This window comes from Mycobacterium sp. 360MFTsu5.1 (genome assembly GCF_000383495.1).
In the GTDB taxonomy this organism is placed as follows: domain Bacteria; phylum Actinomycetota; class Actinomycetes; order Mycobacteriales; family Mycobacteriaceae; genus Mycobacterium; species Mycobacterium mucogenicum_B.
This window is the reverse complement of sequence record NZ_KB911463.1, coordinates 1-57,671: the sequence shown is the minus strand read 5'-3', so window position 1 is coordinate 57,671 and position 57,671 is coordinate 1. Positions and strand designations below refer to the sequence as shown.

At 64.0% G+C, this 57,671-nt stretch carries 52 protein-coding genes and 1 pseudogene; 31 read left to right on the top strand and 22 right to left on the bottom strand.

Features of this window, described 5'->3' with window-relative positions; genetic code table 11:
- Positions 1-15: 15 nt before the first annotated feature.
- Entirely contained in the window at positions 16-897 is an 882-nt protein-coding gene (gene gluQRS, locus H289_RS0103815) for a tRNA glutamyl-Q(34) synthetase GluQRS (protein WP_020099426.1), read from the bottom strand.
- A 58-nt stretch (positions 898-955) separates the two neighbouring features.
- Here gluQRS and H289_RS0103810 point away from each other — a divergent pair, with 58 nt between their 5' ends.
- The 6 genes and pseudogenes from H289_RS0103810 to H289_RS0103785 all read left to right on the top strand — a co-directional run bounded on the left by H289_RS0103810 (position 956) and on the right by H289_RS0103785 (position 9,067).
- Positions 956-2,008, top strand: a complete 1,053-nt coding sequence (locus tag H289_RS0103810; RefSeq protein WP_029104756.1) for an ATP-dependent DNA ligase — start codon at positions 956-958, stop codon at positions 2,006-2,008.
- Positions 2,008-2,973, top strand: a pseudogene (gene ligD, locus H289_RS0103805) (non-homologous end-joining DNA ligase); the annotation flags it as partial. The gene H289_RS0103810 and the pseudogene ligD, both read left to right, overlap by 1 nt.
- Before the next feature lie 61 nt (positions 2,974-3,034).
- On the top strand, positions 3,035-4,597 hold the full coding sequence (locus H289_RS0103800; RefSeq protein WP_196809977.1) for a site-specific integrase: 1,563 nt from the start codon (positions 3,035-3,037) through the stop codon (positions 4,595-4,597).
- A gap of 140 nt (positions 4,598-4,737) precedes the next feature.
- A complete protein-coding gene (locus H289_RS0103795; protein WP_155944019.1) occupies positions 4,738-6,288 on the top strand; it encodes a site-specific integrase in 1,551 nt (516 codons plus the stop codon).
- 83 nt (positions 6,289-6,371) lie between these two features.
- On the top strand, positions 6,372-8,552 hold the full coding sequence (locus H289_RS32805) for a hypothetical protein (protein ID WP_155944018.1): 2,181 nt from the start codon (positions 6,372-6,374) through the stop codon (positions 8,550-8,552).
- The gene (locus H289_RS0103785) at positions 8,549-9,067 is read left to right on the top strand and encodes a hypothetical protein (protein WP_020099420.1); all 519 of its coding nucleotides are present in this window, start codon (positions 8,549-8,551) and stop codon (positions 9,065-9,067) included. The genes H289_RS32805 and H289_RS0103785 overlap by 4 nt, the downstream gene beginning before the upstream one ends.
- A gap of 135 nt (positions 9,068-9,202) precedes the next feature.
- Here the strand turns inward: H289_RS0103785 and H289_RS32800 are convergent, their stop codons facing one another.
- From H289_RS32800 to H289_RS33305, 8 genes are all read right to left on the bottom strand, one after another.
- Positions 9,203-9,535 (bottom strand): hypothetical protein, encoded by a 333-nt coding sequence (locus tag H289_RS32800; RefSeq protein ID WP_155944017.1) that lies wholly within the window; start codon positions 9,533-9,535, stop codon positions 9,203-9,205.
- A gap of 78 nt (positions 9,536-9,613) precedes the next feature.
- The gene (locus H289_RS29655) at positions 9,614-10,180 is read right to left on the bottom strand and encodes a VUT family protein (protein WP_020099417.1); all 567 of its coding nucleotides are present in this window, start codon (positions 10,178-10,180) and stop codon (positions 9,614-9,616) included.
- A 38-nt stretch (positions 10,181-10,218) separates the two neighbouring features.
- Positions 10,219-10,821, bottom strand: coding sequence for a 7-cyano-7-deazaguanine synthase (locus H289_RS0103765; protein ID WP_020099416.1), 603 nt, complete (start codon positions 10,819-10,821; stop codon positions 10,219-10,221).
- Positions 10,818-12,005, bottom strand: a complete 1,188-nt coding sequence (locus tag H289_RS0103760) for a PfkB family carbohydrate kinase (protein ID WP_155944016.1) — start codon at positions 12,003-12,005, stop codon at positions 10,818-10,820. The genes H289_RS0103765 and H289_RS0103760 overlap by 4 nt, the downstream gene beginning before the upstream one ends.
- 429 nt (positions 12,006-12,434) lie before the next feature.
- The gene (locus tag H289_RS0103750; RefSeq protein ID WP_020099413.1) at positions 12,435-13,256 is read right to left on the bottom strand and encodes an 8-oxoguanine DNA glycosylase; all 822 of its coding nucleotides are present in this window, start codon (positions 13,254-13,256) and stop codon (positions 12,435-12,437) included.
- On the bottom strand, positions 13,253-13,513 hold the full coding sequence (locus H289_RS32215) for a helix-turn-helix domain-containing protein (protein ID WP_081633301.1): 261 nt from the start codon (positions 13,511-13,513) through the stop codon (positions 13,253-13,255). The genes H289_RS0103750 and H289_RS32215 overlap by 4 nt, the downstream gene beginning before the upstream one ends.
- Before the next feature lie 189 nt (positions 13,514-13,702).
- Positions 13,703-14,056 carry a hypothetical protein gene (locus H289_RS0103745; RefSeq protein WP_020099412.1) on the bottom strand — a complete coding sequence of 118 codons (354 nt, stop codon included), beginning with the start codon at positions 14,054-14,056 and terminating at the stop codon, positions 13,703-13,705.
- Positions 14,057-14,060: 4 nt separating this feature from the next.
- Positions 14,061-14,759: a hypothetical protein gene (locus tag H289_RS33305; RefSeq protein WP_020099411.1), complete on the bottom strand. Its 699-nt coding sequence runs from the start codon at positions 14,757-14,759 to the stop codon at positions 14,061-14,063.
- A gap of 315 nt (positions 14,760-15,074) precedes the next feature.
- On the opposite strand from H289_RS33305, the gene H289_RS29640 reads away from it, so the two are divergent.
- Positions 15,075-15,359 carry an antitoxin Xre/MbcA/ParS toxin-binding domain-containing protein gene (locus tag H289_RS29640; protein ID WP_020099410.1) on the top strand — a complete coding sequence of 95 codons (285 nt, stop codon included), beginning with the start codon at positions 15,075-15,077 and terminating at the stop codon, positions 15,357-15,359.
- 35 nt (positions 15,360-15,394) lie between these two features.
- Here the strand turns inward: H289_RS29640 and H289_RS0103725 are convergent, their stop codons facing one another.
- A complete protein-coding gene (locus H289_RS0103725; RefSeq protein ID WP_020099409.1) occupies positions 15,395-15,658 on the bottom strand; it encodes a hypothetical protein in 264 nt (87 codons plus the stop codon).
- A gap of 531 nt (positions 15,659-16,189) precedes the next feature.
- Here H289_RS0103725 and H289_RS29635 point away from each other — a divergent pair.
- Entirely contained in the window at positions 16,190-16,480 is a 291-nt protein-coding gene (locus H289_RS29635; RefSeq protein WP_051128386.1) for a helix-turn-helix domain-containing protein, read from the top strand.
- Between the two features lie 382 nt (positions 16,481-16,862).
- On the opposite strand, the gene H289_RS0103715 is transcribed toward H289_RS29635, so the two are convergent.
- The 4 genes from H289_RS0103715 to H289_RS0103700 form a co-directional block, all read right to left on the bottom strand.
- Positions 16,863-20,420 carry a PIN domain-containing protein gene (locus H289_RS0103715; RefSeq protein WP_020099407.1) on the bottom strand — a complete coding sequence of 1,186 codons (3,558 nt, stop codon included), beginning with the start codon at positions 20,418-20,420 and terminating at the stop codon, positions 16,863-16,865.
- Between the two features lie 273 nt (positions 20,421-20,693).
- On the bottom strand, positions 20,694-21,548 hold the full coding sequence (locus H289_RS0103710) for an enoyl-CoA hydratase/isomerase family protein (protein WP_020099406.1): 855 nt from the start codon (positions 21,546-21,548) through the stop codon (positions 20,694-20,696).
- Positions 21,542-22,726, bottom strand: a complete 1,185-nt coding sequence (locus H289_RS0103705) for an iron-containing alcohol dehydrogenase (RefSeq protein WP_020099405.1) — start codon at positions 22,724-22,726, stop codon at positions 21,542-21,544. The genes H289_RS0103710 and H289_RS0103705 overlap by 7 nt, the downstream gene beginning before the upstream one ends.
- Before the next feature lie 3 nt (positions 22,727-22,729).
- Positions 22,730-23,734 (bottom strand): NADPH:quinone reductase, encoded by a 1,005-nt coding sequence (locus H289_RS0103700; protein WP_020099404.1) that lies wholly within the window; start codon positions 23,732-23,734, stop codon positions 22,730-22,732.
- A 221-nt stretch (positions 23,735-23,955) separates the two neighbouring features.
- Between H289_RS0103700 and H289_RS0103695 the strand changes: the two genes are divergently transcribed.
- The 4 genes from H289_RS0103695 to H289_RS32795 all read left to right on the top strand — a co-directional run bounded on the left by H289_RS0103695 (position 23,956) and on the right by H289_RS32795 (position 28,378).
- On the top strand, positions 23,956-24,363 hold the full coding sequence (locus tag H289_RS0103695) for a nuclear transport factor 2 family protein (RefSeq protein WP_029104752.1): 408 nt from the start codon (positions 23,956-23,958) through the stop codon (positions 24,361-24,363).
- A gap of 1,669 nt (positions 24,364-26,032) precedes the next feature.
- Positions 26,033-26,275, top strand: coding sequence for a hypothetical protein (locus H289_RS0103685; RefSeq protein ID WP_155944015.1), 243 nt, complete (start codon positions 26,033-26,035; stop codon positions 26,273-26,275).
- A gap of 42 nt (positions 26,276-26,317) precedes the next feature.
- A complete protein-coding gene (locus H289_RS31695; protein ID WP_196809975.1) occupies positions 26,318-27,808 on the top strand; it encodes a deoxyguanosinetriphosphate triphosphohydrolase family protein in 1,491 nt (496 codons plus the stop codon).
- Positions 27,809-27,871: 63 nt separating this feature from the next.
- Positions 27,872-28,378 (top strand): CYTH domain-containing protein, encoded by a 507-nt coding sequence (locus H289_RS32795; protein ID WP_155944014.1) that lies wholly within the window; start codon positions 27,872-27,874, stop codon positions 28,376-28,378.
- A 507-nt stretch (positions 28,379-28,885) separates the two neighbouring features.
- Here H289_RS32795 and H289_RS0103675 read toward each other — a convergent pair.
- The 5 genes from H289_RS0103675 to H289_RS0103655 all read right to left on the bottom strand — a co-directional run bounded on the left by H289_RS0103675 (position 28,886) and on the right by H289_RS0103655 (position 33,478).
- Complete coding sequence (locus H289_RS0103675) at positions 28,886-29,437, bottom strand: TetR/AcrR family transcriptional regulator (RefSeq protein ID WP_020099398.1); 552 nt, start codon at positions 29,435-29,437, stop codon at positions 28,886-28,888.
- A gap of 80 nt (positions 29,438-29,517) precedes the next feature.
- Positions 29,518-30,672, bottom strand: coding sequence for a CaiB/BaiF CoA transferase family protein (locus H289_RS31690; protein ID WP_020099397.1), 1,155 nt, complete (start codon positions 30,670-30,672; stop codon positions 29,518-29,520).
- Positions 30,669-31,463, bottom strand: coding sequence for an SDR family NAD(P)-dependent oxidoreductase (locus H289_RS0103665; protein ID WP_020099396.1), 795 nt, complete (start codon positions 31,461-31,463; stop codon positions 30,669-30,671). The genes H289_RS31690 and H289_RS0103665 overlap by 4 nt, the downstream gene beginning before the upstream one ends.
- Before the next feature lie 18 nt (positions 31,464-31,481).
- The gene (locus H289_RS0103660; RefSeq protein WP_020099395.1) at positions 31,482-32,291 is read right to left on the bottom strand and encodes an enoyl-CoA hydratase/isomerase family protein; all 810 of its coding nucleotides are present in this window, start codon (positions 32,289-32,291) and stop codon (positions 31,482-31,484) included.
- 2 nt (positions 32,292-32,293) lie between these two features.
- Positions 32,294-33,478 carry a thiolase family protein gene (locus H289_RS0103655; protein ID WP_020099394.1) on the bottom strand — a complete coding sequence of 395 codons (1,185 nt, stop codon included), beginning with the start codon at positions 33,476-33,478 and terminating at the stop codon, positions 32,294-32,296.
- 146 nt (positions 33,479-33,624) lie between these two features.
- Between H289_RS0103655 and H289_RS0103650 the strand changes: the two genes are divergently transcribed.
- The 11 genes from H289_RS0103650 to H289_RS0103600 all read left to right on the top strand — a co-directional run bounded on the left by H289_RS0103650 (position 33,625) and on the right by H289_RS0103600 (position 45,951).
- A complete protein-coding gene (locus tag H289_RS0103650; protein WP_020099393.1) occupies positions 33,625-35,193 on the top strand; it encodes an AMP-binding protein in 1,569 nt (522 codons plus the stop codon).
- Between the two features lie 39 nt (positions 35,194-35,232).
- On the top strand, positions 35,233-36,390 hold the full coding sequence (locus tag H289_RS0103645; protein ID WP_020099392.1) for an acyl-CoA dehydrogenase family protein: 1,158 nt from the start codon (positions 35,233-35,235) through the stop codon (positions 36,388-36,390).
- An 82-nt stretch (positions 36,391-36,472) separates the two neighbouring features.
- Positions 36,473-38,587, top strand: a complete 2,115-nt coding sequence (locus H289_RS0103640) for a hydantoinase/oxoprolinase family protein (RefSeq protein ID WP_020099391.1) — start codon at positions 36,473-36,475, stop codon at positions 38,585-38,587.
- A complete protein-coding gene (locus H289_RS29620; protein WP_020099390.1) occupies positions 38,587-40,626 on the top strand; it encodes a hydantoinase B/oxoprolinase family protein in 2,040 nt (679 codons plus the stop codon). Before H289_RS0103640 ends, H289_RS29620 begins: the two co-directional genes overlap by 1 nt.
- The gene (locus tag H289_RS29615) at positions 40,626-40,919 is read left to right on the top strand and encodes a DUF1330 domain-containing protein (protein ID WP_020099389.1); all 294 of its coding nucleotides are present in this window, start codon (positions 40,626-40,628) and stop codon (positions 40,917-40,919) included. The genes H289_RS29620 and H289_RS29615 overlap by 1 nt, the downstream gene beginning before the upstream one ends.
- Positions 40,920-41,984, top strand: a complete 1,065-nt coding sequence (locus H289_RS0103625; protein WP_020099388.1) for a zinc-binding dehydrogenase — start codon at positions 40,920-40,922, stop codon at positions 41,982-41,984.
- Positions 41,981-42,733 (top strand): SDR family oxidoreductase, encoded by a 753-nt coding sequence (locus H289_RS0103620; RefSeq protein WP_020099387.1) that lies wholly within the window; start codon positions 41,981-41,983, stop codon positions 42,731-42,733. Before H289_RS0103625 ends, H289_RS0103620 begins: the two co-directional genes overlap by 4 nt.
- Positions 42,734-43,042: 309 nt before the next feature.
- Complete coding sequence (locus H289_RS0103615; RefSeq protein ID WP_020099386.1) at positions 43,043-43,456, top strand: hypothetical protein; 414 nt, start codon at positions 43,043-43,045, stop codon at positions 43,454-43,456.
- A complete protein-coding gene (locus H289_RS0103610; protein ID WP_029104751.1) occupies positions 43,449-44,609 on the top strand; it encodes an acyl-CoA dehydrogenase family protein in 1,161 nt (386 codons plus the stop codon). The genes H289_RS0103615 and H289_RS0103610 overlap by 8 nt, the downstream gene beginning before the upstream one ends.
- A 40-nt stretch (positions 44,610-44,649) precedes the next feature.
- Complete coding sequence (locus H289_RS0103605; RefSeq protein WP_020099384.1) at positions 44,650-45,474, top strand: SDR family NAD(P)-dependent oxidoreductase; 825 nt, start codon at positions 44,650-44,652, stop codon at positions 45,472-45,474.
- Positions 45,475-45,534: 60 nt separating this feature from the next.
- On the top strand, positions 45,535-45,951 hold the full coding sequence (locus tag H289_RS0103600; RefSeq protein WP_020099383.1) for a nuclear transport factor 2 family protein: 417 nt from the start codon (positions 45,535-45,537) through the stop codon (positions 45,949-45,951).
- A 354-nt stretch (positions 45,952-46,305) separates the two neighbouring features.
- Here H289_RS0103600 and H289_RS33965 read toward each other — a convergent pair whose 3' ends face one another.
- Genes H289_RS33965 through H289_RS29610 form a run of 3 tightly spaced genes read right to left on the bottom strand, consistent with a single transcriptional unit; the run spans position 46,306 to position 48,082 of the window.
- Positions 46,306-46,581, bottom strand: coding sequence for a PhzF family phenazine biosynthesis protein (locus H289_RS33965; protein WP_353583180.1), 276 nt, complete (start codon positions 46,579-46,581; stop codon positions 46,306-46,308).
- Positions 46,582-46,610: 29 nt separating this feature from the next.
- Positions 46,611-47,366 carry an SDR family oxidoreductase gene (locus H289_RS0103590; protein WP_036420102.1) on the bottom strand — a complete coding sequence of 252 codons (756 nt, stop codon included), beginning with the start codon at positions 47,364-47,366 and terminating at the stop codon, positions 46,611-46,613.
- Positions 47,363-48,082 carry a DJ-1/PfpI family protein gene (locus H289_RS29610; protein WP_155944012.1) on the bottom strand — a complete coding sequence of 240 codons (720 nt, stop codon included), beginning with the start codon at positions 48,080-48,082 and terminating at the stop codon, positions 47,363-47,365. The genes H289_RS0103590 and H289_RS29610 overlap by 4 nt, the downstream gene beginning before the upstream one ends.
- A 1,390-nt stretch (positions 48,083-49,472) precedes the next feature.
- Here H289_RS29610 and H289_RS0103575 point away from each other — a divergent pair.
- The 8 genes from H289_RS0103575 to H289_RS0103540 are packed head-to-tail and all read left to right on the top strand — an operon-like array spanning position 49,473 to position 57,644.
- Positions 49,473-50,186 carry an MlaE family ABC transporter permease gene (locus tag H289_RS0103575; protein ID WP_020099379.1) on the top strand — a complete coding sequence of 238 codons (714 nt, stop codon included), beginning with the start codon at positions 49,473-49,475 and terminating at the stop codon, positions 50,184-50,186.
- A gap of 7 nt (positions 50,187-50,193) precedes the next feature.
- The gene (locus H289_RS0103570; protein WP_020099378.1) at positions 50,194-51,048 is read left to right on the top strand and encodes an ABC transporter permease; all 855 of its coding nucleotides are present in this window, start codon (positions 50,194-50,196) and stop codon (positions 51,046-51,048) included.
- A 3-nt stretch (positions 51,049-51,051) separates the two neighbouring features.
- A complete protein-coding gene (locus tag H289_RS0103565) occupies positions 51,052-52,548 on the top strand; it encodes an MCE family protein (RefSeq protein WP_020099377.1) in 1,497 nt (498 codons plus the stop codon).
- 39 nt (positions 52,549-52,587) lie between these two features.
- On the top strand, positions 52,588-53,613 hold the full coding sequence (locus H289_RS0103560; protein ID WP_020099376.1) for an MCE family protein: 1,026 nt from the start codon (positions 52,588-52,590) through the stop codon (positions 53,611-53,613).
- On the top strand, positions 53,610-54,956 hold the full coding sequence (locus tag H289_RS0103555) for an MCE family protein (protein WP_036420163.1): 1,347 nt from the start codon (positions 53,610-53,612) through the stop codon (positions 54,954-54,956). The genes H289_RS0103560 and H289_RS0103555 overlap by 4 nt, the downstream gene beginning before the upstream one ends.
- Positions 54,953-55,144, top strand: coding sequence for a hypothetical protein (locus H289_RS32790; protein ID WP_155944011.1), 192 nt, complete (start codon positions 54,953-54,955; stop codon positions 55,142-55,144). Before H289_RS0103555 ends, H289_RS32790 begins: the two co-directional genes overlap by 4 nt.
- Positions 55,141-56,490 carry an MCE family protein gene (locus tag H289_RS0103545; protein ID WP_020099374.1) on the top strand — a complete coding sequence of 450 codons (1,350 nt, stop codon included), beginning with the start codon at positions 55,141-55,143 and terminating at the stop codon, positions 56,488-56,490. The genes H289_RS32790 and H289_RS0103545 overlap by 4 nt, the downstream gene beginning before the upstream one ends.
- Positions 56,487-57,644 carry an MCE family protein gene (locus tag H289_RS0103540; RefSeq protein WP_051128385.1) on the top strand — a complete coding sequence of 386 codons (1,158 nt, stop codon included), beginning with the start codon at positions 56,487-56,489 and terminating at the stop codon, positions 57,642-57,644. The genes H289_RS0103545 and H289_RS0103540 overlap by 4 nt, the downstream gene beginning before the upstream one ends.
- The last annotated feature ends 27 nt before the right edge of the window (positions 57,645-57,671 follow it).

Below are 57,671 nucleotides of genomic sequence, written 5' to 3'. Positions count from 1 at the left end.
TGCGTAGACGCACAGTCAACTGAGCTGGGGGAAGATCCAGGGTTCGCGGGGTAGACGTTGCGGATCGAACTGCGCCAGCATGCCGTCGATGGTCGTGGCGGCGTAGCCCAGCGACGCTGCGATCTGTGCCATTGCGGATTCCGCACCGATCTCCGAAACCGTCACCGCGCCATCGCGTTTGGCCAGCCTCTTGCCCTCGGCGTTGAGTACGAGGGGGACGTGCGCGTAGACGGGCTGCGAATAACCCAGCAGCGCAGCCAGATACGCCTGTCGCGGCGATGACGGCAGCAGATCGTCGCCACGGACCACCTGGTCGATGCCCTGGGCGGCGTCGTCTACCACGACGGCCAGGTTGTAGGCCGGAACGTTGTCGCCGCGGCGCAGCACGAAGTCGTCGACGACGCCCGTGTACGGTCCGTGCAGCAGGTCGATGACGGTGTATTCGTATGTGTCCGAACGCAATCGGATGGCCGGCGGTCGGCCTGCGGCGCGGCGCTCGGCGCGCTCGTCGTCGCTGAGGTTCCGGCAGGTGCCCGGGTATGCACCTTCGGGCGCATGCGGTGCGCGCGGTGCCTGCAGGATGTCCTTTCTGCTGCAGAAACATTCGAACGTCAGGCCGCGGGCGGTGAGTTCGTCGACGACGGCGAGATACCGGCCCTCATGTGAGGCCTGGTATTCCGGCGGCTCGTCCCACGTCAGCCCGACGGCCGCCAGGTCGTCAAGTTGCCGCTGCGCCACATCGGGGAACGTGCGGTCATCGAGATCTTCGACGCGTACCAGGAACCGCCGGCCCGTGGACCGCGCGAACAACCACGCCAGCACCGCGGTCCGCACGTTGCCGATGTGCAGATCGGCGGACGGGCTCGGCGCGAACCGGCCGGCGGGGGAATGGGACACGACCGCAATGTAACGCGCCGCGCGATGAGATTGCCCACCCGCGCCGGTCTACGTGAGTATGGAAACCGTGGACCTACCCGTGCAGCCACCGATAGACCCGATGCTGGCCAAGGCCGCCGTGAAGGTACCGGACGAGGCGGGGCTGTGGTCCTACGAGCCGAAATGGGACGGGTTCCGCGCCCTGGTGTTCAGGGACGGCGACGACGTGGTGCTGCAGTCGCGCAACGGAAAAGAGCTGGGCAGATACTTCCCCGAGTTGCTCGCGGCGCTGCGGGACGAGATCGCGCCGCGGTGTGTACTCGACGGCGAGGTCGTGGTGCCGCGGGAGATCAACGGCCGCATCCGGCTCGATTGGGAATCGCTCAGCCAGCGCATCCATCCCGCGGCCAGCCGGGTGCAGATGCTGGCCGAGCAGACGCCGGCGCACTTCATCGGATTCGACGCGCTGGCCGACGGCAACCGCAGTCTGCTGGCCGAGCCGTTCCGCGTCCGCCGCGCTGCGTTGCAGAACCTGGTGAGCGAGAAGCAGTGGTGCCACGTCACACGGACCACCGAGGACCCCGAACAGGGCGCACACTGGCTGACCACGTTCGAGGGTGCGGGGCTGGACGGCGTGATCGCCAAACGCCTCGACGGCGCCTACCTGCCGGGCAAGCGGGAGATGGTGAAGGTCAAGCACGCCCGGGACGCGGACTGCGTGGCGATCGGTTACCGCATTCACAAGAGTGGTGAGGGCATCGGCTCGATCCTCCTCGGTCTCTACACCGATGAAGGCAATCTCCACATGGTCGGTGGCGCAGCGTCTTTCACCGTCAAGGACCGCATCGCGCTGCTGGCGGAACTGGAGCCACTGCGCACCGGTGACGCGCAGGACGGTGAACCGAGCCGCTGGAATTCGGCGGCCGACAAGACGTGGATTCCGATTCGTCCTGAGCGGGTATGCGAGGTGGCATACGACCAGATGGAGGGAAACAGCGTGCAAGGCCGACGCTTCCGGCACACGGTGAAGTTCCGCCGCTGGCGCCCGGACAGGGACCCGCAGAGCTGTACCTTCGACCAACTCGACGTACCGCTGAACTACGACCTGTATGACGTCCTGGAGAATTCGTGATGGCAAGCGCCGCAGAAGAACTCGACGTCGACGGCGTCGCCGTCCGGTTCACCAACCCCGACAAGGTGTACTTCCCGCAGCTCGGGAGCAAGGGCACCAAGCGCACGATGGTCGACTACTACCTCGCCGTCGCCGAGCGGATGGTGACGCTGCTGCGGGACCGGCCCACCCACCTGCAACGGTTCCCCGACGGCATCGAGGGCGAGGAGATCTACCAAAAGCGTGTTCCCGTAAAGCATCCGGACTATCTGAAGACCTGCACCGTGACCTTCCCGTCGGGCCGCACCGCCGACGCGCTCAAGGTGACGCACCCGTCGGCCATCATCTGGGCCGCGCAGATGGGCACCATCACGCTGCACCCGTGGCAGGTGCGCTGCCCGGACGTCGAGCACCCCGACGAACTGCGCATCGACCTCGATCCACAGCCGGGCACCGGGTTCAAAGAGGCCCGGGAGATCGCGACCGGTGTGCTCAAACCGATCCTCGACGAACTCGGCCTGACCGGATACCCCAAGACGTCGGGCGGCCGGGGCGTCCATGTGTTCGTCCGGATCAAGCCGGAGTGGGACTTCATCGCCGTGCGCCGGGCTGGTATCGCCCTGGCCCGTGAGGTGGAGCGGCGCGCGCCCGATGCGGTGACGACGTCGTGGTGGAAGGAGGAGCGCGGCGAGCGGCTGTTCATCGACTACAACCAGAACGCGCGGGACCGGACCTTCGCCTCGGCGTACTCGGTGCGCAAGACGCCCATCGCGACGGTGTCGACGCCACTGTCCTGGACCGAGCTCGCCGACGCCGATCCCGATGACTACACGATGGCCACCGTGCCGAAGCTGCTCGCAGAGCGTGACGATCCGTGGGCCCGCATCGACGACGTGGCGCATTCCCTGGAGCCGTTGCTCGAGATGGTGCAGGCCGACGAGGACCGGGGGCTGGGGGATCTGCCGTATCCGAAGAACTTCTCTAGGAAATGGACATGTGCGGGCGTGTCGGAGCGGGCCGGGGCACGTTCCCGTCTACGTTCCAGGAGTGCTGAGCGCTGCCGCTCCGGCAAAGAAGTGGACTGTACTGACAACGACCGGCCGCGAGACTTGGCCGGTCGGGTACTCGGACGTTCTGGATGCGTGTAGCCACCAAGCCCGTTCCGATGCTCGGCCGCGGGTCCCGGAGGGCACGCCGATCCTGGTTTCGTGCAACGGCGAGCTGGACGAATGGTTGGTCCTGTACTTCAGCTCCTCCCCGCAGTTCACATCGTTAGATGTGTCTTCCCGCAAGACGTACGCGCGAGAGATAGCTACCTGGTGCGGCTTTCTCGGAGACCAAAACGATCCGCTGACATGGTTGGAAGCCACGGAAGATGATTTCATCGATTTCAAGGTCTTCCGCACCGATCATCATCAGTCGGCCGACATAGTGGCGTGGTCGACGTGGAATAAGGCGGTTTTCGCGCTCAGGGGTCTGTACGACTGGGCAGTGAGCCACAAGATTCCGATCACGCCGCACGGTCCGGCTATAGACGTAAGTCCGGTGCCGGGTGGGCGGGCTGCGCTGAAGGTGCCCGGTGCTAGACCCGACGAGACGTTGGTGCGTAAGGAGCGGGATCGGTGGATCGTTCCAGGGACGTACCGGCTGTGGCGCGATGTCGGCTTGCGCGGTCGCGCGATTGAACGTATCAGTCGGAGTCAATGGCGCGCGACCGGCGATGACGAGTCCTGTCGGGCTCGTAACTCGTTGCGCAATACAGCATTCACGGACTTTGTCTACTCAACTGGTCTGCGCGTGCAGGAAGCGGGAGCGCTCCTACTGGCAGAACTACCAGCCGAAGGCGTAGTTGAGGCGAAGCTGCCTGCGGCGATCGCTAAGAACAGCAAGGGGCGGGTGTGGTACGGGGCACCGACCGTAACTCGCACATTGCGCAGCTACATCTATGTCGGCCGAGCTGCTGCTGTTCGCCGCGCGATAAGTGAGGGGCGCTACGACGCGATCGACGACATCGTCTGGGTAACAGACATTCGACGCACTCGAAAGGGGATGCTCGAAGTCATTTGCGACGACAGCGTTGCTATGTCACTGAACACAATGGAGCCACCGATGCGACGGCGTCTGTTCTGGCGGCGGAACGGACGCCCCGAACCGATGGCATTGTGGCTCAACGAAAGCGGAACCCCCTTCCATCACGAGTCATGGATCGGAGTGTTCGAGGGAGCGAACGATCGACTTTGGGCAGCGATGGAACCCACCGGAGCCACAGGCAGTGACAAGCTGACGGTAACGCCCCACTCCCTTCGCTTCAGTTTCGCGCTGGCGTTGGCCGTCCGATTGCACCAGCGTCTCGATGACAGGCACGGATGGGATGAGAACGTCCCCTACGGGGACGGGTCTCGGTATGACGAGGTGTTTCGGACAGTGAAAGACGTGTTGGGGCATAAATCGGTGGAAACGACGCGGAACACATATATGCCCCGTGTTCAGCGACTGCGGTTCGATCGATTGTTTGGGACTTCGACGACAGGCGCGAGCATAAGCGATATGGTTTCGGCGTTGGCGCAAGACCTTGCGGAGGTCCGCGATCTGACTGGCACTACCGAATGAAGGCGGGTCGACGTCGCACCGCGGCAGATGGCGTTGTCACTCGGCGCGAGAATCCTGAAGTAGTCGTTGCTTCTCTTCATGGCTCGTATTCGCCTGTAGTGCTTGATCTTCGGGACTTAGCGTGTGACGCGCGGCTAAGGGTGCAGCTCGCCGACGCACTGGAACTTCTGACCGGAGCCAACGGTACTTGGAAGAGTGCGCACACCGCTCGAAACAATCTCGTCGACATCAAATGGTTCGCGCGATGGTGTAGCGAGAACGATGTGAGCACGTTAACCGAGCTGAGCCCGAATCGCTGGAACACCTACCTGCTCCATCGAGCAAAAAGCTTGCCGAATGCTAACGCTCAGCGCTCGCATTTGGCTACGGTTCGGCTGGTCCTCCGCTGTTATCCGCACCGACTCCATCCAGATCTACCGAAGAGTTTGAACCGGAGGCTTCCTGGGGAGGAAGTAGATGAATATCAGCCCCTCGAGATGGACGATTTTGACTTGATCCTCGAAGCGGCGACGGCCGCAGTCAATGCCGAGTATCGGCGCATCCACCCAAATTTGCTCCTGTTGAAAAAGGCGGACAACGAGGATCTCTCACCTCAAGAGCGGGCTCGTGCCGACGCGCTTCGCGAAGTGGCCGATACGGGCGCACCTCAAACTGACACTGCACGTGTGGCATTGGGGATTCCGTGCCTCGAAGACAGCCGGAACAACGGCGCCAGGAATGCGCGCCCAATGCTGTTCGTGAGCCGACAGGGCGCGGTGGCGATTGCGGTGCTCATCGCCTGCCTGGAGGGTGTCAACTTTACTCAAATTAACGAGCGAAGGGTGCCCTCGGCGGCTCCTGGGCTCGGTGTCTCAGAAGAAATATCGACGGTGGAAGACGAGAAACGACGCCGCCCCAACGACCCATATGACGCGCATGCGATCCCGAAAAAAGCACGCCGTGCGATGGCGAAAATCATCGAAATGACCCAGCCGGCACGTGACTATCTAGCTGCACACGATCTTCCGGGAGCCGACCGTGTAATCGTATATTGGCAGGGAATCGGAGGAAGGGCGACTCCGCAGGTGGGTATATGGCCCTCAGATGCCACTGACAAGTCGGGCCTTGCATGGTGGCCAAATGAGGACGTGCCGCTGTCTTTCCACCGCATCCGCAAGACGGTGCGCGTTCTCATCGACCGGACACCCCAGGGACACACTCGCGCGACGTGGTCCACCCTGTACGTCCGCGCATCAGAGGTCGAACGTGAACGCCTGATGATCGAGGCCGTTGAAGCTGGGCTGTGGGCGGTCATCGAGAATGCCGAGAACCACCTCAAGATGAGATTCGAAGACGCCAACACACCAACGGACACCGATACAACTATTGGTGGCTGCTTCGACTTCGAGCGCCACCCGTTGACTGGAGAGCCGTGCGGCGACGATTTTCTGTTGTGCCTGCAATGTACACATGCCTTCGCAACGCCACGTCATCTCCCCCGACTGATAGAACTCCGCCGCCAACTGGAGGCCATAGCCTCCACCGATGGACCCGACTGGACCGACTTCCGCGCCATGGCCTACGGATGCCTTCTGGCCCTTCTTGAGGACCGCACCCTGATCACCGCCAACGAATACCGAGTTGCCGAGGGCGCCATCACCGATGAGGACAGCGCTGAAATACACCTACTCCTCAATGGGAAGTACACATGAATCGTCTAGTAGCTGACACAATCGACCCTGCCGACTCAGCCGACGAGGACGCAATCGATTGGTCTACAGTGGAATCCGGGCCCGTGATCGTGCATCAGCTGCGGCTTAAACGTCCCGACCTTCCAATGAGCACATTTGACGAAAGCATTTGGTCGCTGCGCCCGATGGATCCGCCTCCCGCTAGCCTGAAGAATCTGCGATGGTTGCCCGGAACATCAGAACAGCGTTTTGCTTTTCCCTCGCATCTCGTCATGCCCTTCAAACGCATCGTCTGGCTGCTCATCAACAGGCCCGCACCGGCGGCGCAGCTCGCGGACAGTAATTCTCGGGAATGGCCGGCAGCGTCGTCGATTGGCACGCGGTTTGCGTTCTTGCGTCACTTCAGCCACTACCTCGGCGAGCAAGGTATCGCTCAACTCTGCGATGTCACGGTGGACCTGCTCGACTCCTATGCAACGGAAGCCATCGTTACGGAAAGCGGGTCCATCAGGTCATCAACGGTGCAGCTTCTGGGTTATATTGGCGCGATCGCCCACTTGGCGGCCTATCTGCCCGAAGCGGACCGCATGGTCGAGCCCTTATGGTTCGCGGCGGATGTCGGCAGACGCGCGGCTGCGCGTTCCGCCGATAACAATAAGGTCGTCATCGCTCCCGATACTTTCGCACCGCTTCTCTGGTGGTCTCGGCAGATCGTCCGATGCGTTCCAGACATTGTGGCCGGTGTCGAGTGGGTGTCTGAAGCTATAAGTCGACCTACGTTGCCTGAACGTTCTGCGGCAGCGCTCGCTGGTGTCGCTGAAATAGTGGCAGAGCGGGGCGGGGTGCTGCCGCAAGGTCGTCGCGAAGGAACAGTCGCTGCGGAATATCTGATCGCGCAGCGAGGCGGAGGAATCCATCCCAAAGACTTTGGATATTGGCGCCGTTGTCGTGGTGATTATGTGCTTGACCCTAGTCTGCCGCAACCGATTCCGGTGACCGTCACATGTACCATCGAAGGTCGTCCATGGTTGCCGTTCCTGGACTACCGGGATATACGGGACGGCAAACTGCTGAGAATCCTTCGCGCGGCCGCGGCTGTGCTCATTTGTAGCTGCACCGGAATGCGCGGGGAGGAATGTCGGAAGCTTCCGCTCGGAGCCCTGCGGTCCGTTCCGCGTCCTGACGGTGCTCATTCCTTTCGGATCGACGGCCGAATCTTTAAAGCCGTCCGTGATGATAATGACCAGCAAGATATCGACGGGAAGCCGTGGGTGTGGGCAACTATCAGGCCTGGCGCCGAAGCGATCCAGGCGCTTGAACTCCTTGCCGCAGCTGAGGGATCGGAGCGATTGATCAGTCACCCTGACACTCGAAATCCGCAGAAGCGTAAGACGGCTCTGGATCGCATCGTCGCCAGCGATTCGATGGTTCTGTGGATCAGCGAACTCACTGAATACGTGAACGAGTTGGTGATCAAACTCGACCTCCAGCCGAGCCGCCGCATCGCCGCAGACCCGAACGGTGCGGTCACTCTCGACCGATTCCGACGCAGCATCGCGTGGCATATCGTGAATCAACCGGAAGGACTTGTGGCCGCCGGTGTTCAATTCGGCCAAATGGAGGCGACGGTCACCGAACGGTACGGATCCACGATCAGCTCTGGCATCGCCGCGACCATGGATCAAGAACGTAAGAATGCCTTGTACGAGACGCTGCAAGACCACTCGAACGCAGCTAAGACCGGCATGAAGGTATCGGGTCCCGCGGCCAAGCGACTCGGAAATGCGCTAAACCGGTTCGCCGCCAACCAATTCCCCGGGACGTACGCTGAAATGACGAAGAAGGAGGAGGGCCGACTGCGCAGCGATCCGGACATGGTGGTACGGGAAAACCCTGGCCATGCGTGCCTGTGCCTCGCCGATCCGATGAAACCAGAAACAATGGCATGCTCGCGTGAAAACAACGGCGAACCCAACCGAAACGACTGCAGAACATATTGCGGTAGTAGGGCTTACACCGACAAGACGATCGCCGCAGATAAGGACGAGGCTGCTCAACTTCGGGCCCGATTGGATTGTGTGAATCCGATCCTCGCGGCGCGAATCACAAAGCGGATCAAGCATCTCGAAGAGCACATCGCAGAACACGAGACCACTGGGATGCCCCTGCTCGCGGTGATGGCTGAAGAGCAAGCTAAAGCGGACCGGGTTGCGAAGAACAATAAGATCACGAGTTCGGAATCGTCTGATGGGGCAGCTCCTTCTGGAAAGAGCGATCGGGCATGACATCTGGCGAAGCGACGCCCATTGCACAGCGGGATTGGCCCCCTACCGAAGACGAGATCAACGCCGAACGCAACCCCACCCGGAAGGCCGTCCTCATTGCGATGCAGAGTCTTCTCACCGGCGAACCGGCACCCAAAGCGATCAACCGGGGCAAGCGAAGTGTCGTAGCCCTGGCCAACGAAGCAGGCGTAGGTCGAACCCGGCTCGTGCGAGGCGCTCTCAGCGACCTCGCCGACTGGATGGACAGGGCGGTGGCGAAGCAGGACGAGGTCGTCACCCCACAAGAACACGCGTTGAACAAGAAACTCCAGGCGATGCTTGAGCGCGCGCTGAACGCGGAGCGCAAATACAAGGACGCACGAGACAAGCGGACGGAGCTGGAAGCTGTCGTGCAAGCCCTGGCCGAACAACTTCAAGTCAGCATTCGCGACAGAGCGCGGCTTCAAGCGAAGCTCGATCGACTGACCAAGAATACCGCCACCATGTTGGTACCTCGCGACTCCAGCTCAACCTAAGAGGTCGATCACCCACCGCAGACCACCGAAGGCGCCGGCGGGTGTTTACGAGAAACTGTCGCGTATCGCTGACGGGTGGATGGGCCGGGGGAGCACCGTATCGAGATCGCTCAAATCGTCGTCGAGTTCAACGATCTAGTCGCTGTCGAGTTCCTCATTGCGCGCTCGCCGCCGTTCGTCATCGGGTAGTAGGCCGCCTAGCGGTGTTACCTCTCGCATTTCGATGTCATGGCGGTCAACGCCGATCAGTGCGCGTCGCAGCCCCGCCAGATCGTTGCTTTCGACGATGTGTTGCCAGTGATCCAGGTTCTCGAGGTGCGGTCGGCCGTGGACGCTCAACCGGAGGCGCGCGATATTGTCCAGAATCGTCGTTCGCCAATCGGTGAGCGATGTCGCGGTCAGGTGTGTTGCTAGCTGACAGTGCACGATCCAGGAGCGGTGTTCGGAGCGAGTGAGCCTTCCTGTCATCGGCCCATTGTCTCGACCGCGGTGATTGATTTCTACTGGTTCCATCCTGAGCCCATCGCTATCAGACTTGCCTAGCCGTCATGCGCGAGCTTGAGCGTTGCCTACCAGGCCGAACCGTGGCACGACCAGCCGAGCGGCTGCCCCTATCACGACGAGGGTCGCGACCGACGCCTCCAACTTGCCCGCCGTCATTCCGACAGCACCGGATGCCGCCTGGGACAAGCCGAAAGCCAATGCCAGGAACAGAATTGAGTCCACTAGTGCCGACACCACATTGCTCGCAAGCACTGCTGTCGTGTAGCCGCGCCGACGGAGGCGGGCGTACACGCCCAAGTCCGCGGTCTCAGCGGCCAAGAACGTGCCTATGGATGCGAACGCCAGGGCCGGGGACGCAACCATCGCCGTCAGCGGGGCGCTGGCGGCGATGACTCCCAGCGTCTTCCACGCTCCCAGCCGTTCATGGATGACGTCTCGCACAGTCAGTTGGGCGCCGGCGAACAACACGCCAGACGGTGCGACCAAACCAAAACCGATCGGAATCGTGCGCGGTGCCCCCGGTCCGTGGTCGGCACCAACGTGCAGGATCGCCCAGTTCGCGGCGACAATGCAGCCGGCAAACGCGACGACCCAGACCCCAGTGACCATGTGGCGGTGCACGTTCAGCGGTCGATGACCAGAAATGCTCACTGCAGCCGACCAGCCTCGCGAAGTGCTTCAATGTGTTTGACGCAGCCCGGGCAGTTAGCACACGGCAGATTGGCCCGATGACATGAGTGCGTCCATCCTATGACTGCATCCGAAACCCTTGACGCGGAAAGTAATTCGGCCGCGCGTAGATGCGCGGCGGGGGCCCGCAAACGCATACCGCCTTCCTGAAGAGCTAGCAGTGCATCCATGCCTGCGACGAACTCGCTAGTGCCATCGGCATGACGTGCCCCGTCGGAAGCTACCGTCCCGACCAGCACTGCTTCGAACCCACGCTGTACGCCCCAGGCTGCGGCGAGCGTGATCAACAGCTGATTGCGGAAAGGCCACCATTCCGGGGAGACCCCGGCAGGGCTTGCTCCGCCCGCATCGGTGGCCATCAGACCGCCGCCCACCGCGGCGGCCGAAACGCTCAGCGCATCGAACGGCAATCCCAGTTCGGCGGCTATCTGGCGAGCAGCGCGGCCTTCGGCCATCGCCGGGAGTTGGCCGTAGTCGACGTAGAGACAGTGCTCAGGCAGCACCATCGCCGCCACGCCGGCGCTATCGAGTCCGCCGGACAACAGCAACAGCCGCTTCACGACCCAGGAGAGTTCTGGATAGCTGACCAGATACTGCCGTATAAGGCCGTTGAAAGGTCACTGACTACGACGGCGCCGGTCCCGCGGGCCATCGTCCAGGCGTGTTCGTCGGGATGTTCAGCGAACCCGACGACCGGTATTCCGGCGCGGGTGGCCCAACCGACTTCGAACAAAGTCCCGGCGTCGGCGCCATCGAGCACAGCGAAGACACTGCGACACCCGCGTAAGCCGTCTAGATCCTTCTCGGCCACTTCGTCACCGCCGCAACCAATTTCGTCGAGCGGGGAAAACACGTCGGCCCCGAGGTGCGTCAGAGCGCCGTTGGTGGTCCGGATGAGTTGTCTCTGAGCCAGATTAAAGAACGGACCGGCCAGATAGATTCGCGGTGTCTGCAGCGGGTATGGAAGCGGCGGACGTAGCGTGTCGAGTTGGTCGAGCCGTACTTGCGCGGTGCCGGTCAGCGAGTGCGAGGCCGCGACTCGCGACCCGGCCTGGGCCGCGGCGAGCGGATCGGCACCGGCAGCCCACGCATGCGCGTATCCGGCCGAGAACGCGTCCCCTGAGCCCAGCGGATGCACCCGGTCGGTGGGTATCGCCCCGAACGCAGCGACTACGTCGCGGTGGGCCACGATACCGCCGAGTGCACCGCGCTTGACGACCACAGCGTCCGCGCCGCGGCGCGCCAACTCAAGTGCTGCTTGCTCGACATCGTTGTGGCCGACAGCGGCCCGAGCCTCATGTTCGTTGAGGATCAAGGTGATTCGCTCGGCATCTACAGCACCGAGCAGAGCATCGACGGAGCCGTGTTGCGGATCAACGACGACAGTCTTGGCGCGGACGGTCCATCGAGTCTCCACCATTCCAAACGCCAACACACACTCAGCGTCGACCTCTATCGGTGCCGCTGAGGATGCGGTGCCGCGCAGCGTCGTGCGCGAAATAGGCGTCTCGTAGGTGAAGACGATCGGCCCTGTTCGCTCGATGGGGCCGGCGGCGATGTTCAATGCCGAGCAGACGGCGCTGAACTCAGGCGCATCGCCATCATTGATGGCGGTACGGAACTGAACGGTGTCGCCCAGACTTGCCAGTAAGCCCGCTGCACGAAGCCCCGAACCGAGCAGGCGATTGATCGGTGGCTCCACACAATATTCGCGATAGGTTCCACCGACGACCGTAATCTGCACCGTAGATCAGACTTGCGTGGCGGGCTGAACTCGGACGCGAACCGGGCTTAGCGCCACGATGACCGCTTCGTAGGCGTAGCCAGCGCCGATGCAGCTGGTCAGATCCGCCCAGTGATCGGTGATTGCTCCCAGGACCGCCCCGCTGCTACGCACATATACCGCTAGCTGCGGCGGAGTGCCCTGCAAGACGATGTCGCAGACGGTTCCCAGCTCCACCTGTGCTACGACGTCCGGATCTGGCGACATCACGCCGGCTTCGAAAATCAATGTGCTGCAGGAGGGTCCGCTTTGTCCTCGTCCGCTGATCCCCCCGAGTGTGCTGCGATAATCTGAGCCCCCGCCACCGGCCACGGCGTTCCCCTCGCCTCGACTGTTGTTCTAGCGATCAATGTAATGCCGCGGACCGCCTCCGTCTGCAAGATGGTGCGGTTAGTCCAACGACACGAGGGCGTCCACACCGAACAATGACCGAGCGCCACGGCCCAGCGTCGCGAGCGAGGACCAGATGCATGCGTCGAGGTCGGCTGTCCCCACCCCGCCCAGGTAAGCCCATGCGACGAACGCTTCCTCGAACAACAGATAATCACGAGGCAGTTTCCACGCCGGATCGAACATTCCCGCCGCCACGCCCGCACGCCTGATGTGGATGTCGATGACGGCAATGGCATCACTGCGCGTGAGATTGCGGACCACCCACGAGGCCGTCTTGAGCCCGACCCCTGGCACCCCTGTTAGCCAGTCGCGGAGCTCCCTCGGTTGATCCGCTCGTGGCGGTGTGCCGGAGTCGAGGAAGGCGATCGCCGCGGCCAGTCGCTGCGCCTTCAGTTGCGGAAACCGATACCGCACCGTACGTGGATGACCGGCCAGGCTTAGCGGTTCGGATAACGCACTGTGAATGACGCTCTCACTGAACAGCTCACCGGTCAGCAGGCCCAGTTCCTGACAGCGTGTAAACGCCGCGTACGCCATGTGTTCGGTGATTCCGTAACCGCCGAGGAGGCACAGCGCTACTTCCTCAAGCAACGTGGAGCCAATCTGATAAGTGGCGGGGCGGGACCGCTGTCGCGTTTGTTCGACCCAGAACGCCGGTGTCCCCAAATAGCTGGGGTCGTACCAGCGCACAGTCCGACGCCAGGATGATCCGGTCAACACAGCCTGCCCGCCGAGCGGTTCGGCCGCCAACGCATCGCGAACGCAGTTCAGACCGATTGCGGCCGCATCTACCTCTGTCAGCGGCGCAACCGACGTCATTTCCGTCGCCTTTCTGTTCGCATTGCTCGGTCTGCCAACTGATTTAGTGGAATGCCAAGCTCGCGCGCTAACCGTGCAATCAAGAAGAAGCCTGGTGACGGAGTGCCGCCCTGCTCCAGCTTGCGCAACGTATCGAGCGGCACTCCGGCTGCGTTAGATACCTCCGCCGCGGTTCTGCCACCGCGTAGCCGGCGCAGCTCCGCCCCGAGCTTCTCTCCCTGTAGGCGTTCGTGTTCCGTTAGCGCGGGCCGTGGCATGCATATAACTATACCAGGATAATAATTCGCCATGAGTGTACTCGCGGGGTCTATTCGACAACGGATCCGTCGTGCGCGCTTGCCAAATAAGCAGCGCTCCAAGGTGTTTCGAGCATTGCATGAGTGGCGCGGACTGTCCTCGATGGGTGACCCGAAACGCGTGACGGTGCGACCGCGTATCGCGCCCGGTTACTCACTTGGCGAGTTATCTTCTTCTGCAACGGTTTCAGTCCCGCTGGTTCCGTGCCCGAGTACCTCTCGTGGTCTAAGGCGTTGCGGTTGGTAGACCGCCCAATCCATCAACGTCTGGCTGCCGTGGTCGTCGATCCTGCCGATGCAACCTTCTTCGATGAGCTGTAGGGCTTCGGCAACGTCAATGCGGTCGTACCGCTTATCCCGGTTGATCAAGAAGTCGGCGGTCAGCGGTTTGTTGTAGACAAATTCATCAACGTCGGGGACGTAGCAGAACAACTTGCCGTCAACCTGCGCAACTAGCGCTTGGATACGGTCGTCATCCCTGACGAGATACAAAACAGCGCTCAACTGGTCAGCGTCCTAACGGCCATACCAGGCGGACTCCGCGGCAAGCCGCAGCTGCATCAATGTCTCCGCCACCGCGCAGCCACTCCAATGGTGTCTGCGCCCGATGGCGATACAGGTCGGGCTGCGTCGTGTGCAAGAAACCATCGACCGTAGCCGGATGCACGTCCACGGGCAACGCTAAAAGGACTCGCGCCAGGCCGCGCACCTGCCGGATCGGCTGAAGCGACGTCGCGTCGATCTCGAACTGGCATGCCGGGAATCGCCAGGATGAGCCGTCTGGAATCGCCCACAGTTCGCCAGCCACTCGTTGCTGCGCCAGCTGGGACTCGCTGATGCACAACCCCGCCGCGACTTCGGCCGAGACGTATCCCGTCGCCACCAGTCGCGCAACATGTTTGGCGACCTGCTCGCCCTCGATCACATCGTGCAGCACCGGCGGCTCATCGCAGAGTTCGGCTGGTCTCATGGAGACCTGATGCTGGGCATAGTCGGCCAGACGCTCGAACTCGTCGTCGGTGATATCGCCACGATAGAACGCCGCGCAGATCACGTCCCAGTCGCCGGAGACGTAGGCATCGGTCGCAACGCCATCGACGCACGCCACGCTGCCGAAGGTGTACGACCAGCTCAACAGCGTGTCCATCATCTCCTCGGTGGTGATGATGCCGGCGCCGCGCTGGGCAATGATGTCCGCAGGCGTCACGAAACTACCCGTGGGTGACTGGCTGCGTAACGGCACAAGCGATGTCCGTGCATTCCCCGGCCTCTTCCGCCAACTCGTCGCACCCAAAAACCGGGCTTCGTAAGCACTTTTCGCGATTCCGATTCGCCGTCGCGGATTGCGGGCCTGCCGCCCGCTGGCCCCAGCCGGACGCGGCTGAAACAGCACCCCAAGTACTGACTGCCGCATGCGGGTCCGACGGTAGGTGGCCTAATGGGCCGCGCTGCGGTCCGCTGATTACGTCCTGCGGCGGGAAGGTCGATAGACGGAGCGCCCATCGCGGGGGAGAATCAGTACATGACATACCGCGATCGCGGCGCCGAATACATCGCCAACAGGCTGTCCAACCCTGAATCAACAACGCGCATCGCCGAAATCCGTGAGCAGATACGCAAGGTCGACGATATTGAATACGCGTACTCGCGGGCACGTCTGTTGTGGAGCGAAGATACAGCACGCATCTGGTTCGAAAGCGCCAACGCGTTCCTCGGAGGCTCGCGACCTCTGGATGTCCTGCGCACGGACGGAGCTTCCAGTGTTCTTCTTGCGCTGGATGCTGAAATGGGCGGCGGGGCTGCATAAGTGGCTCTTCGCTCTATCCGACGACTGGCGCCTATCTAAGGCGGCGTGATGCTGCCTGGCTCGCCGCAGATCCGCGCAACGGTTTCTCGCTGGTGCGGCGTGAGCATGTCGACTGTGCACTTTTCGACCATCAATGCCCACCACGCTGTCTGGTTGACAATGCAGTGGGGACAGGTACGTGGCCCGATGATGCCGAACGTGCCCATCTTCGGCGGATAGTCCCAGCCCGCCTCGTACGCGGCTTCGGGCGCGAGGTCGCGTTCCGTCCCGCACACCTCGCAGATGTGGCGCAGGATCATGTCTTTGGCGATGTGGACAACGCCTCTGCACCCGCCCTGTGGGCGTCGTCATGCGGCCTACCGGGTCTCGCAGGTTGTGAAGGAAATCGGGCCTTTCCAACAGCTTTTGTCATCGGCATCCTTCTTGCGGGGCTAGACATGTAGTTGCTATGCGATCGTCGGCGCCACTTGCGGTGTGGTTCGCAGGAGGAAAGCGCTCCGGCGCAGCAGATTACGACGGCTGATGCGTTGACGCCGCGAAGAGAGGCTCCAACGCGGTGCGAATCAACGCTTGGCGACTGGCGTGCCCCTGTTCCTTTGCCAGCATGCTGAGAACTGCGCCTTCAGTGGGCAGCAATCGGAGGGTCACAGTATCGGTGCGTCTCCGTGTTTCAGACCCGCGGCGCCGCGTCTTTGTGCTGGCGGCCTCCGGCATGCGTTACCTCCCTTTCGTTCGTCACGTGCATGTTGCTGGGTGATGTGGCAAATACCTCTCACAATATACAACTAGTTGTACAGACTTTTGCGGGCCGTACGCCATGACTACAGTGTGTGCCAACACGCCCTAGTCAAAACGATCCTGACCGCACCGTTCAGTGGGCCGCGAGGCGTGCCGCGGTCGGCGGCCGCATTCGGCAATTGCGGATCGAACGGGCATTGACTCAGGAGGAAGTGGCGCATCGGTCGGGAGTGGCGCGACACATGCTCGTTCAGGTGGAACTCGGTCAGCGCGGGCTGCTGTACGAAAGACTCTTCGACATTGCCGACGCGCTCGATGTGCCGATCGTCGAGTTGTTTGAATCGTCCGCACCGTCGACCGGTGGTGGCGACACCGACGTCTGAACAACACACTTCGACAAAGTGGGCCCGGGTGCGGCGACTGATTGGACCGAGGTAGGTGAGGAGGACGAGCGCAACCGGCTAACCGCTCGGCGGTATCCGCGTGACCGACCAAGGCTCCTTCATCAGCGGGCCCTAGGCCTCCATGTTGCTCGCTGGCACGGGAGCCGCTCGGGTGCGGCGTGTGCTAGCCCAAACGCCGCTGCTGCACGCGCTGGACGGTGACAGCTGGCCCACCGGGACGGGCCGAAAAGTGTGGCTGGTTTTGTCTGTTCTCAAACGCGGTGCCACATTCGGTGATGACCTCAGTCGGCCTCAGTCTCGTGGTCGGGATTGTGATGGAGCCGCACCGCGAGAAACCGTGTGCTGGATCGAATCCCGCGAATCAACGGACCTGGAGAAGGACGCTGGTCGCGGTGATGCGGTCTTCCCTATTAGCCAAGGCGAATAATTCCCGGACCCACTGTGCCGCCTGCGCCCAGCTGGATTGCTGAGCCAAAAGGCGGTAATGCTTGGTTATCACGTCCTTCAATGGATCCGAGACTTCTTTGGTCCCGATGCCGTCCCGTATCCCTTGGAGGGCATAAGGCAACTTACTTGATTCCAGCCAGGGCTGCTGTAGCAATGTTGACAGCAGAATTTCCAGATTGCTCTGTGCGGCTTGGGTCGAGGGGGCCACACCAACGAGCCAATAAGCGGCCGCGGCGATCCAACCGCGCATCAAGTCCGGGTCGCCGGTGTTGCGCCTGACCGCGTCCATGACGAAGGCGATCAGTGGACCTGCGTCCGGTATCGGAGCGCTGTGAGCAATGAAGGCCGCGCATCCAAGAGGATTCCACGCATCGATAATTGCGGCGTGGGTCAGAACGTCACTTCTGAAGCTCAAACCGACAAAGTAACGCGCGACGAGCTCTGCCTGGTGCGCTACTGCCACATCGTCGGCTAGTGTGCCACCGCGCCTGAGCGCTTCGATCAGCGCCTGTGTGCCGAATGCATCTACGCCCTTCTCTGCCGCTAATCGTCTAGTCATGCGGTCGTCGCACCACAGCGGGTGACCGCCTCCGATTGCGGTGTCGAGCGCGGAGATCCACGCGACAGCGGCGCTGGCACCAGCTGAACCAATCTCGGGGAAGTTCGCGATGTCGAGCGTGTCGTTCGTCGTCAGCTTCTCGAACTGCGCTCGAATACGTTGAGCTCGTTCATGTCGCGCCTCCGCCTCCTCGGTCGAAATGGATATGGGGACCACAGAGCCATCGCCAGCCAGTCCGATTTGCAACGTCGAGAGTCCCGCCAATCGGTCGCAACCCTGAATGGCGTCGATGAGTTGCGCGCGAGCAGCCATAGGCTCGAGAAAGCGTCCTAGAAGTAGGTCCGCCAAATACTCATTCATCGCCGAGATCGCGTAGATAGCCGTCAGGTCAACGACGACCGGGGAGCCCATGGCCGCTGAAGCGGTCGCCACCTCCCTCTCAAAGGTTTCGGTGTCACCCGCGAAGAGGGGTGCTCGGGTTCTGATGGCTAAGACTTCAGTCAAACTTCTCCGGTGCAAAGTCGCCGCCATGCCGATGGGGAACTTGCCTTCTTCGAGTCTGGCATCTTGCTCGGACGTGTCGGGCTGATCGCGAAGAAACTCACGAAACGACTCCAAGGGGTTGGCTTGGTCAATCTCCTGCTGGACAAAGACATCTGGCAGCTCTTCAAGCAGAGATGCAACCAACCCACGGATACGTTCAGCCATTTCGGAGTCGTAGTCCAGCGGCAGACCGAACAGAGAGCTGACCACCGAAGCTTTGACGTCTCGGCTCTGCGGAAACTGCTCAAGGAGGGAGCTAAGCGTGTCGATGTTGGATGCGTTTCGTTCGAACCGACGCCAGAGGTCTAACCGCACCAGTGCTTCCTGCTCGTTGCGTGGCGCTGGCCGGTCGCCGACTTCGGTGTACGATCGCCAGGCTTGCTCAAAGCGTCCAAGATGGTACTGGCACAGTGTGAGCGCCCATGCGGCACTGCGGTTTTCAGGCTCTTTGGAGAGAACTTCCATTGCGACGTTGATGGCTGGCGCCCACATACTGCGCACAGTAAGTGCCTGGATTCTCACGTTGTGAGCGCGGAGCGCGCCTTCCCAGGCCTGGCTGCTGAGGCGGAGGGCTTCTTCAGCGCACGTGACCGCTGAGTCGTATTCCGCCAGTTCGACGTACTGCTCTGCCGCCATAAGTAGAAAATCAGGATCTGACCAGCGCCGGCCGGCCTGCTCGGCTTGCCCTGCCACCGCTCGAGCATCTTGGGTGTCGATCGCGAGGCTGATCAGCACGCGCGCTAGTAAGCGGTTGGATCGCGCACGCGCGCGAAGAATCGAGATGGCTTCCTCATCGCCGCTGTGGGCGTCGGTGATGAGGTTGAGCTCCTCCTGCTTCTCGGCGGGCAGTTGGTCTAGCTTCGGTGAGCGGGCGCCAAGCAGAGCAATTTGCAGGCTCAACTGTTCAACTTCGCGTGGTTCGACTGCATACTCGATCGCCGCCTGAAACTGAGCGAGCGCGGCATCGTCGTCGCGGGCGAACAGGGCAATCAGCGCCTCAACTTCATGTTCCGTCCTTGGTCCCGTCCCGGCCGCCAATTCGCGAGCCACGTCGGGCGCGTTGGTCTGCGCTGCCATCGTTGCCGCCTCCCGGCGAACTTCGATGCTTGCAGCTTCACGCGCTGTAGCCGTCCCCTCTGGCGGTGCGGACGCTAGACGCCAGGCGTGCTGCGTGCGACCGAGCAGACGAGCGGCAACGATTGCGATTTCTACGGCTTCTTCACTTGGGCCGCCCCATGCCCGAATCGCGTCGCGTGCAGTGAGTGCCGCGTCGAGGGCGCGCTCAAGATCCGCGAAATCTAGCGCGGTCCTTCTCGGTCCGCCCCGGAATACGAGGAACCTTGCAAGTAGGACGCGGCAGGCTGCGCTTCGGTATTCGGTGGCACCATGCTGACTAAGTGCAATTGCCTCTGTTAGGTCGTCGACTGAGACTAGCTGCGACAACAGCGCAATTTTTCGGGCGTTGTCGGAGGGGGAGCCAGGTTCCCAGTTTCGAAGTTCTGTTGCCGCTGCGGCGAAGTTGTCGGCGTTCGCCGTGCATATGGCGGAGGCGATCGGGTCGTCTTGTGTATATGCCGCGAGCAGTGGCGCCAATTCCGCTACGTCTTGAGTGGTTGAAAGGACCTGTTGAGTTCGCCATCGTGCCTCCGGTGTAGCGCCGGCATCGATCGCGTCGACAAACGCGACAGAGGCGATCTCGCGAAGGCCATAATCGTTCGCCAGGTTTGCAAACCATACGATCGCCCGGGAAGGGCGCGATTGAAACCACGCCGGCGGATTGTTATGCCATGAGACAAGCGCTGCAGTTCGGTCGCTCGAATGCACAAACTCGTGAACAAATTGCGAGATGGCGGGCCAAGCGCTCCTAAGCTCGCGGGCCTCCTCGGCGCGAAGGGGCGGGAGGTGGTCGAGGTTCTGCTCAAACGTCGTATCACCGGCGTATCGCGCGGACTCCCTCTCTTCGATCTTCGATCCAACGCGCTCTGCGGTGATGGCGCTGTACATTGCGGTGTTTGTGTTCGGATCTAATGACGCGGTGTACGAGTTCAACAGAAGCACCGCAAGTGGGCCCGCTTTATCAGCAGCTTCGTTCTCGGAGTCTGAGTTCTGGCAGAGCGCCGCTAATGCCTGACCAACCTCTTCGTAGCGCTCTGGATCGCCAGTCTTAAACGCTTTGAGCGGCTCACCAGTGCCGAGGTACTTGCGTAGCTTCCGGTAGGACAGCACGCCGAGGTGACTTTTCTTCGCTTGCCTCCGCATCGTGAATGCCACCACCCACGGCAGGTACAGACCCTTCAGTGGTTTTGCGACCAGCTTCCCCGCGAGCGGTCCCGCGGTCTTCGCCAACGGGATTGCCCACTCCGCGACCACAATGCCTCCATACTTGGGCGTTCTTCTGGTCGGAATATTTCTGTTCAACGCAGAGGAATGCATGCCGTCAACCGGTTTGCCATTGTACGAAGGTGGGCCGACACATTTCGGACGTCCGTTTATGCGTCGACGAGCGTTCGCGGGCCGCCGATCCGGCGCGACGTCCACGCGAGTGGTGCACCGCGTGGCCACCTGGGATACATGAGTTCGGTCGTCGGGGGTGTCCGCGCTTTCCGGGCTGACGTCCCCTGCCGATTGAAAATGCCCTGGGGATCAGCTGAAGGCGGGGCGGCGCTTCTCGAAGAATGCGCGCACGCCTTCGGCGCCGTCTGCGGACGCGCTAAGGCGCGTGATCTGGCGGGCCTCCTCGTCGAGATGGTCGGTCAGATCCACGGTGACGCTGGAGCGCAGCAGTCGCTTCGTCGTTGCCAGGGAGTCCGTTCCCATGGCCGCCAGGCGCTTGGTGAGCGCGCGCACCGTGTCGTCGAGGTCGGCGTCGGGCGCGCTTACCGGCCCGACGAGCCCGATTCGTTCGGCCTCCCCGACGCCGATCGTGCGGTCGGTGAGCGTGATCTCCAACGCCCGGCCGAGCCCCACGCGCTGGGTGAGGAACCAGGATCCGCCGCAGTCGGGGCTCAGTCCGACGCTGGTGTAGGACATTTTGAACTTTGTCGCAGGGGTGCCGATCACGATGTCGCCCGCGAGCGCCAGGCCAACTCCGCCGCCGGCTGCGACTCCGTCGATGACCGTGACGAGGGGCACGGGCGCGGCGATCAGCTCCTTGATCGCTTCGTGGATGGTTTCGGCCACGTATTGCAGCTCGGCGGGGAGATCGGCTGCGTTGCTGAAGTGGGTGAGGTCACCGCCGACGCAGAAACCGAATCCCTCGTTGCGCAGTACGGCGACCCGCACGCGGCCAGTCTTGGCGCCCTCGATGACGTCGTGTGCGAATGCGGTGAGGGAGTCGGCGAGGACTCGATCCATGCCGTTGCCGACGTCGCTGCGCCGCAGCGTCGCGGTCAGGACGCCGTCGAGCAGGGCGACGGCAATGTGGTCGTTGTTGAGGAGGTGCATCGGGATCCTGTTCTCGGTGTTGTGCTGCCGGGTGGGGGCGTACGGGGTCACCACGCCGCTTCCAGAAGGCTCAGGACGTCGTCCGGGGTGACGGGGCGGCGGCTGGCCGCGACCGCGGCATCGCCCATGATGCGTTCGGCGAGTGCCGGCAGTGCATCGCGGTGTCCTCCAGCCGCGGAGATGGTGTCGGTCACGCCGAGTCGGGTGACCAGATCACGGACGGCTGTGATGGCCTGGCGTGCGGCCGCGGCGTCGTCGAGGTCTCGGGTGTCGCGGCCCATGGCCTCGGCGATGCGGCGCAGCTGCGGGCGGGTCAGCGCCTCGTTGAACTCCATCACGCGCGGCAACATGATGGCCGATGTCACCCCGTGGGTCATGTCGAACTCTGCGGCCAGTTGATGGCCGATGCCGTGGGACAACCCCATCCCCACATTGGTCGCGGCGAAGATCGACAACCAGCTGCCCAGAAGGCAATTGGTGCGCGCCTGGGCGTCGCCGGGGTTCTCGGTGCTGTGCACGAGGTTGGTCGACAGCAATCGAAGCGCTTCGCCGCCGAGAGCGTCGGCGATCGGCATGCTTCGGGACGACAGGATGCCCTCGATGGCGTGATCGAGGGCCCGGATGCCTGAGGCTGCCCACAGCCACGCGGGTGTGCGGGCTGCCACGTCGGGGTCCAGCACGACCGCGACCGGTGTCAAACCCGGTGCGGTGTAGGCACATTTCTCATAGGTGCTTTCGTCGGTGACGCCGGCCAGGCCGGTGTGTTCGCCAGCGGACAGGGTGGTCGGCACGGCGAGGTGGGGGACGAGCGGACCGGGGATCTCGGGGACCTCGTAGACGTCGGGGTAGGTGAAGCGCACCCGGTACTTTTCGAAGCTCTCGGGTTCGGTGATCCCCGCCGCCAGGCACATGGCGACGGCCTTGGCGCAGTCGATGGGAGTGCCACCGCCGATGCTGATCACGCTGTCGGCGCCGCCGTCGCGTGCCGTCGCCGCCGCCCGCAGGACCGCGGCGCGCGGCACGTGCTGCGGGGTGTTGGAGTGCACGCCCACCAGTGCGTCGCCAAACTGGTCGCGCAGCGACTGCTCGACCTCGGTTCCGGCCAAGGACCCCGACATGATGGCCAGGGGTCGTCGTCCCCCGTGGGCGTGCAGGATGTCGGCGACACCGCCGAACGCCCCGTCGCCGTAGGTGACGGTGTCGACGTTGGGGATGGTGAAGGTGCGGGCCATGTCTCAGCTTTCGGTGTGAGGGTCGACGACGTCGATGACGACGTTGCCGCCGCCGGTGCCGGTCTCGACGGCCTGGTGGGCTAGGGCGGTGTCGCGAAGCGGGAAGCGCTGGCCGACGCGTGGGATGAGGTCGCCGCGGGTGATCCAGCGGTTGAGATCGTCTGCGGCGAGGCGGTGTTCGCTGTGGGGCAGGTTGTAGAGCAGCACGTTGCGCAGGTTGACGCTCTTGTTCATCAGCCGCCACAGCGGAATGGTCGGCGCGTGTCCGGAGTCGGTGGCGTAGACCGAGATGGTGCCGTTGGTGGCGATCACGCGGCTGTCGGTGTCGATGTTGGCGGCGGCGTCGACTTCGGCGATCCGATCGAAGCCGCGCCCGTTGGTGAGATCGAGCAGATCCTCGGCCAGACGCGGCGAGCGGTAGTTCAACACCTCCTTGCAGCCGGCGTCCAGGGCGATGGGTGCGTTGTCTTCCCGGCCGACGGTTCCGATCACCGTGGCGCCGGCCAGCCGGGCTTGCTGAACCGCCGAGTGGCCGACCGAGCCGGCTGCGCCGGCGACTAGGACGGTGGCGCCGTCGATTGGTCCGTCGGTGAACAGGCAACGATGGGCGGTCCGTCCGGGGATGCTCAGGGAGGCTCCGGTGGCGAAGTCGACGTGGGCTGGAAGTGGTTCGACCTTGTGTGCGGGCACGCACACGTATTCGGCGGCGGTTCCGGTCTGGCGGCCTAGGCGGGCGTCGAAGATCCATACCCGCTCGCCGACGGCGGTCGTGGTGACGCCGGGTCCGAGCTCGTCGACGACACCTGCGCCGTCGTCATGGGGGATGAGAAACGGGGTGTCGAGGGTGATGCGTGCCCAGCCGGAGCGGCGTTTGATGTCGGCGGGGTTGACCCCGGAGGCGTGCACGCGCACGCGGACCTCGCCAGGTCCTGGAATCGGCAGGGGCATCTCCACCAGTTGGAGCACTTCGGCCGCGGGTCCGGTCCGCTCGTACAGCACGGCCTGCATTTTGGTTCTCCTTTGTCGTGCGGTCATCGGGTCGCTGCCCGCCGACCCGGTGTCCGTGCCGTGCGGTTGGCCATGTGTTCCCATTGGTTCTAATCTTAACTGTCTAGTTAGTATTAGACAATGGGTGACCACGATGGGGCGCGCATGCCATGTAGCCGACTGCCCCACTTGAGCGCCCGGGTAAGCAGGTAAACGGAGATGTGTGCGAAAAGGGGCTCTCGATGAATCGTGAGGCGAACAGGGCGCTGACGTTGCAGTTCTTCGATAACTGGTTCTCGGGACGCATCGAGGACGCGCTCACCCTGGTCGCCGAGGATTTCACGTTCACCGTCCCCGGAGACCCCGCGAGATTCCCACTCGCCGGGACCTATGACCGAGCGGGTTGGACTGAGATGTTGGCTAGGGTCAGTGCGGTGATGCAGGGGGGAGTGGAGGCCGACATCCTTGCGTGCGTGGCCGACGACGAGCAGGCGGTGGTCGTGGCCCACACCTTTGGCACCTCGCGAAACGGCCGGCAGTATGACAACGATCTGTGCTACGTCGTACGGATCAAAAGCGGGCGCCTGGCGTCATGCCGTGAATACCTCGATACCATCCACGCCAACGAGGTCCTGGCTGAGTCCACTTAGAACGGGACGCAGGCTGCGCGGTCGACGAATCGGTGGCATGCCACCGCATCGAAGGGCGGGATGGGCATGGTCGAAGCGATACGCTCGGAGGCGTTGGCCGCTCTTCCAGCGGTAGAGCCGAGCGACATCGCCATCCTCGAGGAGAGTTGGGAGTCGAGGGGTCCCATCTGTTCGGAAAATGTGCTTGGTTGTACAGGTGGGGCTACTTTTGCTTCTGACTGGTTCCGCCCCGGACTGGCGGAATCCGGTCGATTCTCGGTCATAATCGCCGAACAAACGGCAACGCCCCCGGGGCAGCTCTCGGCTTGAAGGGGCCTGCCGGTTCGGTCAGTCTCTGTCAGCGCACGCCGCAGCTCGCAAAGAGGGTCGATCGAGGGCTTCGTATCGTACGACGGTGTTGGTCGGGAGGACCTGCGCTGTGGCGTCCTGTCCTTCTACTGTCGGCTGGAGCTCCGTCTAGTGATTCGTGACTTCCGCCTGTCGCCGCCAGTTTCGGCTGCGGGCGGGGAGGTTTTGGTGCAGAATCCGTCCATGCCCGGAGCAGGGATCCAGCTGCAGCGCGACGCTGCGGTTGGGACGTGCTTTCGCTTGATGAAGATCCGCCGCGCACTGCGTCAGCGGCAGCTGCAGATCGTGTGCAGCGCGGCTTGGTTAGTGGGCTGGCCGATTAATGTCGAGCGTCTCGGGCCAGCGGTCGCCGCCTCCCAAATGGAGCCGTTAGAAGCCGCCCGTACAGGGGCATCCTTGAGGCGGAGGGCGGAAGCCCTCCCCGGTGGATACGAACCCGCGACGAGGCAAACGAGGCAGTAGATGCGGGAGACACGACCTGCGGGCGCTTGGCTGGCTGCCGCTAGCCTGCTGCAGCACGACTCAGTCGACTGCACGGGTTTTCGCGGGCTGGTCGACGGAGCCTGTGGCGCTCGGCGAGCCAACCATCGTGCCCCTCTACAGCGGCTAGCCTGTCGAGAGCGGTTCAGTTTGGTCTCCGATAACCGCGAAACGCGTAACCCAATTTGCACCGTCAATAGATCCGGCGGTTACAAGAAGGTCAGCGCCACGATAACGGGCTGTAACGATCCGCCTGATCTGGGCTGGTGCGGAATGCATACGGATTACCTGATTACGCGCAGCGGAAATAGCGACTGCTGGTGGGACTCTGGACGAGAAACATCGCTAAATCTCGTCCTGTTGCAGGATGGATTGGGGTGCGAATCGCAGTCGCGGCACACATCCCTCTGCAGGCCCGTTGTTTCGCTGCACTGGAAAAATGCGTCTCCAAGCGTGAGCATGGCAAACCATCAGATGCGTCCGCGGTCCAGCGATTGCTGGTATGAGGCGGAGGCTCAGCGGGGAGAACCGAGGGCTGGCCGCGGCATCGCGAGGTACTTCCCGACGGGGCTTGTGTCATCAGTGCAATACCGAGCGGCACGTCCTCGCAGGCCGGCCGCCCTCCCGGGAGTTGTCACACAGCTCGTCTACACTCCGAGGCTATGGCAACAGGAGGTTGGCACACCCCAATGGAGGGCTCGCCCCGTAGAGGCGGGAGGTGGACGAAGCAGCCACGCAGCAAAGGCTGCTGACCTTTTTGTTTAGCATTGCTAATGATATTGGCAGCTAGGCAAACGGGAGATTTCTCTTATGGGATACAAACCACATGAAAGGACAGGACATGTCGGTCGATATTAGTGCGGAAGCCATTGCGGCTGCGGACTACCAGAGCCCCCATCTCTCTTCGCCGGAGTATCGCGGTGAGGAACAGCGCTACAGAGATGCAATCGCTGCGCGGCAGCAAATTCTAACGGACAAGCCAGAACTCAAGGACAAGCCCGGCGAGCTAGCTGCTGAAATTAGCAACTGCGCCAACGTGGAGCACTCGATCGCTGTTATCGTCGCCCTTTCGCCGGCGGCCTGATTTGAACTACGCATTCTCGATATACCTCCAGGTGCGAGACACGTGAATCAACCTCCTGTTGCCAAACACACTTTGCGTGCCAATCGTCTTTACGCAAATCCGAACCGCGACATTAATCAAGAGCTTCGAAGCGAATTCCAGCGGGACCTTGATCGTCTTCTCTACACCACCTACTTCCGGCGACTGGCTCGAGTAACGCAAGTATCGGCAACGGTTCAGCATCACGGAAAATCTGATCCGTACGGCTTGATACACAATCGACTTACCCATTCGCTAAAGGTGGGCCAAGTAGCCAGGCGGCTATGCCAATACCTGCTCCGCGACGCCGAAGTGTCTGGCGGCAAGTCAAATCTCGAAGGCATTGAGAAGAACGGCGGTATCGACCCTAACGTCGCAGAGGTCGCGGGCCGTGCGCACGATATCGGCCATCCACCGTTTGGGCATCTTGGCGAAGAGATTTTGGACGAGATAGCCGTGAGTCGGGGTCTAGAGGACGGATTTGAAGGCAACGCTCAAACGTTTCGAGTTCTTGCGACGCTCGTTCGGAGGGTCCCGGTAGTCGCTCTCGAGAAGCCGCGGCATCTTCCGGCCGCCAACGCAGCGATGGGGTCTCTGGATCTGACCGCCGCCTCACTGGCGGCTTGCGTGAAGTATCCATGGCCAAGAGGGGGGAACCCGAATAAGCCGAAAAAGTGGGGATTTTTCGAGCCAGATCGCGACGTCTTCCTAAGTCAGGTTCAGCCTCTGCTGAACGACGGCCGCCCGACCCTCGAGGCGCAGATCATGGACTGGGCAGATGACATCACATACGCGACACATGACATCGAGGACTTCGCCGCAAACGGACGGATTCCGTTACCCAATTTGCAGCATACCTACGATGCCCGCGGAAACCTTGTTCCGATCAATCCGGAGGAAACGGACGAGTTCTTATCGTACGTCCGAGTAAAGCTGACCAAAAAAGAAAGCTTTGAATTTGATGAGGCGGTGCGTGAATTCAGGGAATTCGCCACCCTCTTTCCGTCTCGGATTAGGTATGGGCACCCCGCAGATATGGCTGTGCTGGGGGCGCTGACCTCCCAGTTGATCACCTCGACCAGTAAGGCCACGTCGGTACGCCCCGACGGAAACTTGGAGATCAAGCGCGCCTCCATTGGGCTGGTCGAGATACTCAAGCAACTAACGTGGTTCTACGTTATAGACAGCCCTGAGATGGCCTCGGTCCAGCGCGGCCAAAGGCGGCGGTTTAAGCGTGTAGCGACGGATCTGGTTAACTGGGCGTTAGACGTGTTCCGTACCGAAGTCGAAGGCCCGGACGGTAGCAGGCGGAAGCTCAGTCTAGATGAAATCAAAGCTCGGCGCGTGGTCCTTCCTGAGTTGCTGAGGAGCCTGGTTTCGGCGGCAGTAGACGCGAATGAATACCACGGTATTTACCCAGGCAGACCCGACCTTGCCGTTGTGCGTGGCACTATCGACTATATAGCCTCTTTGACCGAAGATGAGGTCGAGAACTTGCACGACGAGTTGTTTTAAGTGCCGGCGTCAAAGGTCCCTTATGAGAGGGAGAGGAAATTCGTCGTCAAAGACGCCTCTATCGTGGACGACGTACCGTTTACGGATATTGTCCAAGCATATCTTTTTTCGTCGCATGGATGGTCTCAACGGGTCCGCTTTAGTCGTTTTGCTGGGATGGAGAGCGTTTCCGCGGAAGTCCTCGCCACCTACGCGCTGAAAGGGCCGCAGACTTCAAAGGGGAGGGTCGAGTACGATTGGGAAATCGATCTCGATGTGGCCATTGCGGTTAGTGCGATAACAGATGTGAAAGTCCGAAAGCTGCGGCATCACCTCGTTGCCGAGGGCGAGGCGTACGACGTTGATGTGTTCCTCGGTAGAAATCGTGGATTAGTGGTTGCCGAGCTTGAATCATCAGATCCCTATAAGGCGCATACAGCCTCATTCTGTTCAATCGAAGTGACGCAAGATGTTCGATTCCAGAATGACCAGCTTGCCTCGAATCCTTTCGTGGAATGGCCAGAAGAAGATCGCCAAAGATTTTGCGTCGACGTCCCCGGCAAGTCCTCTCAAATGCCGGATGTCGGCTAGTCCACGTACACCCCTGCTAATTCCAGGGCATTAGAAGCACTGCTGCGAATCGATCAGCTTCACGTTTCAGGAATGGGTCGCCGGCGGTGAACTCTCAATGCAGGACCGGATGGCGCAGCTCGTAAGTGGCAGGAAGCGGTGGCGATAAGCGTCATTCGCACGGTCGGCTGAGTGCACGATGATTGGTCGTGACAGCGACAGCGTGGAAAAGGCGCCGACGCAGGCGACCTCTTCTTCGGCCAACGGAACGAGCACGATCCCTTGATTTTCGGTGGTGCGAACCAAGATGCGGGAATTGGTTCGGTTCCAAGACCCCGCTGTGAAAGAAGGCGTTGCCGAGTCTCAAGGTGTACGAGGGGCCGTTCTGCCGCGAAGACTCCACGCGGAACTGCCAACTCGCCGGCGAGCAGTGGAGCTGCCGCTGTGTGTGCGCTGCCTAGCTCTACCGACGAGGTCTCGGAATTGACCACGTGACGGCACCGAGGCCGTCCGGCCGCGCGGCGCCGCTCAGGGTTCGAAGACGCAGCCGACTAGCATCCAAATCTGCTCGGCCAAGCGCTCGGGGGAGGTGCTTCCCTCCGGGTCATACCAGCGATACAGCGTCGCGAGCATCGACTCCAGGAGGTTGGCCGCGATACGTGTGTCCACCTTGGCGCGATTGGCAACAGGTTGCGCCGCCAGGCATTGATCCAGCAAGGCTGCGAAGTCCTTGGTTTGTTCACGGGCCCAGCTGCGGAACGCCTTTCGGGCGGCTTCGGACAGTTCGGTCTCTTCGCTGAAGACGATCGCGTAGAAGGTCCGATTGGCCGACGAGGCCTGAATGTGGGCCATGATCGTCTTGCGGAGGCGGTCGACGGGATCATCGGCCGAGGATTGGACGCTGCGCAGTTCCTGTTCCAGATTCTTGGTCATCTCGTCGACGATCAGATCCAAGAGATGCTGCTTGGTGCGCGTGTACTTGTACACCGTTGGCCGCGAGATGCCGGCGGCCAGGGCGATGTCGTCGATGGTCGAGCTGCGGTAGCCCTTCTCCCGGAATGTCTTGGCCGCAGCGGTCACCAGCGCTCCTGTGTCGGTTGCGCGTTCCCTGGCCATCCATCCTCCGGTGAGCCGTGAGCCGAAACTGTAATACTGCCTAGTCAATATATCGGCCTGGGGGCCGATTCGCGCAACGGCGCGACCAATCGGTCGACCACTGCTGGCTCAACCCCAGCGGCAGTGAGGAGTTCGGCGGTGTGCTCGCCGAGTCGGGGTACGCCTCGGCGCGGGCCGTGCGCGACGCCGTCGACGAGTAGCGGCTGGCGTATGAAGGTCTGCCGTCCGTCGGGGGTGGGGATCGCTTGAAGCATCTGACGCAGCGCGACGTGCGGGTCGGCCAGCAGGTCTTCGGTTGTGTTGAGTCGCCCGTACGGGATCCCCGAGCCGGCGAGCACGACGTCCCAGTGATCGGCGGGCTTGGCGGCGATCCGCTGGGCGATGTCTTCGTGCAGGGCATCGCGCCGTTCGATGCGTTGCGACCCGGACAACCCGTGAGCGTCGGGCATGTCCAGTGCGACGCACAGCGCCGCCCAGAAGTGGTCTTCGAAGGCGATGCTGAGTGACACCCAGGTGCCGTCGGCGGTGGCGAACAATCCGTAGCCGGGGTCTAGGCCCAGGGTGTCGGCGGGCAGCGCGTTGGCTTGGGGTACGAGTTTGGTTGCCGCGACGGTGAGCAGGGTGTCGAACATGGCTACGTCGTAGTAGCCGCCGCGGCCGGTAGTGCGGGCGGCGAGCGCGCCGGTCACGGCGGCGAACGCGGTGAACATGCCGCCGAACAGGTCGGCGAGCGCCAGATGGGGGACGCGTGGTTCGGTGGCGTCGAGCAGGCCGGCGAGCGCTTGGAAGGTCAGGTCGTGGGCGGGCAGGTCGCGCAGCGGGCCGTTTTGGCCAAAGCCCGAGACCGACACGTACACCAGCGCAGGGTTGTCCGCAGTCAATTGGTCGTGGCCCAGCCCGAGGCGGCTGAGCACGCCGGGCCGAAAGCCCTCCAGAACGACGTCTGCGGTCGCAATGAGTGCCTTGCAGGCCGCCAGCGCCTCGGGGTCCTTGAGATCCAGTGCCGCGGAGCGTTTTCCGCGGTTGAGCGCCTGATACAGGCCCGGGAACGCCCGCGACGGATCACCGCCCCGGGGCCGCTCGATTTGGATCACGTCGGCGCCGAGGTCACCGAGCAGCAGGGTGGCGAAGGGGCCGGGAAACTGCTCGGCGAAACTGATGACCCGAATTCCGGCCAGGGGAGCGGCGGGGCTGCTCATGCGGATACGGCGTAGCCGCCGTTGACTGGGTAGGTCTGTCCGGTGATCCACTCCCCGGCGGCCGAGGCCAGGAACAGCACCAGGCGGGCGGGGTCGTCGGGCTCTCCGAAGCGTCTGATGACATAGGAGCGCAGCGCCTTCTTGGCGGCCGCGGGGTCATCGATGGCGGTCGCCACGCCGGGGGTGTTGACCCCGGAGAGGGCGACGCAGTTGACGGTGATCCCGTGACGGCCGACGGCTTTGGCTAGGCCGCGGGAAAAACCGGCGGCGCCTGCTTTCGCGCCGCCGTAAACGACGAGGTTGGGTTCCCCGATGCGGCCGGCATCGGAGATGACGGTGATGATGCGCCCGTAGTTCTTGGTGACCATGTCGGGCAACACCGCACGCGATGCGTTGAGCACGCCGAAGAAGTTGGTTCCGATCCAGGACTGCCACTGCTGGGGTCCGGTCTCCCAGAACGGCGGCGCGGGTGCCATGGGGTCTTCGGCTGGGCCGGCGTTGCCGGCGTTGTTGACCAGTACGTCCACCGTGCCAACGTCCGCGGACACGCGGGTCACCATCGCCTGGACTTCGTCGAAGTCGGTGACGTCGCACTGCACGGGGAGCGCGCTGCCGCCGCTGGCGTCGATCTCCGCGGCAACGGACTTGGCGCGGTCCTCGTGGAAGTCGTTGACCACGACCAAGGCGCCCTGATGGGCGCATTGGTGTGCCACCGCGCGCCCGACGCCCTGGCCGGCTCCCGTGACCAGCACCACCCGTCCGGTCAAGTCCAGAAAGTTCTCGTCCACCATGATGTGTCTCCTTCGTCCTTATCGGCCAACGTATTTCGGCGTGCGCTTCTCGCTGAACGCCGCGATGCCCTCGTGCCAATCGGCTGAGGTTTCGTGTAGTGCGGATTGCTCGAGTTCCATCGTCAGACCGACCTCAGGGGGCACCCGGAGGCCGTCGTTGGCGAGCATTTTCATGCGCGCCAGCCCCACCGGGCTCTTGCTAGCGATGCGGGCGGCGATGGCCGCGATCTCCGGTTCGAGTTGGTCGTCGTCGACGACCGCGGTGAGCAGATCGGTGCCCTCATACCATTCGGCGGGATGGAGCTGGCCGGTGAACATCAGAAACTTGGCGCGGGACAGTCCGAGCCGGCGGGTGAGGCGCACCGAAGCCCCGCCGCCGGGGATCTGGGCGTAGTTGGCGTGACCGTCACCAATGCGCGCCGAGCGCGCGGCCACCGCCAGGTCGCAACAGAGCACCAGTTCCAGGCCGCCCCCCACGGTGATGCCCTGGATGGCGGCGATCGTGGGCTTGTCGAGGGCCTCGAGCCGATCGAACAGGTCGCGGACCCGGCGTAGGAAGAGTTGACCGGCGCTGTAGCGGCCGGTGAGGTGGGGTTGGGCTGCCAGGGACTGGGCGTAGGCCAGGTCGGCGCCGGCGCAAAAGGCCCGGCCCACCGCGCCGATGACCAGGCACCGGACGTCGGGGTCGGCGGCGGCTCGGTCCAGGCCGCGGTGCAGCCCGTCGAGGAGGTCTTGGTTGAGCCCGTTCATGGTGTCGGGCCGGTTCAAGCGCAGCCATAGGGCATCATCGCGGCGGTCGATCAGCACAGCGTCATCGGCGTCGGTCACGGTCAGTCCTTGCTCAAGATGGTGATGGCGCAGGCCGCGGCCTCCGGGTGGCTGTAGCCGCCGGCGTTCTCTGCGAGGCCCCGGCGGGCGCCGGGGACCTGTCGCTGGCCGGCACGCCCGCGCAATTGGGTGACCAGTTCGACGATTTGCGCCGCACCGGTGGCGCCAACGGGGTGCCCCTTGGACACCAGTCCACCGCTGGTGTTGACCGGGAGGTCGCCACCCAGGCGGGTCGCGCCGCTGCGGGCAAGTTTCGGTCCCTCGCCCTGCGCGCAGAGCCCGAGTTCTTCGTAGACGATGAGCTCGTTGGGTGAGGCCGCGTCGTGCAGCTCGACGACGTCGAGGTCCTCTGGTCCGAAACCGGCCTGTTCGTAGGCCGCCTCGGCGGTGCGCCGTTCCAGTGTTGTGGTGCCGCCGCCGGGAATTCCGGTGCGTAGCACCGATGCGCGCACCTGTACGGCGTCGAGGGATGGGGCGTCGGCGGTTGCGCGCACGACGAGAGCCGCCGCGCCGTCGGCGACCGGTGAGCACATCAGCATCGTCAAGGGATCGGCGATCATCCGACTCGCCAGCACTTCCTCGGGGGTGCGCACGGTGCGGTACTGCGCGTGCGGATTAAGGGCGGCGTGGGCGGAGTTCTTGGCGGCGATTAATGCGAAGTCGTGAGCGGTGGCCCCGGTACGCGCCATGTAGTCGCGGGTTTCCTGGGCGTAGACCTCCATGAAGAAGGACTCGGCGGCGCCCTCGCGTCCAGTCAGTTCCCGGCTGTAGTGCTCGAGGCGCTCGACGTCGGCCGCCGACGCCAGCGCGTCGAGCACGGTGCGGGTGCTGCGGCCGCTCATCTTCTCGTTGCCCACAACCAACACGGTGCGGTACATGCCCGAGAGGATGGCCGCCCTGGCCACATGCAGCGCCGACGAGCTGCTGGCACAGGCGTTTTCGATGTTGATCAGGGGCTTGCCGACCAGCCCGGTGTCCGAGATGACCACCTGCCCGCGGGTCATCTCCTGCCCGGTCACCAACCCACCGACAGCGTTGGCGTGGATGACCAGGTCGATGTCCGCTTCGCTCACCGCGGCGTCATCGAGGGCCTCTGTGATCGCCGGCGCCGCCAGGTCGCGCAGAGACTTGTCGGGAAACTTCCCGAACGACGTGATGCCCACGCCGATGATGCTCACTGTGTCCATTTCATCCTCCGAACTGCCGCTTTGCGATCCGATGAGATTGACACTTGCAGAATACTAACTGATAAGTCAAGATTGGATTTGACGGAGATGCGCATCACACCGATGAGGGTGTGATGTCCTGCGTCACCCACACAAAGGAGTGAACTGTGAGCACGTCAGCGGCTATCGGGCCGAATTACGGCAGCCTGATCGTCGAGGCGCTGACTCGGTACCCCACCCGGGAAGCCTTCGTCCTGGGCGACCGGCGCGTGACGTATGCCGAGACCGCCGACATCACCGCGCGCATCCTGCGGGTCATGCACGACCTCGGGATACGCCGCGGATGCGGCGTCGGGGTTCTCAGCCCCAACGCCCCGGAAGTCTTCATGACCCAAGCCGCGACGTTCCTTTCCGGCGCCCGCTACAGCGGCCTGCATCCGATGGGCTCTGTTGACGATCACGTCTTCCTGTGCGACGACGCTGAAATCGAACTGCTGGTCGTGCATCCCAAGTTCGCCGACACCGCGGCGGTCATCGCCGAGAAGGCGGCCTCGGTCCGCCATGTTCTAACTATCGGCACCTGCGATGGTCTTCCGAACCTGCTCGACCTCACCGCCGCCGCCGACCCCGGTCGATTGCGGGCCTTGGCCGTCGACGAGGAAGAGGTCGGCTGGCTGCAGTACACCGGCGGCACGACCGGCCGGCCCAAGGGCGCCATGTTGTCTCACCGCGCCCTGGTTCAAGAGGTTCAGAGCCTCACCGCGGCGTGGGGGCTACCGGAGACGCCTCGCTACCTGGCGTCATCGCCTATCACCCACGCCGCCGTCCTACCGTTGCTGCCCACCCTGGTGCGCGGCGGAACGGTGGTGCTGCAGCAGGGATTCGATCCGCAGGCCTGGCTGCACGCCATCGCTGCCGAACGCATCAACTACACGTTCCTCGTGCCGACGATGCTCTACACCCTGCTCGACAAGACCGATCCCACCGCGGTGGACACCTCCTCGTTGGAGACCTTGGTCTACGGGGCGGCGCCGATGTCGGCGAGCCGTATCAAGGAGACCCAAGACGTCTTCGGGCCCATCGTCATGCAGGTCTACGGACAAACCGAGTGCGTGGGCATGACTACCAGTTTGCGCAAGGACGAACACGACCCCATCGGTCGACCGGAACTGCTGGCCTCCTGCGGTCGTCCCGTGCCCGGTGTTTCGGTCCAACTCCTCGACGACGCGGGGCTCCCGGTCGCCGATGGGGAGGTCGGCGAGATCGCCGTGCGCTCTCGCACCGTCATGAACGGCTACTGGAAGCGACCCGAGGAAACCGCCGACGCCCTGCGTGACGGCTGGCTGCACACCGGGGACATGGCCAGAACCGACGACGACGGCTTCTTCTACCTCGTCGACAGGAAGAAGGACATGATCGTCACCGGCGGCTTCAACGTCTTTGCCAAGGAAGTCGAAGACGTCATCGCAGCGCACGAAGACGTCTCCGCCGTCGCGGTGATCGGCGTACCCGACGACAAGTGGGGCGAGGCAATCGCTGCCTTCGTCGTAGCCCGCCCAGGGGCCACCATCGACGTCGCCGAACTGACGGCCTCGGTGCGTGCCCGCAAGGGGCCCCATCAGACACCGAAGCGACTCGAGGTCGTCCCCGACCTACCGATGACGGCGGTCGGCAAAGTCGACAAGAAGTCGCTGCGCGCCGCGCACTGGGCCCACCAGGGCCGCCAAGTCAACTGAAACGCAACACCTTTCATTCTCGTAGCAAAGGACAACTCTGTGTCGACCACCCCGTTCACCCTCGACGAGGACCATCTCGCCTTCCAGCAGGAGGTCCGCAAGCTCGCCCGCCGCGAGTTTCTCGACACCTACCTGCCGCGCGCCAACAGCACCGAATTCCCCTACGCCGAACTCAAGCAGCTCGCCCAGGCCAACCTGACGACCCTGTCTTTGTCGGAGGAACTCGGTGGCCAAGGAGCCGACCTGCTCGCCGTGGGTTTGGCGTGCGAGGAGATCGCCTACGCCGACCCGAACATGGGCTACATCCTGTTCAGTACCAACAGCTTGGTGACACTGTTGGCCGAGCACCCTTCGCCTGCAGTCGCCGCGTGGGCGAATGCGGTGGGCAGCGGTGATGCGTTGGGATGCTGGGCGGTCACCGAACCCGGCGCGGGGTCCGACGCCGGCGCCATGAGCACCAAGGCCGTCCCGGTCGACGGCGGGTGGCGCCTCACCGGTGAGAAGACCTCGGTGACCCAGGCGCCTCACGCCAACATCGCCGTCGTGCTCGCCCAGACCGATGCGGCCAAGGGCACCAAGGGAATTGGTTGCTTCCTCGTCGATATGAGCGCCGGCGGAGTGTCCTCGCAGAGCTTCGACGATCCCGGGTTCAAACCGCTTGGTCGCGGTTCGGTCACCATGGACGACGTGTTCGTCGCCGACGACCACGTGATCAGTACACCCGGCGCCGGATTCGCCGCCATCATGGCCGAATTCGATCTGAGCCGAACCCTGATCGGATTGTTGTGCGTGGGCAGCGCGCAGCGGGCCCTGGACATGGCCACCGCTTACGCCAGGGACCGCCGCACGTTCGGCAAACCCCTGGCCGCTCATCAAGGCGTGTCCTTCGCCATCGCAGAACACACCACCTATCTCACCGCCGTGCGGACGTTGGCCTATCACACGTTGGGGCTACGAGCCGCGGGCCAGCCCCACACCAAGGAGGCGGCGATGCTCAAGTGGTGGGCACCCAAGGTCGCCTTCAACGCGATCCAGGAATCAGTGGTGCTACACGGGCAGGTCGGCTGGTCCAACGAGATGCCGCTGCAAGCAATGCTGCGGGACGTCTCCGGATATCAGATCGGCGACGGCACGGCGCACATCCAGAAGATGATCATCGCCCGCGGCGTCATCGGCCGCGACGCGGTCAGCGCATGACCCACGTGAGGCGACCCAACAGGTCGCATGGTGCAGCAAATCCGCTGTGCCCAAGCATTATTCGAGAAGACAGGAAATAACGATGACCGAGCACGTTCAGTACCAGATCGGCTGTGACATCGGCGGGACGTTCACTGACGTGACCGCGGTGGACAGCCGGGGTGCGGTCTACTCCGATAAGTCCGATACCACCCCGCACGACCTCAGCGTCGGACTGATCGCCGCGCTGGAGAACTTGGCTCAGCGCATCGGCAAACCGCTCGATGAGGTGCTGCCCGACACCACCCGATTCGTCAACGGGACCACGGCGGTGACCAATTCGATCGCCGAGCTCAAAGGTGCCCGCGTCGGACTGATCACCACCCAAGGCTTTGGGGACAACCTGCTGATCGCGCGGTCAGCACGCAGCGCCGACCGTGACCATCACCGTCAGCTCAACATCCCGCAGATCGTTCCCCGCGAACGGGTCATCGAGGTCACCGAGCGTATCGACCGCAAGGGATCGGTCGTGGTCCCCCTCACCGACGACGATGCCCGTGCCGCGGTGCGGCGACTGGTCGACATGGATGTTGAGGCCATCGCCATCTCCCTGCTGTGGAGCTTCGCCAACCCCGAGCACGAAGAGCGACTCGCCGCGGCAGTCGTCGAGGAAGCCCCGGAGCTGTTCGTCAGCGTCTCCTCGCGCCTGCACCCGATGATCCGTGAATACGAGCGCACGATGACCACGGTGCTCAACGCCTTCACCGGCATCCGCGTCGCCGAGTACACCGGCCGCATCGAACGCGAACTCGGTGCGCGCGGTCTGCGCGTCCCCATCGGCTTCATGCAGGGCTTCGGCGGAACGTTAACCGCGGATGAAGCCCGCGAACGACCGATCACCCTGGTCGACAGCGGACCCGCCGGCGGGGTCATCGGGGCCCAGACACTGGCCAAGCGGCTGGGCATCAAGAACGTCGTCACCGCCGACATGGGCGGCACTTCCTTCGACGTGTCGGTGTTGCAGGGCAACAAACCGCTGGTGACCCAGCGGGTCATGTTGCGCGACCAGTTCCTCACCGCGCTGCCCAAGATTGACGTGCTGCCCATCGGTGCGGGCGGCGGCAGCATCGCCTGGGTCGACGCCCGCGGAATCCCCCAGGTCGGACCGCACAGTGCCGGCGCAGAGCCCGGCCCAGTGTGCTACGGCAAGGGCGGTGTGGTGCCGACGGTCACCGACGCCTCCGCGGTGCTGGGCTTGCTCGAACCCAGCGCCTTCCTGGGTGGTCGCCGGGAGCTGGCGCTGCAACCAGCACGCGAAGCCATGGAACGCCAGATTGGAAAGCCCCTCGATGTGGACGCCGTGCACGCTGCCGCAGCGGTCTACCGCATGGTCACGGCCAACATGAGCAACGCGGTGCGCACGGTGACCGTCGAACGTGGGCACGACCCGCGCGCATTCAGCATGGTCGCCTACGGTGGTGCGCTAGGCATTTTCGCCGCCGACATCGCCCGCGAGGTCGGGATCTGTCAGGTCATCATCCCCGCCGACGCGGCGGTGTTCTCCGCCACCGGCCTGCTCAACACCGACGACGTCCGCACCCGGTCGCGATCGGCGCTGTGGGTCGGCGGTGACTCCAGTGCCATCGCCGCGACACTGGGTCAACTCGACGACGAACTGGTCGCCACCCTGCGCGCGGCGGGGTACGCCGACGACGCCATCGACGTGGTGTGGGAGGGCGAATTCAAATACGCCGGCCAACAGTGGGAACTGCCGGTGTCCCTGCCGCGCAAGCGCGACCTGAGCGAGGCCGATCTAACCGACGCCCAGGACCGCTACGGCACGCTGTATGAAGCCGAATACGGGTCCGGTAGCGCCTGGGTCGGCAGCCCGGTGGTGCTGGTCGCCGTCCGCGTCACCGCCACCGGCCGGGTGGCCGCCCTGGAACCGACACCGGCGCAACTGGTTCCGGAATCCGAGCAGCGACTGGCCGCTACGGGAAGCCGTCGAGTGTTCCTTCCGCTACTTGGCGAGGAAACCGAGGTAGGGGTCTACGACACCCGCGCCGCCAAGGCCGGTCACCAGATCCAGGGCCCCGCGATCCTGGAGCATCCGCTGACCACACTGCAAATCCCGTCGGGCTGGGATGCCCGCATCGACGAGTGGGGCAACTTCATCCTCACCGACCGCACCGCAGAACACATCGAGGAGAAGGCGTAATGACCACTCAAACCATGGACCCCACGACCCCACTGGCGGCAGCACCGGTGGATCCGGTGACCATCGAGATCTTCTCCAAGGCACTGGAGAACGTCGCCCACGAGATGGGCGTGGTGATGATGCGCGCCTCGGGCAGCCCTGTCATCGCTGAGGCGGTCGACTTCTCGACGTTCATCGCCGACGCCGACGGGGACATCATCTGCTACGCCGGCTACATCACCATCTACATGGGCACCGCCCGCCAGGCCGTCAAGCACATCCTGGCCACCGTGCCACGGGATCAAATCCGGCCCGGTGATCTGTTCATCTGCAACGACCCGTTTACCACCGGCAATGCCCATCAGGTCGACGTCGGGGTGGTGCGGCCGATCTTCTATCGCGACGAACTCGTTGCGTGGTGCTGGGCCGAGGCCCATGTCAACGACTTCGGCGGTTTCGCTCCCGGCAGCATGGCCCCGATGGCCACCGAGACCTACGGCGAGGCGCTGCGCCTTCCCGGAGTCAAGATCGTCGACCAGGGCCGCCCCGTGGCCGACATCTGGCGGATCATCGAGACCAACATCCGGGTGCCCGACGTGGTGATGAACGACATCCGGTGCTTCATCGCGGCCTGCAACCGCTGCGACGACCGACTGCAGGTCCTCATCGACGACTATGGCACCGCGGCGTTCAAACGCTACGTCGAGGTCGCGAAGGACCTGGCCGAGAAGGCGGTCCGCAACCGGATCGCCGAGCTACCCAACGGGGTCTACACGGACGTGGACTACGAGGAACATAACGGCCACACCAACGACATCTACCCCATCCGGTGCACGATGACCGTCGAGGACGGCACCCTCACCATGGACTTCAGTGAGTCCGCCCCCCAGACCGACGGCTTCGTCAACTGCTCGGCCGCGATCACCCTGGGATGCGCGTTCAGCCCGGCACTGTTCATGCTGTTCCCAGATCTGCCCATCAACCAGGGCACATTGCGACCCATTCAGGTGATCACCAAGCCCGGCACCATCTGCGACGTCCAGATGCCCGCCCCGGTCTCGGGTGGGCACCTGGAAACCGGTTTGCGACTGGGCCGGCTCGTCACCCGGATGCTCGCGGCCATCCAGAGCCGCAGCGACAGCAAATTCGTACGCGAGCACCTGATGGCCCAGTGGCAGGACTCGTGGAACGCGGGCTTCTTCTACGCACCTAATGAGGACGGCGAACTGGTGCCGTTCCCGGACATGAACGGAGGCAGCGGCGGTGGCGGCGCCCAGCCTGTCGCTGACGGCATGGACGTCGCCGGAGCGTTGGCCCAACCCTCCAACAGCCTGCCCGACATCGAGATCAACGAACTCGCCTACCCGATCCTCTACCTGTGGCGCACGTTGCACCGGAACTCCGGCGGCCCGGGCGAACACCGCGGCGGCAACGGTCTGGACCTGGCGTGGACCCCCTGGTACACCACCGGCGGTCAGCAGCACGTCATGACCCCGTGCTGGCAGGTGCCGCCCACCGGACCCAACGGCGGCTACCCCGGATCGACGAGCGGCTTCACACTGGTGGCCGGCGCAGGCGCCGACCAGGCGCTGGCCGCCGGCAGAATCCCGCGCTCGGTCGACGACTTCGACGCCGCCCCGCAATTGCTTCAAGGCAAACAGTTCGGTTTCGCCGTCATGCCTGGAGATGTCATGCGGATGCGTTCCGGCGGCGGAGCGGGCTATGGAGATCCGTTGCAGCGCAGCGTAGATGACGTCGTGGCCGATCTACGGTCGGGCAAAATCGACCGGGCCGCCGCGTCGGCCGCCTACGGCGTGGTCGTCACCGACGGTGGTGAACTCCACGCGGAGGCCACCAGCGCCCGCCGTGACGCCATCCGCGCCGAGCGGCGGTCGTGGCCGGTGGAGGACGGATACGCGGTGCGGCGCACCCAGGCCGGGCAGCGGCTGGCCGAACTGGGCCAGTGGTGCCAGCCGCGAGAGGGCATCGACCTCGTGGAGCGGGCCGACCCGAACACCGGGGACCTCATCAGCGCCAACATTGAAGTCCAGGTCTCCTGATGTCGTGCTACTTCCTGGCCGTGGTCGACAAGCACGACCCTCAGCGGTACGCGGACTACTCGAAGGTCAACTACAAGATCATCAGTGGGCTCGACGTCAAAGTGCACGCCGTCACCGACGACGTCAAGCCCCAAGAGGGCGACTTCGATGCCACCAGTGTGATCCTGCTGGAGTTCCCGGATGACGCGGAGTTCCGGAAGTGGTGGGACAGCGAGGAATACGCCTCGGTCAAGCCCATCCGGCTGGAGTCCTCCACCGTGCGATTCGCGGTCACCTTCGGTGAGGACGCCTGAGTGCGTGCGGCCACCTACCAGGGGCCGGGCACCGTCGAGGTGACCGAGGTTCCCGATCCCACTGCTCCGGATCATCTCGGGGCGGTGGTGCAAGTCGCTGCCGCAGGCATCTGCGGCAGCGACCTGCACATCTTCGAAGGCCACGGGTTCAGCGGCGACCTCGGGTACACCCTCGGTCACGAAGCGGTTGGCGTCGTCGTCGACATCGGTTCGCACGTCTCGCGATTCGCGATCGGCGACCGCGTGCTGATCGCCGCGTCGGTCGGGTGCGTGCTGTGCCAAACGTGCGCCGCGGGCCACGTCACCGCCTGCGAGCACCGACGCCAGCCGTGGAAGGAGTACTGCTACGGGATGAGCCACCGGTTGCCCGGCAGCCAAGCCGAATTCGTTGCCGTGCCCCACGCCGACCGCAACCTGTTCACCGTCGCGCCCGAGGTGTCCGACGACGCGGCGCTCGCGCTGACCGACAACGCGCCCACTGCATGGTACGGAGCCCGCCGCGCGGGCGTGGCCCCCGGTGACACCGTGGCTGTCATCGGGGCCGGACCGGTCGGTCAGCTGGCCGTGCAATCGGCGTTCCTCCAAGGCGCGGCCAGGGTCCTGGTCGTTGAACCCGTCGAGCATCGCCGCGCCGCGGCGGTCGCGGCGGGGGCAGAGCCCGTCGACGTCGCCGATCCCAAAGCGCACATCCGCGAGCTCACCAAGGGGGAAGGCGCCGACGCCGTCATCGAAGCAGTCGGCCAGGACGCGACGATCGCCTTGGCCATCAGCGCGGCCCGCCACGCCGGCCGGGTCAGCGTCATCGGCGTGAGCCAAAACGACGCCTTCCCGTTGCGCCTGCAGGCCTTGCAGACCAAGGAACTGCAGTTCTCGGCTGGTTTGTGCTCGGCGCAACGGGAACTGCCGACCCTGCTGGCGCTGACCGCGGCCGGACGCTTCGATCCGGCTGTGGTGGTGTCGGATCGGCTGTCGCTGGCCGACGCCGCCATCGGCTACGCCATGCTCGCCCAACGTGCCCCAGGCGTCGGGAAGATCACCCTTCGGCCGGGTGCGGAGACATCATGACCGCGCTGACCGGCAACGTCGCGGTGGTGACCGGCGCCAGCCGCGGAATGGGCTTCGCCATCGCCCAACGGCTCGTCGAGCAGGGCGCGACGGTGTGCATCACCGGCCGCAAGCAGGACCAGCTGCAGCAGTCCGTGGACCTCCTTAGAGCTGCCCAGGCCGTCGGCATCGCCGGGCACGCTCACGACGCCGACCACCAGCAGCACGTCGTGGACACCATGATGCAGCGCTTCGGGCGCATCGATCTGTTGGTCAACAGCACCGGCATCAACCCCGTCTACGGTCCTTTGGGCGACCTGGACCTGGGTGCCGCGCGGCATACCGTGGAGGTGAATTGCCTTGCGGCACTGGCGTGGACCCGACGTGTGCACGCCCGGTGGATGGCCAAGCATCGCGGCGCGGTGGTCAACGTTGCGTCGATCGCCGGCCTGTCTGCGTCCACCGGGACCGGTTTCTACGGCGCCAGCAAGGCGATGCTGATTCATTTGACCAGACAGTTGGCCTACGAGTTGGCGCCCCGGACACGGGTCAACGCGGTGGCGCCCGCGGTGGTCAAGACCGGGTTCGCTGCCGCCGTCTATGAGGACAGGGAATCGGAACTGGCCAGCCGATACCCGTTGCAGCGGTTGGGAACTCCCGACGACGTCAGTGGTGCGGTGGCATTCCTGCTGTCGAAGGACGCCGGATGGATCACCGGGCAAACCCTGGTCATCGACGGTGGCGCGACACTCGCCGGTGGTGACCTGTGAGCCGTGACCTCCACACCGACTTGCCTTTCGGGCTGGACTTGGGCCGGTTGCGGATGGTTCACCTCGTCGGTCCCGGAGTACACCGGCGCTGCGTTGAGCGCCACGGTCCTCGCCGGCGGAAAGTCCAACCTGACCTACCGCGTGACCGACGGGGAGCACGCCGGGGTGGTGCGCCGACCGCCCCTGGGGCCGGTGCTACCTCGGGCGCGATTTGCTCGCGCCGTACCGTTTTTGTATCAGCTTCCCCCCGTTGATCCAACGTCAAAAACCAACGGGCTGAATACATCTCACCGACTCAAGGAGTACCCCATGTTTTCAGCGGACTTCGTCATCGACGGCATCGTCGTTTTCGCCATCGGCCTATGGCCGCTGCTGCTGGTGATCGCCGCGGCCGGCGTCCGCTGGTTCAACGCCCGTCGCACCACAGCCGCCACCGCCGTGGCCTCGGTGGCCACTGCGCACGGATCACTGATGGACTTCGCCGTAGACGTCCACCCCGCCGAGCAACGGTTCCGGGCCGACCTCGACGCACTGAGCGACCCGTGGGCGTGGTCGCGCACCCCGACCCTGGCCCGGTTGCACGAAGCGGCCCGCAGCCAGGGGCTGCGCTTCGCCCACGGACCCGACGAGGTCCACAAGCACGCCGTTGCCAAGTCACACATCGGTCGCCAGCTGACGGCCCATCAAGCTTCATCACCTGCAGAGGAGCAGATCAGTGCCTAGCTCGACCGATTTCGACTTGTTCACGCTACCCGACTCACACGTCGAGCTGCGGTCGGTCCTTCGCGCCCTGTGCGAGAGGGAGATCGCCCCCCACGCAGCCGACGTCGACGCACAGGCACGTTTCCCCGACGAAGCCCTAGCGGCGCTCAACGCGGCGAACCTGTCGGCGGTGCACATCCCCGAGGAATACGGCGGTCAAGGGGCCGATGCGGTGGCCGGCTGCATCGTCATCGAGGAGGTGGCCAGGGTGTGCGCCTCATCGTCGATGATTCCGGTAGCCAACAAGCTGGGCACCATGGGGATCGTGCTGCGCGGATCCGAGGAGCTGCGCAAGCAGGTCTTTCCCGCCGTGGCCTCGGGGGAGGCGATGGCCGCCTACGGACTGTCCGAACGCGAGGCCGGCAGTGACGCCGCCGCGATGCGCACCCGGGCCACCGCCGACGGCGACGGGTGGATCCTCAACGGCGCCAAGTGCTGGATCTCCAACGGCGGCAAGGCCACCTGGTACACCGTCATGGCGGTCACCGACCCTGATAAGGGCGCCAACGGCATCTCCGCGTTCGCCGTGCACGCCGATGACGAGGGATTCACCGTCGGTCCCAAGGAACGCAAGATGGGCCTGCGCGGATCCCCGACGACCGAGCTGTACTTCGAGAACTGCCGCATCCCGGGCGACCGGATCATCGGTGAGCCGGGCACCGGTTTCAAGAACGCGTTGGCCACGCTAGAACACACCCGACCCACCATCGGCGCCCAGGCAGTGGGCATCGCCCACGGCGCCTTGGATGCCGCGATCGCCTACACCAAGGAACGCAAGCAGTTCAAGAAGTCGATCAGCGACTTCCAGGGTGTGCAGTTCATGCTCGCCGACATGGCCATGAAGATCGAGGCGGCCCGCCTCATGGTCTACACCGCTGCCGCACGCGCCGAGCGCGGCGAGCCCGCCTTGGGCTTTTTGGCATCGGCGTCGAAGTGCTTCGCCTCCGACGTCGCGATGGAGGTCACCACCGATGCCGTGCAACTGTTCGGCGGCTACGGCTACACCGCCGACTTTCCCGTCGAGCGCTACATGCGCGACGCGAAGATCACCCAGATCTACGAGGGCACCAACCAGATTCAGCGAATGGTCATGGCGCGGTCGCTGCTCGCGTGAGCACTGCCCACCGCTGGACACGATCAACTAGGGAGCAACCGTGAGCAACGGCAACGGCAACGGGAATGACCTTGACGGACGCGTCGCCATCGTCACTGGTGCGGGCGCCCAAGGTCAGGGCATTGGCAACGGACGCGCCGCCGCGGCGTTGCTCGCCCGCGCGGGCGCCAAAGTGGTTCTGGTCGACATGCACCAGGACAGGCTGACAGGAACCGAAGAACTGCTGCGCGAGAGCGGTTCTCAATTCCTATCGGTCATCGCTGACGTGTCGACCGAGGCAGGCTGCCGCTGGATCGTCGAATCAACGATGGCGAGATGGGGACGCATTGACATTCTGGTCAACAACGTCGGCGTCGTAGGCCCAGCGGATTCGGTGGTCGACATCGATCCCGTCGAATGGGACAACCTTTTTCGGGTCAACGTGACCTCGGTGATGTTGATGTCGAAGTACTGCATTCCCGCAATGCGCACCGCACGCAGCGGGTCCATCGTCAACGTGTCCTCGCTGGCGGGGTCGCTGACCCACCCGCGGCCGGCGTATGCGACGACCAAGGGCGCGATTTTGAGCTTGACCCGGTCGATGGCTAGCCGGCACGGGCCCGAGGGCATCAGGGTGAACGCCATCGCCCCTGGGCCGGTGTACACGCCGATGGTTCAGGCCGAGGGTCTGTCCGAGGAAGCCCGCGTCGCGCGGGCGGCGCTGCTGCCGCTACGTACCGAGGGGACGGGATGGGACGTGGGCGAGGCGGTCTTGTATCTGGCCGGCCCGCGTTCGCGATGGGTCACCGGGATCACCTTGACCGTCGACGGCGGCTTCTCCTCTGATCTGCGGATGTCCAACGCAATGACGGTGACTCCAGCGTGACGCTTCGGTCGACCGCGCCCACCCACTGACGATCAGGTCCAAACAAGAGAAGGAGACAAAATGGGAAACAAGGAAATTCCGGCAGGGATCGCCACATTGCTCGACGGCATGCATGCCGGGGATATGCAGAAGGTCGCCGAAAGCCTTTCGGAGGACATCGTTCTCAAGAGCCCAATATTCGCCGACCCGTTTGTGGGGCGCGAGCGAGCTGTGGGGGTAATTACTCATCTGCTCAACGTGGTGGACCAATTCGTGCCGGGTGAGGTTCTCTGGGGCCGAAATAAATTTGCGGCGCTACTCAAGCTCACCGTGGGCACAGCAGACGTCGAGGGTGTCGATGTTATGACTGTCAACGAGGAGGGCAAGGTGAATTCAATGACCATTCAATGGCGCCCGTTGCCGGCCGTAGTAGAGGTGCAAAATCGCCTTGCACCCGCAGTTGGTGTTCCGGTCCTGAAACTCACTCCCGTGACCTGAATAGTTCTGCACCCACATCTTTCCGACAAACCGGCAAAGGTCACCTTCAAGTGCGGGGGTCTCGTTTCACGAGGAGTGCGACAGTTCGTCGACGAGTAGCCGCGCCCCTGTGGCCAGTGCTGCTGTGGTGGAGACGCCGAGAAGCGCGCGGGAGGTTTCACTGAGGTGCGAGAGCGACCCAAAGTCGGCACCTGCGAAACATTGTTCCGGTCTCGGCAGCGAACAGTGTCAGAAAAGTAAGTCAGCGGAAAGCTCGCGGCTGCAGCGCCTTCCGACGCACTGATCGTTGGCTGTGGGCCGTGTCGGGGCCCGGGGACTCCAGCGTGGCGCCTCGAGTCAGTACTTGTGGACACGTCAGTAGTGCGCCGACAGGCTGATCGGCGCACTAGGTGACGTCGATCGGGACCAAGCCGGCGGCCTGTTCGAAGGTGACCCGGCGAAGGGCACTTCGCGAACGGACGTGAAGATACGCGGCCGAGGGTGTGATCGCGGTCGCCGGGCGGCAGCACGAAACGTCGACTCGACGTAGTTGAATTCGTGTACAGCGGCTTGCATCTGCTCGGGCGTCAATCCCCGCGCGCCGAGGATCACCGCGAGCGGATCGCCTGCGAACATTCGGTCGGTGAACACATCGACCGTGACGAACTGCCTTTCCGCGGTCACAGTTGGGAGATGCCGCCGTCGACGACCATCTCGGCACCGAGCACGAAACTCGAATCGTCACTGGCGAGGAACAGGGCCGCCCTCGCGATGTCATCGGGCGTGCCGATGCGACCTGCTGGGGTGCGCGACGCGAGATCGTCGCGCACTGCTTGCGCCTGCTCGGGGGTGCGGCCCCGGCTTTGCAGAGGGGTGTCGATCCCGCCGGGCGAGACGGCATTGACCCGTATCCGGCGATCGAGCAGTTCAGCTGACCAGGTGCGGGCGAAAGACCGCACGGCGGCTTTTGACGCCGAGAGCAATGACAACCCCGGGCGACCGACCTCGTTGAGGAAGGAGGTGCTGAGGACGACCGCCGCACCGACGTTCAAGATCGGCGCGAGGGCCTGCATGGAAAAGAACACGCCTTTGACGTTGGTGTCCATCAGTTGGTCATAAGTAGATTCATCGGTATCTGAAAGCGTTGTGGGATAGGCAATTCCGGCGTTGAGGAACAACACGTCCAATCCCCGAAACGACGACGGCGCCGTTAGGCGGGCGGCTGTGGCGCGCATATCCGCGATGGACGTGACGTCGGCCTTGATCACCATCGACGTCTCACCGAGTTCGGTCCTCAGTCTGCCGAGCCGCTCATCATCGCGACCGGTCACTGCGACCCGTGCGCCCTCCTCGGCGAAGAGGCGAGCCGTCGCCAAACCGATTCCGCTGCTACCGCCGGTGATCAATGCAGTTTTTCCTGCGAGCCTGCCTGTCATCGATTCGCCACCGTGTTGGTAGCCGCGTCGGTTGGGAGTAGTTGGGCGGTCAGCCGCATGGAGTCGATCCCCGGGGCGAGTTGTTGTCTGGCTAGGGCCAGAACCTCGGCGTCGGCTCGGTGGGGTGCTCCACAGTCGAACGGTGGATGTGGGTCGTATTCCATGACGAGTTGACGCAACTTCGCTGCCTGCTCTCCCGCCACTGTCGCCGCCAGCTGTAGGCCGAAGTCGACGCCGGCCGTCACGCCACCGCCTGTGATCCGGTTGCGGTCGACCACGACTCGTCCATCGTCGGGGATGGCGCCATACATGCTCAGGAGATCCCGAAAAGCCCAGTGCGAAGCGGCTCGGTAACCCGACAACAGCCCCGCGGCCCCGAGGATTAGAGATCCGGTGCAGACGCTGGTGATGTACTTCGCTCCGTGGGCGATCCTGCGCACGAACGACAGCACACGAGCGTCCTCGACGAGCAGATGAGTGCCGACTCCGCCGGGAACCAAGAGCACGTCGTAGTCCGGCTCGCATTCGTCGAAGCCTTTGTCGGGCGTGATCACGACGTTGGTGTCGCTGGTGACAGGCTGTCGGGTGTCGGCTACCAGGTCGACGGTCGTGTTTGGCAGTCCCGCCAGAACCTGTTGAGGCCCAATGAGGTCCAGTGTGGTGAAGTTCGGATACAGCAGCATCGCCATTCGTATGCGCGCCGATTGTTCTGTCACTGGTGATATTCCTCCGGATTGAGTTCGCTGCCTGTAATCGAGCCTCGCCCAATTCGTCGGTGAACACACGGGTGAAGTGCCGGGTGCTCATGGCGGCTCGGGCCGCCAGCACCACGGTGTCGACCGTGCTCGGGTCGGGCAGCGGTTCCGTGGCGAATGTCAGACCGGTTCCGGTGGGGACTGCGGCGCCTGTCGGGGATGCCAAGACGACGTGGTACCCCCTCCGACGTGTCACCCTCGTCATTCAGAAACCGCGCCGCGGTGGTGAACGCTTCGAAGGGGCCCACGACGTCCAGAGCCTGCACCCCGGGATAACCACGATGACAACGGATCGCATAAATCCAGCATCAGTCGTCGGCCGTTTGTCGTCAACGACATGTATCCCTCAGATTAGGCCATACGCCGTGCGACTCGCGCTGTACTGCTTCCCACTTGGGCCGACGCACGACGACTCCGCTGAGGTCAGCCTCCGACGTCCAGCGCTGCGGCCGCGTGTGCCCATTGCGCACTGCCGCGGTCACTGGAGGTTTCGCAATCACGGCCATGCCCGGATTTCTCTTCGCTTGGATCCCCGCAACCTCCCCGGTGATGCCAGACGTCACCCAGTGATCGAGGTGCGAGCTGTAGCCGATCAAGCGGTAAACGGGAACATCCGTGTAGTGGTGGCTCCTCGGGCATAGACCTTGATGAAAACGACTCTGCTGCCCACGGTCCTTCGGACAGCTCGATTGAACTCGTCGATTCGAGTACCGGTCCGATGTCGAGGCGAGCGCATCGGGAACGGCGCGGGTTGGCGTCTGCGTCTGCGGGGGCCTCACCGTCGGCTCTGGCCGCAATGCGACACATTGTGCCTTCGGGCACCGCGACGCTGACCGCCCGCTCCGAACGCGGTCGTGTCGACGTCGACGACGCGCACGTCGGCAATTTCAGCGCTCTGACGTGCGGTTTCTAGCTATGTCAACATCGACCCTTGCAGAATACTAACTGATAAGTCAAGATTGACAGGACAGTGATGCACATCGCAGTAGCGGGCAGCAATGACGTGCATCACCAAGGACGAAGGAGTGATCTGTGTGACCACGGCAGCGGCAACCGGGCCGTACTGCGGCAGCATCATCGTTGAGGTGCTGGCGAAGTCTCGCACCTGGGCAGCTTTCGTCCTGGGCGACAGGCGGGTGGTGGGCGCCGGGTCTGCCGGTACCGCCGCTCGGTGCATGCGGGCGGCGGTGGCCCCAGGTGTCCGCCGTGGCTGCACCGTAGGGGTGCCGAGCCCCGACGTCCCAGAGGCGGTTATGGCCCGACGCCAACCCGCTGTTTGTGCACGGGGCAAACGGTGACGATTCTGAGAGCCGCAGGGCGGCCGGTCAGTTCTCTGGGCGGCTTCTTCGCCATGACGTTCGACACCTTTGTGCAAATGTTCCAACGGCCATTTGCCTGGCACGAATATGTGAGGCAGACCTGGTTCGTCGCGCGCGTATCCGTCCTGCCGGCGCTCCTCCTGACCATGCCATTCTCGATATTGTTGACATTCAATTTCAACGTTCTTCTCACCGAATTCGGCGCGTCCGACTTCTCCGGTACCGGCACCGCGATCGGCACAGTGAACCAGATCGGCCCCATCGTCACGGTGCTAGTGGTGTCGGGGGCCGGCGCGACGGCGATGTGCGCCGACCTCGGAGCGCGAACCATCCGTGAAGAACTCGACGCGCTGCGCGTGATGGGCATCGACCCCATCCGCTCGCTGGTAGTGCCGCGGGTGCTCGCCGCGACCACAGTGGCGCTGGCACTGGCGTCGACGGTGATCCTGGTGGGTGTAACCGGCGGATTCCTGTTTTGCGTCACCGTGCAGCACGTCTCGCCCGGCGCATTCGTCGGCGGCCTGAAGCTGCTGACCGGTCCCGGCGACATCATCGTCGCGCTCATCAAGGCCACGCTGTTCGGCATGGCTGCCGGCCTGATCGCTTGCTACAAGGGCACTTCCGTGCGCGGCGGCCCCGCGGGCGTCGGCAATGCCGTCAACGAGACCGTGGTGTTCACCTTCATGGTCCTGTTCGCCATCAACGCCATCGTGACTGCCGTCGCGATCCAGTACACAGTGTCGTGAGGGAGAGATGACTGTCGACGTCCCCAGCCGTAGGTTCCCGCGGCTCGACAAACTGAGCAAGAGTTCGGCCTCGCGGTGGAACCGCATCGGTGAGCAGGGCGCCTTCTACTCACACACCATCGGGTCGATTCCCGACGCGGTCGTTAACTACCGCGCCGAACTGCTACGGCTCATCGCCGCAACGGGTTTGGGTACCGGCGCGCTCGTCGTCGTCGGTGGCACCGTCGCCATCGTCGGCTTCCTGACGATGACGACCGGCGCCCTGGTGGCGATCCAGGGCTACAACCAGTTCTCATCCGTCGGCTTCGAGGCCCTCACCGGTTTCGCCTCGGCATACCTCAACGTCCGGCAAATCGTCCCGGCGACCACCGCGGTGGCGCTGTCGGCCACCATCGGCGCCGGCGCCACCGCGCAGATCGGCGCCATGCGCATCAACGAAGAGATCGATGCCCTCGAGGTGATCGGCATTCGCAGCATCACCTACCTTGCCTCCACGCGCGTGCTGGCCGCGGTGGTCGTGGTGATCCCGCTGTACTGCGTCGCCGTGATGATGGCATTCTTCGCCGCGCGCCTGGGCACCACCACCGTCTACGGGCAGGGCGCCGGCGTGTACGACCACTACTTCAACACGTTCCTCAATCCGAATGACCTGATCTGGTCGTTCGTGCAGTGCGTCGCAATCACGTTCGTGATCATGTTGGTACACACGTACTTCGGGTTCACCGCCTCGGGCGGTCCGGCCGGTGTCGGCGAGGCGGTCGGCCGTGCGGTGCGCTTGTCGATGGTGATCGCGGCCGTCGAGATCGTGTTCATCTCGCTGGCCATCTATGGCCAGTCAGGCAACTTCAACATGGCGGGTTAGCCGGTGGAAGCGCGCAAAGGAGATCGCCGGATCTCGAACTCATGGTGGGCACTGATCCTCATCACTGCCGTGGTGCTGTTCATGGTGGTGACCACGGTGACCTTCACTGGAGCAGCCAAATCCTATGTGCTGGTGACGGTTATGGCTGACCGCGCCGGTCTGGTGCTGGAGACCAACGCCAAGGTCAAGGTGCGTGGTGTGCTGGTGGGCCGCGTCAGCCAGATCGATGTGGGTCAGTCGGGGGCGACCCTGCAGTTGAAGCTCGACCCGGACCAGGTGCGGTACATCCCCGCCAATGTGGGTGCGCAGGTGAGTGTCACGACGGCGTTCGGCGCCAAGTTCGTCGACCTGGTGTATCCGGCGTCGCCCAGCAGCAGCCGGCTGGCCGCCGGCGCGGTGCTGCATGCCGAACACACGACGACCGAGGTCGACACCGTCTTCGAGAACATCGTCAACCTGCTCGACATGGTGGACCCGGCGAAACTGAACTCGGTGCTCAGCGCTGTCGCCGAAGGTGTCCGTGGCCAGGGGGCGCGAATGGGCCAGGCCACAACGGATCTCAACCAGGTGCTGACGGCGCTCAACTCGCGCTCAGACAAGATTCACCAGAACTGGCGGTCTTTGAAGGCGTTCAGCGACACCTACGGGGCGGCCGCCGACAACATCGTGAAGATCCTCAATGCTGCCAGCACCACCAGCGCCACGGTCACCGGCAAAGCGACGGCCCTCGACAGTCTGCTGATGAACGTCATCGGATTCTCTGAGGCCGGAACCGATTTGCTGGGCGCGAGCGGGAACAACCTCGTGGACGCCATCAACGGGCTGGAACCTACGACGAGTCTGCTGTTCAAGTACAGCCCGGGATACACGTGCTGGCTGGAGGGCAACAAGAAGTTCCTCGACTCCGGCGCGTGGGGGGTGTTCGGCGGGGCCGACGGCCGCTCGCTGATCCTCGACGCGACGCTGCTGCCCGGCAAGAACCCGTACGTGTTCCCCGACAACCTGCCGATCATCGCGGCCAAGGGCGGCCCGGGCGGACAACCGGGCTGTGGCTCGCTGCCCGACGTCGCCAAGAACTTCCCGGTGCGGCAACTGATCACCAACACCGGTTGGGGCACAGGGCTGGACATCCGGCCGAACCCGGGCATCGGCAGCCCCTGCTGGGGTCAGTGGTTCCAGAGCACCCGCGCGGTACCGGTGGCGCCGAGCATCCGTCAGTGCCTACCCGGACCCGCTCCCGGTCCGATCGCGTACCCCGGGGCGCCCCCCTATGGCGCGCCGCTATACGGACCCGGCGGGGTCCCGCTGTGGCCGGGTGTCCCGCCCGCCGTGCCGAATCCCGCTGATGCACAACCGCAATCGGCTCCGGTGCCCGCGCAGGCTCCGCCACTGCCGGCCGAAGCCCCTGCGGCGCCCGCCCTGCCGGCCCAAGCGCCGCCATTGCCGGCGGAAGCGCCTGTGACACCCGCATCGCCGTCCGAATCGGCCGGCGTGAACTGACCATGACCACCAACCCACAACTGAGGCAGGAGGGACGCCATGGATAACTTCAAAGGCACGCTGCTCCGTCTCGCCGCCTTCCTTGCAGTCTGTCTGCTGGGCACGGTTGCCCTCTGGGCGGTCTTCGCCGACCTGCGATTCGACGAGGGGCACACCTACTTCGCGCGCTTCGTCAACGTCTCGAACATGAAGAAGGACAGTCATGTTCGCATCGCGGGTGTCGAGGTCGGGCAGGTCAAGAACGTCTCGATCAACCGCGATTCGACGGTGACGGTCGAGTTCACCGCGGACAGTTCCGTCGTGCTGACCGAGGGCAGCCGCGCGGTGATCCGGTACGACAACGTCGTCGGTGACCGGTTCCTGGCCTTGGAGGAAGGTGCCGGCGGCACCAAGAAGCTGAATCCGGGGGACACCATCCCCGTCGACCGCACGCAGCCCGCACTGGATCTCGATGCCGTCATCGGTGGTTTCCGTCCGTTGTTCTCGGCCCTGAGTCCCGACAAGATCAACGATCTGAGTGGGCAGCTGATCCAGGCGCTGCAGGGGCAGGGGCCGTCGATCGGGTCGTTCCTCGCGCAGGCCGCGGTGGTCACCAACACGCTGGCCGACCGCGATCAGCTGATCGGGCAGGTCGTCACCAACCTCAACACGGTGCTGACGTCTTTCGGCGGTAAGAGCGACAAGCTCGACAAAGCCGTGGTCTCCCTGTCGGAGTTGGTCGGCCGGCTGGCACAACGCAAGACCGACGTCTCGAACGCGGTGGCGTACACCGATGCCGCGGCGAATTTGATCGACGGCCTGCTGACCGAGGCCCGGCCGCCGTTGGCCAAGACGGTGCACGAGGTGGACCGGACGGCAGGGATCGTGCTGGCCGACCATGACTATTTCGACAACTTCCTCAACACGTTGCCGGACAAGTACAAAGCACTGTCTCGACAGGGGATCTACGGCGACTTCTTCAGCTTCTATCTCTGCGACGCGGTGCTCAAGCTCAACGGCAAAGGGGGACAACCGGTTTACGTGAAGGTGGCCGGACAGAGCACGGGGCGGTGCACACCCAGATGAAACCTTTTGCCGAGCGAAGCCATTTCGCCCTTGGCGCCATCGGTATCGGCGCCGTGGTGGTGGTCGCCACCGTGGCGCTCCTGTTCCAGAAGATTCCGTTCGTCAGCGGGACGAGCACGTACTCCGGGTACTTCGAGGACGCCAGTGGCCTGCACACCGGTGCGCCCGTGGACATCTCAGGTTTCCCGGCGGGTCGGGTCGCGAGCATCGACCTCGACGGCCCGCGCGTGCTGATCACGTTCACCGTCGACGACAACGTCCATCTCGGCGAACGCACCGAGGCCGCGATCAAGACCAAAGGCCTGCTGGGCAGCAAGATGCTGGAAGTCGTCCCCAAGGGAGACGGTGACCTCAAGGGCACGATCCCCTTGGAGCGCACGGTATCGGCGTACCAGCTGCCGGACGCCCTCGGGGACGTGACCAACGCGATCAGCGGGCTCGACACCCACCAGCTGTCGGACTCGCTCGCCACGGTCTCGGAAGCGTTCGCGAACACCGCCCCGGATCTGCGGGACGCGGTGAACGGCATCGCGCGGTTCTCCAAGACCCTGAACGACCGGGACGCGCAACTGCGCAGCCTGCTCGACAACGCGTCCAAGGCGACGATGGTGCTGGCCAAGCGCAGCGACCAGGTGGTGAGCCTGGTCAAGAACACCAATGCGCTTCTGGTGCAACTGCGTTCGCAGAGCGCCGCGGTGAGCCGGCTGTGGAGCAGCCTGTCGGCGGTCTCACAGCAGCTGAAGGGACTGATCGCGGAGAACAAGGCGCAGCTGCGGCCGGCGCTGGACAAGCTCAACGGCGTCGTGGCGATGCTCGACAATCGCAAAGATCGGCTGCAGCAGGCCGTCAAGGGCCTCAGCCAGTACGCGTTGGCGCTCGGCGATGCGGTGAGTTCGGGCCCGTTCTTCAAGGCGTACATCGTGAACCTGTTGCCGGGTCAGTTCGTGCAGCCTTTCGTCGATGCCGCGTTCTCGGACCTCGGGGTGGATCCGAACACGAAACTGCCGTCGCAGCTTCAGGATCCGCAGGTCGGTCAGCCGGGAACACCACCGCTGCCGGTACCGTTCCCGCGCACCGGTCAGGCCGGCGACCCACGCATGACCATCCCGGATGCGATCAGCGGCAAGCCCGGCGATACCGCGTGTGGCCCACCGGGAATTCCGTTGCCCGGGCCGGGCTGCTACCCCCTCCGCGAGGCGGAACCGGCGCCGCCACCCGGCGGCCCGCCACCCGGACCGCCGGCGCTCGCACCCGAACAGACCGCAATGCCGGAACCACCCAAGACCCCGCCACTGCACGTGTCGGACCCCGTTGAAGTACCGACGCCAGGAGGACAGCCATGACCACGCTGCCCAGAGCGGGTCTCCCGCTGGCGATTGCTGTGACGGCTGGCATCGGAGGTGCCGGTGTCGTCGCGCCGCAGACGCTCGCCCCCGGCCAGAGCGCCACCCCGGAACCAGTGAAGACCCCGCCACTGAAGGCGTCAGGCCCCGCCCACGTACCGGCACCGATGCCCGAAGGACAGCCATGAGCAAGCTGTCAAAGAAGGCACGCCTGCTCCTGGTGATCGCGGTGGTGGTGGCCGTCCTAGCCGCCGCCGGTGTCGTCGGGGTGAACGCGTTCCAGCGGGCATCGCGCAACGAGGTGGTGGGCTACTTCCAGAACACCAATCAGCTGTTCAGCGGTGACGACGTCCTGATCCAAGGCGTGCCCGTCGGCAAGGTCGACAAGATCGAACCGGGACCCGAAAAAGTCAAGGTCACCTTCTGGATCGACGACAAGTACAAGGTGCCGGCCGACGCCAAGGCCGTGATCCTGTCACCACAGTTGGTGACCGGCAGGGCAATTCAGCTGATCCCGCCCTACCGAGGCGGGCCGGCGCTGCGTGGCGGCGCGGTGATCCCGCTCGATCGGACGGCAGTGCCGGTGGAGTGGGACCAGGTCCGCACCCAGCTCCAGCGGGTCGCCGATCTGCTCAAGCCTGATCAGCCCGGCGGGGTCAGCACTCTCGGCGGCTTCATCAACACCGCCGCTGACAACCTGCGGGGACAGGGCGCCAGCATCCGGGAATCGGTGATCCGTCTGTCACAGGCGGTCTCGATCCTCGGTGACCACAGCAACGACCTGTTCTCGACGTTCAAGAACCTCTCGATCCTGGTGTCGGCGCTGCAGGACAGCACCGGCCTGCTGGAACGGCTCAACACCAACCTGGCCGAGGTGACCGGACTGGTCGCCGACGACCCCAACAAGGTCGGTCAGGCGCTGCGCAACATGAGTGCGGTCGCCGACGACCTGCGCTCGTTCGTCGCGGACAACAAGGAAGCCGTTGGGACCGCGTCGGACAAGCTGGCCTCGGTCAGCACCGCGATCGTCGGCAGCCTCGACGACATCAAGCAGGTGCTCCACGTGGCACCCAATTCGGTAGCGGACCTGAACAACATCTACGAGCCCGCGGTCGGTTCACTGACCGGCATCCTCGCGGCCAACAACTTCGCCAACCCGGTCAGCTTCATCTGCGGCGCCATCCAGGCCGCGTCGCGCCTCGGCGCTGACCAGTCCTCGAAGCTGTGCGCACAGTACCTGGCGCCCATCGTCAAGAACCGGCAGTACAACTTCCTACCGCTGGGCGAGAACCTGTTCGTCGGCACCCAGGCCCGGCCCAATGAGGTGACCTACAGCGAGGATTGGATGCGGCCCGACTACGTGCCACCGTCACGTCCGGCGGCACCTGTGGCGCAGCAGGCGGCCGCCGCACCCCAGCCGCCGACTGCCCAGCAGGCCGCCTCCGCGGATGCACCAGCTCCGCAGACCGTGACCACCGACGCCAACGCCGGGCTCGCCGGAATGATGACGCCGCCGGCAGGAGGTGGCTCGTGAGAACCCGTCTAAAGGCCACGGCCGTGTCGACCGCGGCAACGGTGGCGCTACTCGCGTCGGCGGGCTGCGCGGACTGGCGCGGCGCCAACAGCCTGCCGCTACCCGGCACCGAGGGTGGCGGACCCGGGGCGTTCGAAATCCAGGCACAGATGCCCGATGTCACCAACCTGCAGGAGAATTCGCGGGTCCGGGTCTCCGACGTCACCGTCGGCACCGTCACCAAGATCGAGCGACAGGGCTGGCACGCCCTGGTCACGATGCGCCTCAACGGCGATGTGAATGCGCCGGCGAACTCGACGATCAAGCTCGGCCTCACCAGCCTCCTGGGCACGCTGCACATCGAGCTCGGGCCACCCAACGATGGCCGGCCGCAAGGACAGCTGCACCAGGGCTCGGTCATCCCGCTGGCGAACAGCGGCAGCTTCCCATCGGTCGAGCAGACGCTGTCCGCGGTGTCGATGGTGCTCAACGGCGGCGGCATCGGCAACGTCCAGGACATCACCGAAGCCTTCAGCACGGCGTTCCACGGCCGTGCCGAAGACCTGCGCAGCCTCATCAAACAGCTCGACACGTTCACCGCGAACGTCAAGGATCAGACCCCTGACATCATCGCGGCATCCGAGAGCCTGAACGTCGTCGTCGGCAAGCTGGCCGCCAGCCAGCCGGTGCTGGACCGGGCCGTCGACACCATCCCCGAAGCGCTCGCGGTGCTCAATGGTGAACGGGAGAACCTGGTCAAGGCCGCCGACAAGCTGAGCAAGTTCGCGGCGCTCGCCACCGACACCGTGGACCGGTCAAAACAGAACGTCATCAAGGAATTACGTGATCTGGGACCGACGCTCGAACAGCTCGCCAACGCCGGGCCGGCCATGACGCGGGCATTGAGCTTCATTCCCACGGTGCCGTTCCCGAGCGACACCATCGAGAAGTGGCAGCGCGGCGACTACGCGAACCTCACCGCGATCGTCGACCTCACCCTCAGCCGCATCGATCAGGCGTTCTTCACCGGTACCCGCTGGGAGTGCGACCTGACCGAGCTGGAACTGCAGTGGGGCCGCACCATCGGCCAGTTCCCCAGTCCGTGCACCGCCGGCGGGCCGAACAACCCGGGTAATCCGCTGACCATTCCGTACCGCTGGGATCAGGGGCCGTAAATGCATCTCGACAAACGCGTGAGAATT

Coding starts and splice junctions, on each gene's coding strand:
- H289_RS32790 (WP_155944011.1), top strand. CDS start 54,953: ATGACCACGCTGCCCAGAGCGGGTCTCCCGCTGGCGATTGCTGTGACG.
- H289_RS0103620 (WP_020099387.1), top strand. CDS start 41,981: ATGACCGCGCTGACCGGCAACGTCGCGGTGGTGACCGGCGCCAGCCGC.
- H289_RS0103685 (WP_155944015.1), top strand. CDS start 26,033: ATGTCGGTCGATATTAGTGCGGAAGCCATTGCGGCTGCGGACTACCAG.
- H289_RS32215 (WP_081633301.1), bottom strand. CDS start 13,513: ATGCCACGGCCCGCGCTAACGGAACACGAACGCCTACAGGGAGAGAAG.
- H289_RS0103560 (WP_020099376.1), top strand. CDS start 52,588: ATGGATAACTTCAAAGGCACGCTGCTCCGTCTCGCCGCCTTCCTTGCA.
- H289_RS0103655 (WP_020099394.1), bottom strand. CDS start 33,478: ATGGACACAGTGAGCATCATCGGCGTGGGCATCACGTCGTTCGGGAAG.
- H289_RS0103700 (WP_020099404.1), bottom strand. CDS start 23,734: ATGCAGGCCGTGCTGTACGAGCGGACCGGACCCGCGGCCGAAGTGCTC.
- H289_RS32800 (WP_155944017.1), bottom strand. CDS start 9,535: ATGACAGGAAGGCTCACTCGCTCCGAACACCGCTCCTGGATCGTGCAC.
- H289_RS0103570 (WP_020099378.1), top strand. CDS start 50,194: ATGACTGTCGACGTCCCCAGCCGTAGGTTCCCGCGGCTCGACAAACTG.
- H289_RS0103640 (WP_020099391.1), top strand. CDS start 36,473: ATGACCGAGCACGTTCAGTACCAGATCGGCTGTGACATCGGCGGGACG.
- H289_RS0103545 (WP_020099374.1), top strand. CDS start 55,141: ATGAGCAAGCTGTCAAAGAAGGCACGCCTGCTCCTGGTGATCGCGGTG.
- H289_RS29620 (WP_020099390.1), top strand. CDS start 38,587: ATGACCACTCAAACCATGGACCCCACGACCCCACTGGCGGCAGCACCG.
- H289_RS0103590 (WP_036420102.1), bottom strand. CDS start 47,366: ATGACAGGCAGGCTCGCAGGAAAAACTGCATTGATCACCGGCGGTAGC.
- H289_RS0103575 (WP_020099379.1), top strand. CDS start 49,473: ATGACGTTCGACACCTTTGTGCAAATGTTCCAACGGCCATTTGCCTGG.
- H289_RS0103695 (WP_029104752.1), top strand. CDS start 23,956: ATGAATCGTGAGGCGAACAGGGCGCTGACGTTGCAGTTCTTCGATAAC.
- H289_RS0103725 (WP_020099409.1), bottom strand. CDS start 15,658: ATGATCCTGCGCCACATCTGCGAGGTGTGCGGGACGGAACGCGACCTC.
- H289_RS29655 (WP_020099417.1), bottom strand. CDS start 10,180: ATGGTCACTGGGGTCTGGGTCGTCGCGTTTGCCGGCTGCATTGTCGCC.
- H289_RS31690 (WP_020099397.1), bottom strand. CDS start 30,672: ATGAGCAGCCCCGCCGCTCCCCTGGCCGGAATTCGGGTCATCAGTTTC.
- H289_RS0103555 (WP_036420163.1), top strand. CDS start 53,610: ATGAAACCTTTTGCCGAGCGAAGCCATTTCGCCCTTGGCGCCATCGGT.
- H289_RS29640 (WP_020099410.1), top strand. CDS start 15,075: ATGACATACCGCGATCGCGGCGCCGAATACATCGCCAACAGGCTGTCC.
- H289_RS0103810 (WP_029104756.1), top strand. CDS start 956: ATGGAAACCGTGGACCTACCCGTGCAGCCACCGATAGACCCGATGCTG.
- H289_RS0103600 (WP_020099383.1), top strand. CDS start 45,535: ATGGGAAACAAGGAAATTCCGGCAGGGATCGCCACATTGCTCGACGGC.
- H289_RS0103750 (WP_020099413.1), bottom strand. CDS start 13,256: ATGACGTCGGTTGCGCCGCTGACAGAGGTAGATGCGGCCGCAATCGGT.
- H289_RS0103785 (WP_020099420.1), top strand. CDS start 8,549: ATGACATCTGGCGAAGCGACGCCCATTGCACAGCGGGATTGGCCCCCT.
- H289_RS0103615 (WP_020099386.1), top strand. CDS start 43,043: ATGTTTTCAGCGGACTTCGTCATCGACGGCATCGTCGTTTTCGCCATC.
- H289_RS29615 (WP_020099389.1), top strand. CDS start 40,626: ATGTCGTGCTACTTCCTGGCCGTGGTCGACAAGCACGACCCTCAGCGG.
- H289_RS0103665 (WP_020099396.1), bottom strand. CDS start 31,463: ATGGTGGACGAGAACTTTCTGGACTTGACCGGACGGGTGGTGCTGGTC.
- H289_RS0103705 (WP_020099405.1), bottom strand. CDS start 22,726: ATGGCCCGCACCTTCACCATCCCCAACGTCGACACCGTCACCTACGGC.